General features: G+C 42.2%; 51 protein-coding genes and 1 other RNA gene (2 of these 52 cut by a window edge). 28 read left to right on the forward strand and 24 right to left on the reverse strand.

Features of this window, described 5'->3' with window-relative positions; genetic code table 11:
• A protein-coding gene (locus L0B18_RS02640; protein WP_234567608.1) for a SusD/RagB family nutrient-binding outer membrane lipoprotein crosses the window boundary here: on the reverse strand, positions 1-619 show its beginning. The gene continues 1,097 nt to the left of window position 1, outside the view; only the first 619 of its 1,716 coding nucleotides appear in the window; its start codon is at positions 617-619; its stop codon lies beyond the left edge, outside the window.
• A 43-nt stretch (positions 620-662) separates the two neighbouring features.
• Positions 663-4,019, reverse strand: a complete 3,357-nt coding sequence (locus L0B18_RS02645; RefSeq protein ID WP_234567609.1) for a SusC/RagA family TonB-linked outer membrane protein — start codon at positions 4,017-4,019, stop codon at positions 663-665.
• Positions 4,020-4,410: 391 nt separating this feature from the next.
• Between L0B18_RS02645 and kbl the strand changes: the two genes are divergently transcribed.
• From kbl to L0B18_RS02665, 5 genes are all read left to right on the forward strand, one after another.
• Positions 4,411-5,601 (forward strand): glycine C-acetyltransferase, encoded by a 1,191-nt coding sequence (gene kbl / locus L0B18_RS02650; protein WP_234567610.1) that lies wholly within the window; start codon positions 4,411-4,413, stop codon positions 5,599-5,601.
• A gap of 7 nt (positions 5,602-5,608) precedes the next feature.
• Positions 5,609-5,842 carry a four helix bundle protein gene (locus L0B18_RS19800; protein WP_370647522.1) on the forward strand — a complete coding sequence of 78 codons (234 nt, stop codon included), beginning with the start codon at positions 5,609-5,611 and terminating at the stop codon, positions 5,840-5,842.
• Between the two features lie 93 nt (positions 5,843-5,935).
• Entirely contained in the window at positions 5,936-6,916 is a 981-nt protein-coding gene (locus tag L0B18_RS02655; RefSeq protein WP_234567611.1) for an NAD-dependent epimerase/dehydratase family protein, read from the forward strand.
• Positions 6,917-6,935: 19 nt separating this feature from the next.
• Positions 6,936-8,501: an N-acyl-D-amino-acid deacylase family protein gene (locus L0B18_RS02660; protein WP_234567612.1), complete on the forward strand. Its 1,566-nt coding sequence runs from the start codon at positions 6,936-6,938 to the stop codon at positions 8,499-8,501.
• Between the two features lie 23 nt (positions 8,502-8,524).
• Positions 8,525-9,772: an alkaline phosphatase family protein gene (locus L0B18_RS02665; RefSeq protein ID WP_234567614.1), complete on the forward strand. Its 1,248-nt coding sequence runs from the start codon at positions 8,525-8,527 to the stop codon at positions 9,770-9,772.
• Here L0B18_RS02665 and L0B18_RS02670 read toward each other — a convergent pair.
• The 4 genes from L0B18_RS02670 to L0B18_RS02685 all read right to left on the reverse strand — a co-directional run bounded on the left by L0B18_RS02670 (position 9,769) and on the right by L0B18_RS02685 (position 12,045).
• Positions 9,769-10,221: a hypothetical protein gene (locus L0B18_RS02670; RefSeq protein WP_234567615.1), complete on the reverse strand. Its 453-nt coding sequence runs from the start codon at positions 10,219-10,221 to the stop codon at positions 9,769-9,771. The two genes, L0B18_RS02665 and L0B18_RS02670, sit on opposite strands and share 4 nt — an antisense overlap.
• A 75-nt stretch (positions 10,222-10,296) precedes the next feature.
• The gene (locus L0B18_RS02675) at positions 10,297-11,208 is read right to left on the reverse strand and encodes a hypothetical protein (RefSeq protein ID WP_234567616.1); all 912 of its coding nucleotides are present in this window, start codon (positions 11,206-11,208) and stop codon (positions 10,297-10,299) included.
• Complete coding sequence (locus L0B18_RS02680; RefSeq protein ID WP_234567617.1) at positions 11,205-11,765, reverse strand: DUF6932 family protein; 561 nt, start codon at positions 11,763-11,765, stop codon at positions 11,205-11,207. Before L0B18_RS02680 ends, L0B18_RS02675 begins: the two co-directional genes overlap by 4 nt.
• 100 nt (positions 11,766-11,865) lie before the next feature.
• Positions 11,866-12,045: a hypothetical protein gene (locus L0B18_RS02685; protein WP_234567618.1), complete on the reverse strand. Its 180-nt coding sequence runs from the start codon at positions 12,043-12,045 to the stop codon at positions 11,866-11,868.
• Between the two features lie 135 nt (positions 12,046-12,180).
• Here L0B18_RS02685 and L0B18_RS02690 point away from each other — a divergent pair, with 135 nt between their 5' ends.
• Together L0B18_RS02690 and L0B18_RS02695 are read left to right on the forward strand one after the other, a co-directional pair.
• Positions 12,181-13,053 (forward strand): SDR family oxidoreductase, encoded by an 873-nt coding sequence (locus L0B18_RS02690; RefSeq protein ID WP_234567619.1) that lies wholly within the window; start codon positions 12,181-12,183, stop codon positions 13,051-13,053.
• Positions 13,053-13,565 carry a DinB family protein gene (locus tag L0B18_RS02695; protein ID WP_234567620.1) on the forward strand — a complete coding sequence of 171 codons (513 nt, stop codon included), beginning with the start codon at positions 13,053-13,055 and terminating at the stop codon, positions 13,563-13,565. Before L0B18_RS02690 ends, L0B18_RS02695 begins: the two co-directional genes overlap by 1 nt.
• A gap of 106 nt (positions 13,566-13,671) precedes the next feature.
• On the opposite strand, the gene L0B18_RS02700 is transcribed toward L0B18_RS02695, so the two are convergent.
• The 7 genes from L0B18_RS02700 to L0B18_RS02730 form a co-directional block, all read right to left on the reverse strand.
• Complete coding sequence (locus L0B18_RS02700) at positions 13,672-14,919, reverse strand: hypothetical protein (RefSeq protein WP_234567621.1); 1,248 nt, start codon at positions 14,917-14,919, stop codon at positions 13,672-13,674.
• The gene (locus L0B18_RS02705; RefSeq protein WP_234567622.1) at positions 14,916-15,599 is read right to left on the reverse strand and encodes an ABC transporter ATP-binding protein; all 684 of its coding nucleotides are present in this window, start codon (positions 15,597-15,599) and stop codon (positions 14,916-14,918) included. Before L0B18_RS02705 ends, L0B18_RS02700 begins: the two co-directional genes overlap by 4 nt.
• Before the next feature lie 166 nt (positions 15,600-15,765).
• Positions 15,766-16,989, reverse strand: a complete 1,224-nt coding sequence (locus tag L0B18_RS02710; protein WP_234567623.1) for an ABC transporter permease — start codon at positions 16,987-16,989, stop codon at positions 15,766-15,768.
• 1 nt (position 16,990) lies between these two features.
• On the reverse strand, positions 16,991-18,211 hold the full coding sequence (locus tag L0B18_RS02715; RefSeq protein WP_234567624.1) for an ABC transporter permease: 1,221 nt from the start codon (positions 18,209-18,211) through the stop codon (positions 16,991-16,993).
• Between the two features lie 229 nt (positions 18,212-18,440).
• Positions 18,441-19,196: an outer membrane lipoprotein-sorting protein gene (locus L0B18_RS02720; RefSeq protein ID WP_234567625.1), complete on the reverse strand. Its 756-nt coding sequence runs from the start codon at positions 19,194-19,196 to the stop codon at positions 18,441-18,443.
• Entirely contained in the window at positions 19,183-19,761 is a 579-nt protein-coding gene (locus L0B18_RS02725) for a TetR/AcrR family transcriptional regulator (protein WP_234567626.1), read from the reverse strand. The genes L0B18_RS02720 and L0B18_RS02725 overlap by 14 nt, the downstream gene beginning before the upstream one ends.
• 183 nt (positions 19,762-19,944) lie before the next feature.
• Entirely contained in the window at positions 19,945-21,213 is a 1,269-nt protein-coding gene (locus L0B18_RS02730; protein ID WP_234567627.1) for a hypothetical protein, read from the reverse strand.
• A gap of 117 nt (positions 21,214-21,330) precedes the next feature.
• Here L0B18_RS02730 and L0B18_RS02735 point away from each other — a divergent pair, with 117 nt between their 5' ends.
• The 4 genes from L0B18_RS02735 (at position 21,331) to smpB (ending at position 24,928) form a co-directional block, all read left to right on the forward strand.
• Entirely contained in the window at positions 21,331-22,560 is a 1,230-nt protein-coding gene (locus tag L0B18_RS02735) for an arginine deiminase family protein (RefSeq protein ID WP_234567628.1), read from the forward strand.
• A 36-nt stretch (positions 22,561-22,596) separates the two neighbouring features.
• Complete coding sequence (locus tag L0B18_RS02740; RefSeq protein ID WP_234567629.1) at positions 22,597-23,805, forward strand: site-2 protease family protein; 1,209 nt, start codon at positions 22,597-22,599, stop codon at positions 23,803-23,805.
• A gap of 92 nt (positions 23,806-23,897) precedes the next feature.
• Positions 23,898-24,332, forward strand: a complete 435-nt coding sequence (locus tag L0B18_RS02745) for a hypothetical protein (protein ID WP_234567630.1) — start codon at positions 23,898-23,900, stop codon at positions 24,330-24,332.
• A 110-nt stretch (positions 24,333-24,442) separates the two neighbouring features.
• A complete protein-coding gene (gene smpB, locus L0B18_RS02750) occupies positions 24,443-24,928 on the forward strand; it encodes an SsrA-binding protein SmpB (protein ID WP_234567632.1) in 486 nt (161 codons plus the stop codon).
• Positions 24,929-24,995: 67 nt separating this feature from the next.
• On the opposite strand, the gene L0B18_RS02755 is transcribed toward smpB, so the two are convergent.
• The 4 genes from L0B18_RS02755 to L0B18_RS02770 all read right to left on the reverse strand — a co-directional run bounded on the left by L0B18_RS02755 (position 24,996) and on the right by L0B18_RS02770 (position 28,004).
• Positions 24,996-25,520, reverse strand: a complete 525-nt coding sequence (locus tag L0B18_RS02755) for a DUF4168 domain-containing protein (RefSeq protein ID WP_234567633.1) — start codon at positions 25,518-25,520, stop codon at positions 24,996-24,998.
• 142 nt (positions 25,521-25,662) lie between these two features.
• Positions 25,663-26,043, reverse strand: an RNA gene (gene rnpB / locus L0B18_RS02760) — RNase P RNA component class A.
• Between the two features lie 167 nt (positions 26,044-26,210).
• Positions 26,211-26,945, reverse strand: coding sequence for a zinc ribbon domain-containing protein (locus tag L0B18_RS02765; RefSeq protein ID WP_234567634.1), 735 nt, complete (start codon positions 26,943-26,945; stop codon positions 26,211-26,213).
• An 18-nt stretch (positions 26,946-26,963) separates the two neighbouring features.
• Entirely contained in the window at positions 26,964-28,004 is a 1,041-nt protein-coding gene (locus L0B18_RS02770; RefSeq protein ID WP_234567635.1) for a Nif3-like dinuclear metal center hexameric protein, read from the reverse strand.
• 354 nt (positions 28,005-28,358) lie between these two features.
• Here L0B18_RS02770 and L0B18_RS02775 point away from each other — a divergent pair, with 354 nt between their 5' ends.
• The 9 genes from L0B18_RS02775 to L0B18_RS02815 all read left to right on the forward strand — a co-directional run bounded on the left by L0B18_RS02775 (position 28,359) and on the right by L0B18_RS02815 (position 35,920).
• The gene (locus L0B18_RS02775; RefSeq protein ID WP_234567636.1) at positions 28,359-29,057 is read left to right on the forward strand and encodes a YggS family pyridoxal phosphate-dependent enzyme; all 699 of its coding nucleotides are present in this window, start codon (positions 28,359-28,361) and stop codon (positions 29,055-29,057) included.
• 170 nt (positions 29,058-29,227) lie between these two features.
• Positions 29,228-29,539 carry a phage shock protein B gene (locus tag L0B18_RS02780; protein WP_234567637.1) on the forward strand — a complete coding sequence of 104 codons (312 nt, stop codon included), beginning with the start codon at positions 29,228-29,230 and terminating at the stop codon, positions 29,537-29,539.
• A 6-nt stretch (positions 29,540-29,545) separates the two neighbouring features.
• The gene (locus L0B18_RS02785) at positions 29,546-29,917 is read left to right on the forward strand and encodes a hypothetical protein (protein WP_234567639.1); all 372 of its coding nucleotides are present in this window, start codon (positions 29,546-29,548) and stop codon (positions 29,915-29,917) included.
• A 4-nt stretch (positions 29,918-29,921) separates the two neighbouring features.
• Positions 29,922-30,269, forward strand: a complete 348-nt coding sequence (locus L0B18_RS02790; RefSeq protein WP_234567641.1) for a hypothetical protein — start codon at positions 29,922-29,924, stop codon at positions 30,267-30,269.
• 12 nt (positions 30,270-30,281) lie between these two features.
• Positions 30,282-30,638, forward strand: coding sequence for a hypothetical protein (locus L0B18_RS02795; RefSeq protein WP_234567643.1), 357 nt, complete (start codon positions 30,282-30,284; stop codon positions 30,636-30,638).
• A gap of 96 nt (positions 30,639-30,734) precedes the next feature.
• Complete coding sequence (locus L0B18_RS02800) at positions 30,735-31,340, forward strand: DivIVA domain-containing protein (RefSeq protein WP_234567645.1); 606 nt, start codon at positions 30,735-30,737, stop codon at positions 31,338-31,340.
• A 23-nt stretch (positions 31,341-31,363) separates the two neighbouring features.
• Positions 31,364-32,200: a purine-nucleoside phosphorylase gene (locus L0B18_RS02805; RefSeq protein WP_234567648.1), complete on the forward strand. Its 837-nt coding sequence runs from the start codon at positions 31,364-31,366 to the stop codon at positions 32,198-32,200.
• 211 nt (positions 32,201-32,411) lie between these two features.
• A complete protein-coding gene (locus tag L0B18_RS02810; RefSeq protein ID WP_234567650.1) occupies positions 32,412-33,191 on the forward strand; it encodes a hypothetical protein in 780 nt (259 codons plus the stop codon).
• A 332-nt stretch (positions 33,192-33,523) separates the two neighbouring features.
• Positions 33,524-35,920, forward strand: coding sequence for a Calx-beta domain-containing protein (locus L0B18_RS02815; RefSeq protein ID WP_234567652.1), 2,397 nt, complete (start codon positions 33,524-33,526; stop codon positions 35,918-35,920).
• A gap of 21 nt (positions 35,921-35,941) precedes the next feature.
• Here the strand turns inward: L0B18_RS02815 and L0B18_RS02820 are convergent, their stop codons facing one another.
• From L0B18_RS02820 to L0B18_RS02850, 7 genes are all read right to left on the reverse strand, one after another.
• Positions 35,942-37,348 (reverse strand): glycosyl hydrolase 53 family protein, encoded by a 1,407-nt coding sequence (locus L0B18_RS02820; protein ID WP_234567654.1) that lies wholly within the window; start codon positions 37,346-37,348, stop codon positions 35,942-35,944.
• Between the two features lie 203 nt (positions 37,349-37,551).
• Entirely contained in the window at positions 37,552-38,670 is a 1,119-nt protein-coding gene (locus L0B18_RS02825; protein ID WP_234567656.1) for a hypothetical protein, read from the reverse strand.
• Between the two features lie 172 nt (positions 38,671-38,842).
• Entirely contained in the window at positions 38,843-40,588 is a 1,746-nt protein-coding gene (locus L0B18_RS02830) for a Na/Pi cotransporter family protein (RefSeq protein ID WP_234567659.1), read from the reverse strand.
• 115 nt (positions 40,589-40,703) lie between these two features.
• A complete protein-coding gene (locus L0B18_RS02835; protein ID WP_234567660.1) occupies positions 40,704-44,150 on the reverse strand; it encodes an InlB B-repeat-containing protein in 3,447 nt (1,148 codons plus the stop codon).
• A 178-nt stretch (positions 44,151-44,328) separates the two neighbouring features.
• A complete protein-coding gene (locus tag L0B18_RS02840; RefSeq protein ID WP_234567662.1) occupies positions 44,329-45,315 on the reverse strand; it encodes an isoaspartyl peptidase/L-asparaginase family protein in 987 nt (328 codons plus the stop codon).
• A 128-nt stretch (positions 45,316-45,443) separates the two neighbouring features.
• Entirely contained in the window at positions 45,444-46,211 is a 768-nt protein-coding gene (locus L0B18_RS02845) for a slipin family protein (protein ID WP_234567664.1), read from the reverse strand.
• A 33-nt stretch (positions 46,212-46,244) separates the two neighbouring features.
• Positions 46,245-47,603, reverse strand: coding sequence for an NfeD family protein (locus tag L0B18_RS02850; RefSeq protein ID WP_234567666.1), 1,359 nt, complete (start codon positions 47,601-47,603; stop codon positions 46,245-46,247).
• A 508-nt stretch (positions 47,604-48,111) separates the two neighbouring features.
• Here L0B18_RS02850 and argF point away from each other — a divergent pair.
• The 8 genes from argF to L0B18_RS02890 all read left to right on the forward strand — a co-directional run.
• Complete coding sequence (gene argF / locus L0B18_RS02855; RefSeq protein WP_234567668.1) at positions 48,112-49,095, forward strand: ornithine carbamoyltransferase; 984 nt, start codon at positions 48,112-48,114, stop codon at positions 49,093-49,095.
• 53 nt (positions 49,096-49,148) lie between these two features.
• Complete coding sequence (locus tag L0B18_RS02860; RefSeq protein ID WP_234567670.1) at positions 49,149-50,420, forward strand: argininosuccinate synthase; 1,272 nt, start codon at positions 49,149-49,151, stop codon at positions 50,418-50,420.
• A gap of 152 nt (positions 50,421-50,572) precedes the next feature.
• Positions 50,573-50,986 (forward strand): GNAT family N-acetyltransferase, encoded by a 414-nt coding sequence (locus tag L0B18_RS02865; protein ID WP_234567672.1) that lies wholly within the window; start codon positions 50,573-50,575, stop codon positions 50,984-50,986.
• Positions 50,987-51,241: 255 nt separating this feature from the next.
• Positions 51,242-52,546: an argininosuccinate lyase gene (gene argH / locus L0B18_RS02870; protein ID WP_234567674.1), complete on the forward strand. Its 1,305-nt coding sequence runs from the start codon at positions 51,242-51,244 to the stop codon at positions 52,544-52,546.
• A 132-nt stretch (positions 52,547-52,678) separates the two neighbouring features.
• On the forward strand, positions 52,679-53,536 hold the full coding sequence (locus L0B18_RS02875) for a ThuA domain-containing protein (protein WP_234567676.1): 858 nt from the start codon (positions 52,679-52,681) through the stop codon (positions 53,534-53,536).
• 412 nt (positions 53,537-53,948) lie between these two features.
• On the forward strand, positions 53,949-56,270 hold the full coding sequence (locus L0B18_RS02880) for a helicase HerA domain-containing protein (protein ID WP_234567678.1): 2,322 nt from the start codon (positions 53,949-53,951) through the stop codon (positions 56,268-56,270).
• Positions 56,271-56,372: 102 nt separating this feature from the next.
• Complete coding sequence (locus tag L0B18_RS02885; protein ID WP_234567680.1) at positions 56,373-57,260, forward strand: serine hydrolase; 888 nt, start codon at positions 56,373-56,375, stop codon at positions 57,258-57,260.
• A gap of 189 nt (positions 57,261-57,449) precedes the next feature.
• Positions 57,450-57,671 carry the 5' portion of a TraR/DksA family transcriptional regulator gene (locus L0B18_RS02890; RefSeq protein WP_234567682.1) on the forward strand. The gene runs 174 nt beyond the window's last position, so only the first 222 of its 396 coding nucleotides appear in the window; the start codon lies at positions 57,450-57,452; the stop codon falls past the right edge of the window.

The following is a 57,671-nucleotide window of genomic DNA, read 5'->3' on the forward strand; positions in this document are numbered from 1 at the left end:
TTGAATCTCCCTGGTAGATAAAATCCTGCTGCCCAAAATCAAGCTGGCCGGATTCATCGCCCATGAGAACGTCAATGGCACCATCCAGCTCATTCAGCCACTGCTCGTAAAGTTCTGACTGAGTGTCGTACTTGGGAGTATAATTGTTTTCATATCGCCCCTGCATGGCTTCACTCCATGGCATGGAGCCGTATAGATCCGTTGCCCGAATCCCTTGTAAAACAGCGGGAATGTAGGTTATGGCCCGCATATGAGTTCGTGTGACCTGATCGTCAGTTCCCATATTGTCAATGATTCGTCGTATTTCAAACAAATTCCTTGAAATAAAGTAGGTTTGTGTATAACGATTACCCACAGCACCCACATCATTGAATTGAGCCCCGTTTCCATTGATACTCACCACGGACTGGTTCCATCGAAGGAAATATTGGTAGTTATCATAAAACCACTCGGTATATTTGTAATGATCCATCTGATAAATGGACTCCGTAAACAAATGAGCCGGGTTCGGATTGTTGATTTGTGCCGGATCCTCATTAATGGCGGCAAAATCATCCGTACATGAATTCATCATCGCTGTAAATACGATGACAGCCAATAAAAAAATTAGTTTTTTCATAATATTCTTGATTTGAGAATGCATAGTGTAAACATCCTATAGGTTAAAATTCGATATCCAGGTTTACACCAAGTGTTCTTACATATGGCATCACTCCCCATACGTGTGCAGCACCGGCATCCGTGCTTCGTACTGAAAACGGATGAATATTATCGGGCATGGTTTTGTAGAGGAAACCAAGGTCTCGGCCAAATACAGAAACTCTCAAATTACTTACCTGCAGTTTCTCTGTAATCTGGACTGGCAGATCGTAGCCAAGCGTAATTTCCCGAATTCCGATATAGGAATTTTCATGAACTACATTTTCGTTAATCACACCGGAGCCCCACGAATTATTCCAATAATGCCAGCCACCGGCATGCGTCGGTTCAACCAATCCTTGATCGTAAGCAGCCTGGTAGGTCATTCCACCAACATCTACTCCGTCGATAGTGGTACCATCCACAAAAACTCCATCGGGAATTACACCGTCATGATAGGTGATTCCGTCATACTTGGAGGTCCATGTAACACCACCGTGTTCTTCGTCGCGGTATTCCAGGGATGATTCGAGATTGCCATAGGCTACACCGTATCGGCCTACATAGTTTACAACGTCCCCGCCAATTTTAAGATCCAGCAATACGCTGAGACTAAATCCTTTGTAGTACAGGTCTGATGAAATACTACCAAGAAAGTCAGGGTTCATGTTCCCAACTTCTTCTTGTTCCCCAGATCGTACATAGTAAGCCGAGCGATAGGCACTAGTCCAGTTAAGAAGTTTCTTTTTAGTTCCTTCTTGATTCTCTTCATCCCAGTCTATTGCAGGAGCGGAGTCGGAGTAGAGCACGCCCCACTCTTCGCCTACAAAGGCAACGGTTCCAACCCGGGTATTTCCGTAGGTTGCACTTTCATACAGATTATACCGGCTAATGTCTTCGTGCAGGGATTTGATTTTATTCCTGTTTCGGGTATAGGTAAGATCTATTCCCCATCTCAAATCAGTGGTTTCAATAATTCGTGTATTAAGAGCGATTTCAATACCCTGATTTTGAATGTTTCCGGCATTAATCAGTTGCGATTCTACACCCGTTTCGTACGGTACAGGTATTTCAAGAATTTGATTGATGGTATTCTCTTTGTACCAAGTTACATCCAAGCCGATTCTTTCATCAAGCAATCGAATGTCTGCGCCAAGTTCCCATGCTTTTTTGCGTTCCGGTTGTAAATCCAGGTTTGGTACCTTATGGTCTGTATAACCAACACGAACAAGGTTTTGTCCGGTTAACGATTGTAAGTTACCTTGGTGAGAAAAGCCCGGGTTGATTGAGTAAATATCGTAGTCGTTTCCAACTTCGGCATAAGAAAGACGAAGCTGTGCGTACGATACAAAGTCAGGCAGCTCGAACGTTTGAGTTGCCAGCCATGACAAGCTTGCAGACGGATAGAAATAGCTGTTATTTCCAGATCCATCTGAATAGGTCAATGTTGAGGTCCAGTCATTTCTACCTGTAATATTCAGGAAAAGCTGGTTTTTATACTCAAGGTTGGCGTAACTTAATACAGAGTTGAGCTGCTTGGTTCCAAAAATGTCAGCCCTCGCTGTTGGTGTATTGATACTATTGTCAAGGAAATATTGACCCGGCACGGTTAATCCTCCTTCGGTATTTGAACGGGTAGACGAAGCTTCCGCATTCAAATGCTCGGCACCGAGCGTTAATGATCCAAAAAGGTCTTCAGTCAGCTGTCCTAAAAAGTTAAAGAACACTTTTCCGTCGTACTCTTCCCGTCTTTCGTGGCCAAGAGCATAGAGACCTCCGGAATTTGCAAAGCCTTGCCCAAGTTCTTTGTCTTCACTTTTTATGTAATAATTATTGATGTAGCCATCCAAGTTAATATTAAACCAATCAGCAATATCAAATCGAACTTTTGTAGTAAGCCGAAGTGTTTCTTCAATCCGTTCATAATCGTTTTCATAGAGTGTAAAGAAGCTGCCTAAACCCGGAACAGACCCAAGTGGATCTCCATAATCTGTGGATGGTACTCCACCGTGGTCGGCCATATAAAGATCTTCCCATTTGTCTGTGTCATAATTTCTGAAAAATGAGGAAGTAATGAATGACTGCTGAAAATCAGCGCGAGGCGGATTTTTTGCTTTCGCATGAGAGTAACTCAGGCCTACATCCGCGCTGATAAAATCATTCATCTCATGAGTAACCCTAGAAAAAATAGCTGATCTGTTGAAGTCGTTGTTTGGAGTTGTTCCCGTTTCTGCGGTATTTGTACCGGAAACCAAGAAGGTTGTGGTTTCGTTACCCCCATCAAACTGAAGGTTTGTGTTGCTGTAAAATCCACGCTCGTACAGATCAAGAAAGTTATCCGGAGTTGGATTGTTGGGGATCATTGTTTGACCGTCAAGGTCCAAAACCATGGTATTTCCATCCATTCGTGGACCATAAGACAGGTCCGTTCTTTGATAATAGGGACGGCCTTCAGAATCCATATAAAATTCATTGCCAACATTAAACGGATGCTCTAAACCACTTGCTGCACCGGGTATGGTTCCGGGTCCATATTCATTTTGAAATGCTGGTCCGTCATAAGGATCTTTTATGTGAATCCGCTGACTAAACCGTACCCCGATACCAGGCCGTGCAGAACCTTTCTTAGTTGTAATTTCCACAACACCGTTAATGGCGCGTGAACCGTACAGAGCGGTAGCAGCAGCTCCTTTCAGAACCGTTACAGATTCAAATTCATCTGGATTTAGGTTTTTAAGTTGGTTACCCCAGTCATCACCACCAACAGACCACTGAGACCCCCCCGAAACCTGGTTGTCATAAACAACGCCGTCCACTACAAATATAGGCTGGTTATTAGATCCCAAAACAGAATTGCCACGAAGGGTTATACGGCTACCGCCAAAAGTACCACCGTCTGTCTGTTGAATATCCACCCCGGAAACCCTGCCCTGAAGTGCATCTACTGGGTTAATAGCAGATGAAAGTGTAACATTATCTCCTGTTAATGCAGTCGAGGAGTATCCAATAGTTCTTTTTTGCCGTTCAATACCAAGTGCTGTAACCACCAGTGCATCCATGGCGCTCGACTCGGCTTCCATTACCACATCCAACACATCACTTGTGGGAATGGCCAAAACCTGTGGCTTCATCCCGATAAATGAGAACCGTATCTGTTCTGCCCCTTCGGGTATTTGTAGTGTATAAAATCCGTCAACGTCTGTTACGGTACCTCTTTGGGTTCCAACCACTAAAACGTTTACGCCCGGTAACACTGAGCCATCTTCGGTAAATGTTACCGTTCCTGTTAAAGTTCGTTGTTGTGCATTTGCTGGAATGTTAAGTACAAACAACAAAAGCACGCACAAACTGAACAGTCTAAAGTATCTATTTTGTCGCATGATTTTACCTCTTAATATTAAATTAGAAAAGTCAAAAGAGCTGTTGAGCTATTTTGAGTTTTCATTTTTAAGACTCCGATGCCTTATATAGATAAAGCGTAACTCCTTTGGCATCTAAATGAATTGTCTTTTTATCTTCATTTAATTTACTAAACGAGGCAATGATGCAGAAGCGCCGCACGTCTTGGAACCGGTTCCAATATCATTAGATCAGTTCTTTTTCTGTAAAATCAATGAGATAACCAATTTCTTAATAAGAGAATCTTTTGGTTGCTGAAAATGAAGCCAGATTCAAGTTCTCACATACAATTCCTCCCTGAATTTTCTTACTTTCACATTGGAATGAAAGAAAGGCAAAACCCTTTTGAAATAAGTAAATAAACAAGGCATCATGTACACATTTTTAAAAGACAACCTGCGCGACGAATTGGATCAGATCAAGAAAGACGGACTCTATAAAGACGAACGGGTCATTACCACTCCGCAGGGTGCAGTTATCAAAACCACTCAGGGAAAAGAGGTTATCAATTTTTGTGCAAATAATTATCTCGGTCTTTCTTCTCATCCACGGGTGATTGAAGCCGCGAAAAAGACCGTTGATGAGTATGGATATGGGATGTCTTCTGTACGATTTATTTGCGGAACCCAAACCATTCACAAAGAACTTGAAGAGAAAATCGCTGAATTCCTGGGAATGGAAGATGCCATTCTTTACGCGGCGGCATTTGATGCAAACGGCGGCGTTTTTGAACCGCTTTTGGGACCTGAGGATGCGATTATTTCCGACCAACTTAATCATGCCTCCATTATTGACGGCGTCCGGTTGTGCAAAGCTCAGCGATATGTGTACAAGCACAACGACATGAATGACCTTGAGGAGAAATTGAAAGAAGCCTCGGATGTCCGAACCAAAGTGATTGCTACCGACGGTGTTTTCTCGATGGATGGAACCATTGCCCAACTGGACAAAATTTGTGATCTGGCTGATAAATATGACGCTTTGGTAATGTCTGACGAATGCCACTCCACAGGATTTGTCGGAAAAACCGGCCGCGGCGTTCATGAGTACAGAGATGTAATGGGACGCATTGATATCATCACCGGAACATTGGGCAAGGCTCTTGGCGGGGCTTCAGGTGGATTTACCGCATCACACAAAGAAGTTGTTGAAATTCTTCGCCAGAGATCACGTCCGTATCTGTTTTCAAATACACTTGCGCCGGCGATTACCGGAGCCTCAATTGAAGTGCTCAACCTGCTCAGTGAAACAACCGAACTGCGGGATAAACTTGAATCCAACACCACATATTTCAGAGAAAAAATGACCGATGCAGGATTCGATATCAAGCCGGGATCACATCCCATTGTACCGGTAATGTTATACGAAGCGAAACTGGCCCAAGACTTCGCCGAAAAACTTCTTGAGAAAGGCATTTACGTCATCGGATTTTTCTATCCGGTTGTACCCAAAGGCCAAGCCCGAATTCGCGTTCAGCTTTCCGCAGCCCACGAAAAAGAGCATTTGGATCAGGCGGTTGAAGCGTTTTCGGAAATTGGACAGGAACTTGGAGTGATCAGTTAGCAGGGCAATCGGTGAGGGATACCGGAAAAGGCAGTATCCCAAATACTTTGTCAATAAAATCAGTGATGCAGACATGGAAAATACCGAAACTCAAATATCACTCGATTTCGCTGAATCTTGCGGATATATTGAACCTGAGTTGAATACGAAACTTCGCAAGAAGTCAGAAGAAGTTGGAGGGTTGTTAAATCACATGATACACCATCCTGAAAAGTACCGAAGAAAATCATCTGGGTCTTAATATGTTAAAAATTTGCCGACTGCATATTGTCAACTGCCAACTTTTGATAAATAACGAAAAGACTCAAAACGATTTAAAATTTAGAAACAAAGAATGAGCAAGATCTTAATAACCGGCGCGTGCGGACAACTCGGGAGTGAACTTACGTCCGAGCTTCGGCGGATCCATGGAAATGATCAGGTGATTGCATCGGACATTTCTGAACCGAATGACCGACTTGGTGAAGGACCATTTGAGCAGCTGGATGTACTGGATGAATCCAAAATCAAAGAGATTGTCGACAAGTACGAGATCAAAATCATTTATCATCTTGCCGCACTTCTGTCTGCCAATGCAGAAAAAAATATCTATCTGGGGTGGAAGCTGAATGTGAACGGGCTTTTGAATGTGCTGGAAGTTGCAAAAGACAAATCTTTGGAAAAGATTTTCTGGCCGAGCTCGATTGCCGTTTTTGGTCCGGATGCAAAGAAAAAAGGCACTCCGCAAAACAGTGCATGTAATCCCACAACGGTTTATGGAATCAGCAAGATGGCCGGGGAGCAGTGGTGTGCGTATTATCATCGAAAATTTGGGGTGGATGTGCGAAGTCTTCGGTATCCCGGTCTGATTGGGTATAAAGCAATGCCCGGCGGCGGCACAACCGATTATGCTGTGGATATTTACCACAAAGCGATTAAAGGCGAACCGTTCGAATGTTTTCTCGAGAAAGACACCAAACTCCCCATGATGTACATGCAAGATGCCGTAAAAGCTACCATCATGTTGATGAATGCACCAGCTGAGAAGATTTCAGTTCGAACCAGTTACAATATCGGTGCGATTAGTTTTTCTCCGGAGGAAATTGCCGAATCGATCAAACAGAAACTTCCCGATTTCGAGATTCAGTACAATCCCGATCATAGACAAGATATCGCATCCACGTGGCCCGACAGTATCGACGATTCCGCCGCACGAACCGATTGGAAATGGAAACCCGGTTTTGATCTCGACAACATGACAGCCGACATTCTTAAGCATCTGCCGGAATTTTGGGATTTGGATGTACCGGACACGATAAATGTGGATAAAATATAACGTGAAAACTTTATCGATCATGACATGTGATAAAAGAATTCTCACTCCCTTCGCTCTAATTTTTGTTTTCCTGTTCTCCTGCTCCAAACCGACTCAATCCCAAACCGAGTTCGACCTCCTCATCACGAATGCTAAGATTGTAGACGGAACCGGATCAGAAGCTTTTTCCGGTAATATCTTGATTGATGACGGAATCATCCAAAAAGTGGGAGCGTTTGATACGGATACCATTCAAGCTGTTCAAACTATTGATGCAAACGGCCGCGTGGTTTCATCCGGTTTTATTGATACGCACTCGCATGGCAATCCGATTGAAACGCCCCGATTTGATAATTTTCTTTCGATGGGAGTCACAACCATCAGCCTGGGGCAAGATGGAAACAGTCCGGCTACTGAAAATCTGTCTGAGTGGATGGATCAGGTGGACTCGATTGGAACCGGGCCGAATATCCTTCACTTTATGGGCCATGGAACACTCCGGCGATTGACGAATACTCCCCAACAACCCATACTTGCAGATGCAAATTTAGAAGCGATGGTTGGCCTGATGAATAATGCAATGCAGGCCGGATCCTTTGGTCTGACCACTGGCCTTGAGTACGAATCCGGTCGGTATGCTACAATGCCAGAACTGGTGGCATTGGCTGAATCTGTAGCCAATCACAACGGATTGGTGATGAGCCATGTTCGCAGTGAAGATGACACTGAAATTGAAGATTCTATCCGTGAATTGATTGAGCAGGGGAAAAAATCAGGCGCCAACATTCAGGCCTCACACATTAAAGTTGTATATGCAAATAATCCGACCCGTGCTGAAGCTGTTCTGCAATTGATGAATGAAGCTCGCGAAAAAGGAATTCAAATTACGGCTGATGTTTATCCTTATACGGCCAGCTTTACCGGAATCGGGATTGTGTTTCCCCATTGGGTAACGCCCGCTAATTTCAATGAAGTAAAAGAATCGCGGCGTACCGAACTGGAAGAATATCTTCGCAATCGAATCGCCATGCGAAATGGCCCCGAAGCCACGCTTTTCGGAACGGCTCCCTGGGCAGGAATGACACTTGCGGAAGTGGCCGATTCTCTTAACAAACCATTTGAAGATGTATTAATTGACGATATTGGTCCTACAGGAGCCAGCGCAGCCTATTTTGTGATGAATGAAGAAGTAATGAAACGCTTCTTACAAGATCCTCATGTGATGGTCAGCTCCGATGGCAGTCCAACCATGCGTCATCCCCGGGGATACGGCAGTTTCGCCAAAATCATTGATAATTACGTGAATACAGAATCTGTGTTAACGCTCGAAGAAGCCATTCATAAAATGACTGGACTTCCTGCAGAAATACTTGGTTTGTCCGATTCGAACCAGGTTGAAATTCCACGCGGACTCCTTCACGAAGGCTTCGCCGCAGATCTTCTGATTTTTACCCCACAAAACATCAACGATACAGCCGATTTTGAAAATCCTCATCAATACGCCGAAGGATTTGATTGGGTGTTTGTGAATGGAGAGCCTGTGATTGAAGAGGGAGAACGAAATGAAATTCGTCCAGCGGGTATCATCAGAAAAATATCCAAATAACGGTTACCGCTATTCTTCTAATAATGAACCGATTTAAAAGTATTCTCCTTTTTTATTCATTTCTATTTCTTTGCGCAGGCTGCTCCGGCACAGATTCCCATCCTGAAAAGAAAACCATTTTTATTTTGGTGGATGGAATTTCCGCTGAAGTCATCGAATCCGTTGAAACGCCAAATCTTGATTCGATCATTGCCGCCGGATCGTACAGCCGGGCGTACGTCGGAGGTGAAGTGGGTGGATATTCCGAATCGCCTACAGTTTCAGCGGTTGGCTACAATCATCTTTTAGCCGGGGTGTGGTCGAACAAACACAATGTGTATGACAATGACATCGAAAACCCCAATTACAATTATTGGAATATATTTCGGCTTTTTAAAAATCAATATCCGGAAAAGAAGGTTGCCATCTTCTCCTCCTGGACGGATAACCGTACAAAACTGATCGGGGAGAAACTTCCTGAAACCGGTAATTTCGAAATGGACATCGCCGTTGACGGGCTGGAGCTTGATTCTCTTAACTATCCTCACGAAGACGGATATATCCAAAAAATTGATGATGAGATTTCAAAGCAAGCTGCGGAGAGTTTAGCGAATGAGTCTCCCGATCTTTCCTGGGTGTATCTCTGGTATCCAGATGATACCGGCCACAATTTTGGTGAAACGGAGGAGTATTTTGAATCAATCCGGGTGGCTGATCAACAAATCGAGAGAATCCGGAAAGCTGTTCAGGAGCGTGAGAAGAATTACAACGAGGATTGGTTGATGGTTGTGACCACCGATCACGGCCGCAGTTTGCCGGACGGAAAGGGTCACGGCGGCCAAAGTGAGAGAGAACGAACCACGTGGATCGCAATCCATGCGGATAATCTGAATTCCTATTTCCATGAATCCAAACCGGCCATGGTGGATATTTACCCGACCATTGCGAGACATATGGAAATCGATATTCCGCCACATATCCAAAGGGAACTGGATGGGGTTCCTCTTACGAATGAAATTTCCATTTCGGACGCCTCCGCAGATTTTAACCCGGAAAATCAATCCATCTCACTGAAATGGAAGTCATGGGAAAATAGCGGAAACGTAAATATTTACCTGACAACGACGAATCATTTCAACGCCGGAGAAAAGGACTCTTATACACAGGTTGCCGATGTACCTGTCTCCTCAGAAGAAGCAATTATTGATGTAAGAGATCACTCATCAGAGTTTTACAAAGTAGTTTTGGAAGCTCCGAACAATACCTTAAACCGCTGGGTCATCGTGAATTAAATCCCTTTGAAAAGCTGACTCAGATCAAGGGATTTCAACTGCTTTTTACTGGATACAAGTGACAAGTACGTTACAGCGAGTGATTCTTTCCCAAAACCCAGAACCGTACTCACCAAACCGAAGGATCGCGGATATTCTGCCGGATCGGTTTTTTCGGTGATTTTCTCCCAGATCACTTCCTCCAAAACGTTGAAAGCCGTGTGAACTTCATGCAGGTCAAAATGCTGGCGATATCTCTCGTTCGCAATTTTTTCGGCAAACTCTACCATGGGAATCAGGTTTTTGGTACGGATACATTCCACGGAAATATCAAAAAGGCGGGTTAATCGCTCCCTGTTCGTCTCTTCATCGCTTTCCCTGTAATGCTTCAGCGGACTTCGGGCAAGTCCCTCGGTGGCCAATGCTAAAATACTCTCTCGTTCTTGTTGCAAAAAATGATGTAAATGCATCTTTCATCTCCTGTTGTTAATGATTGCACTCATTAAAACGTTAGGAGAGTTTGATGAAGATGATGTGAAAGTCAGTTATTCAAATATCTCAAGTAATTCGTAGTTTATTTTTTCTTTTCCTGTCACAAATTTAGTTCGATGCTTTTGCAAATGTAATTCACATGTTTCATTGAGAAACTTTCGATCATACTCAATTAATGTTTCTTCATCAAGATCAGGATTTATAAATCCTGATCTTTTTTTTCCAGAAATTGTCTGTATTTCAAATTTGCCAGAGTCCAACAAAATACCTCGCAGTATACCTGTTAAAAAAACATCCTCAGATTCATCACTAGTCTTAGTTACTCTTTGGTAAGCCTCTGCTACCTTTGGTTCCTTAATTTCAAGACCTAGATCATGACACTCTATTTTTAACATTGAATTTTCGTCATATAATTCTTCTAAGAAGTTTTTTAAATGAGATAAGTTACGTTTTGGGGTGTTTTCAATCGCTTTTTCAAATGTATTGTCATCTATAGAAGTATCTTGTATTAATTTTGCAACATTTTTCATTGCTTCAGTCATATCTTGAGCATCAAATAAGTCTTCAGACTCAATCTGACTTAGTTCTACTCCAAAAGACCCAATGGGAAGCGCTGTTAAATATAAATCACTTGCTATGCCTTTCTTTGGAGCACCTCTTTTACCAACTTTTCCAAAGCGAATTAAAGCTGCTTGGGTTCTTACCATTTCTTGAAATGGCTTCAGTGTTTTACCAAGAAAAGTAGATTTTATGCCCATTGAACCCACGACAGCATCACCACTGAATAACAACCTTACTTTTGCCTCGTAACTTTCGGAGGAAAGCGATTTTAATTCGCTTTCTAACTCATTAAGCTTCTCCTTCAAGCTTTCAGCCATTATGGGATGATCAACAACCATTTCTAATAATCTTTCAGTATCGATTATTTGGGCTTTAATATTCTCTATTTTTTGGTAGAGGCTCATATCTGCAACTGATTTAAATAATCCATCGCATGCTTATCATCTATAGGTGTATTAAGTGAAATTCTTAAAATACCTTTCCATACCTTATTTCTGTTATGCGAGAATAGTTGAAGCCAATATCGCGTTGCTTCTACTGTTACATCTGGTTTAAAACTATAATCAATTGGATAATGATCAACATTAAATGATTGTTTAGACAATGCAGGATTAACAAATTCTGGAAATGATTGACGAATACTTGCTTGTTGTGACATATCTAGTTTTCCAAAAAATGTTACCACATCAATGTCATTTGGTGATCGATTCTCTGATACTTCAACGTTTTCAAGAAAACTTCCGTCTATCCATTGGAAACCATAAATGATTCCTAATTGATTCATTCTTTCACGAAAACTTATAAATCCTTTGAGGATCTCAATCCTTTTATAATTGATAGCAAACTTATGACAAAGTTCCAATATGCTGCATGAATAGGGGGATAAGTCACTACGATCTACTGGATTGCCTAAATGTGGTGGCAAAACATGATTATGATCAAAGTCAGGAATTGGACTCATGATAGTGATGGAATGATTTAATTATTGCTGTACCAATATGGTGATGAATTGCTTTGATTTTCATCAATTATAATCTAACACAATTGTTTTAACAAATTTACTACATAAACCGGAACACCCCGAAATTCTGTATTTCATAAAAATTCTCATCAAACGGACTCCATGACCAAAGGGTTTCGCCTTCATCATGATCAATTCTATAGAGGTGGGCGTGCCATATGCTATCGGATTTGGGGTAGATGTTCTTCAACAGATACATCAGGTTAAACGGAAAAAACATTTCAGACTATCCATAAATTGGGTTTAGTAGTTAACTTTCCTTTCAAAATAAATGGATTTCAAAAGAGGGAATTTGATCGAAAATTGATTTCTCTTTGTTATCCTTTAAAATTCATAAAAACAAAAACCATTTATTATGATTTTAATTACAGGAGCAAACGGACACCTGGGCTCAGCAGCAATCGATCAACTTCTTAAGAAAAATCCGGATGCGGATATTGCCGGATTGGTGAGAAGCGAAGAAAAAGGAAAAGAATTGAAAGCCAAAGGAGTGGAATTGAGGTTCGGGGATTATTTAGATCCGGCCTCTCTTGAAAAAGCATTTGACGGAATAGACGTTCTGGCATTTATTTCATCAGGTACGCTGAAGGACCGGCAGGCGCAACATAAGAATGTGGTTGATGCGGCGAAGAAAAAAGGAATCAGACACATATTTTATACCGGAATCAGCAAGGCAGACGAGCGGTTGAGTCCGCTTGCGTTTGATCACGATGCCACGGAAAAAATGATTAAAGACGCCGGCATTCCATTTACCATTTGCCGAAATACCATTTACCTCGAGTTTTTCCCTATGTTTTGGGGCAATGCGATTGAAACCGGAATGTGGACGTTTCCCGGCGGCGGTTACAAACAAAACCTTGCTCTCCGCTCCGAAATGGCTGAAGCCCTTGGAAATGCTCTGGCCGATCATGAAAAGCATCAAAACAAAATTTACGATTTTGCCGCCAGCCAGGCGTACACGTTTGATGAATATGCCGATGCCATGAGCGAGGCCGCCGGAAAGAAAATCACTTATACGGATGTATCGGTTGATGCATTCGTGGAACAACTGAAAAAAGCCGGACTGCCGGATGAACAGATTGGAATGACCCAGATTGTTTCCACACTTTTTGCCAATGGCGGCGCCCATCTTGAAAGCAACGACATGGCAAATCTTTTGGGACGCCATCCCAAAAACATCCTGAAATTCGTGAAGGAAGCTGTAACATCAAAAAATGAAAATAAGTAATGTCCAATTCAGCGCTAACCGATGAAATTATTGATCATGCTGTTTACCGTTTGAATGAAAATACTCCACGAATCAAAAAGTGTCTGGATCAATTGACGGAAGAAGAAATCTGGAAAAGGCCGAATGAATCCTCCAATAGTGTGGGGAACCTGATTCTTCATCTCTGTGGGAATATTACCCAGTATACAATCTCATCTCTCGGCGGCAAAAAAGACAGTCGCAAACGGGATATGGAGTTTGATACGAGAGGCGGTTATTCCAAAGCCGAATTGTTTGAGAAGTTGAGTTCAACGGTAGATGAAGCTGTTGAAGTCATCAAAAACCTGAATGAAGATGCCTTGATGAAAATTCGAAGCGTACAGGGATTCGAATATTCTGGCGTTGGAAATATTATTCACGTGGTGGAGCATTACTCGTATCACACCGGACAAATTGCATTCTGGACCAAACTGTTGAAGGACCAGGATTTGGGATTTTATGACGGCGTGGATTTGAATGCAAAGAATAAGTGATAAATGACGTAAGCCATTGCGAGCGAGTGTAGCGACCGCAGCAATCCTCAAACTTTTTGCCGGATGGAGATTACACCAAAAGCATCCCTTTGGGGTGATCACAAACTCAATAACTCCATTTCAACCGAAAATAGATGACATTTGGCGTTCTCACAAAATCAGAAAAAGCAGAGCCTTTCAACAACTGGGCAAGTACCATAAAATCAATATTATTCGACAGAGAATGGCTTACCTGAGGAATGAGAATCACCATTTTTTTTGTAAAACTGCCGAGTATTCCACCGCTGATAGTTGTTAAAGGAGTAAACGGATAGGAGGCATTGAAAAAATAACCTGTTTTGGAAATAAACAGATTATTCGCTGTGGGTGGCTGAGTGAGCTCAAACAGGCTGTTTCCCTGGTCATCATGCCCTCCATTGTATAAGAATTCCGTCTGAGCGTAAACGGAATTGGAAAACATGTAATCAAAACCTATGGTTGAAGTTATATTTCCCCTTTGATTTAGCAGATCTTCCTCGGGGCGGAAATAGGTTATTTCTCCTTTAAATCCGGCATCTTCAATATATCCGGCCCAACCAAACCCCAGCGCAACCTTGTCGAGATAGTGCCCGCCAATAAACTGCAGATCGTATTGATTCCAATTGGTCCGGTACATGCCGGCAATCACCATTTGCTCAAAATCATCAGCCATGCTAAACCCAACTTCAATACTTGATGCGAAATCGAGATTGTATATCAGGTTGGCCCCGTCTATTCCGGGACGTTCTTCGTAATCAAAATCAAGAAAAGCGTAGTTGTTGAACAGGTCATTCGGGTTCCATACATAAGTTTTCCCCCAGTTAATTCGCATGCGTCCTGCGTAGGCTTCAACAGGACCATTAAAATAACTGAGGTGCAGGCGGTCGATCTGGGAATGTAGCAATGATTTTCCATCATCAATCCACACCCAGGATAGATCCGCATAGTTGACATCCCTCTCATATAAAAATTCCAAACCCAGGGTATTTTCAACATTAAAGCCGTTTAGCAGACGGGTTCTGAGGTCTGCATTCAGCTCAAGATTTGGGGTGAATCTCCACTCAGTCTCAAACCTGTGATGCAAAATATTATCGTATCGTACGGTGGATAAGCTGTTACTTAATGATACCTGCCCCAGCTCTTTTAAATATCCGCTGATGTCCAGAAATTTTTCCTGGGCATGCGCTGTGAAAGGTGAGTGAATACAAAACAGAAAGAAAAGCAGGACAAGAATTTTCCTGTGAGACCTGGTCAACACTTTTAAAAAAATGGACTGAATTTCCGTCTCACCATCATCCTCGCTAAATTCTTCTTTGCATTGAAAAAAAGTACTCATCTTCGTTCATCCGAATCGATTTTGCCATCCACCAGTGTAACAACTCTCCTTGCACGATCAATAACCCGCTGATCGTGCGTAGAAAACACAAAGGTCATCTGTTCCCTTTCATTCAACTCCAGCATCATATCAAGCAATTCGGCTGTAGAAACAGAATCGAGATTAGCCGTTGGCTCGTCTGCTAATACAAATGCCGGCCTGGAAGCCAAAGCCCTGGCCACCGCTACACGCTGCTGCTGTCCGCCGGAAAGTTCGGACGGGCGTTTGTTGATTTTATCCTCCAGACCAACTTCTTTCAACAACTCAATGCTTTTTTCCCTGCATTCTTTGGAGGGACGGCCCTGCATCTGCATAATAAAAGAGACGTTTTCGAGAGCGGTTAGTACGGGGATCAGGTTGTACGCCTGGAACACAAATCCAATATGATTCAGCCTGAAATTGATCAGTTTTCGGTCTGATAATGTGCTTAAGTCTGTGTCCTGAATTAAAGCTGTACCCTCAGTTGGCTCATCCAATCCGCCAATAATGTTGAGAAGTGTGGTTTTACCTGAACCGGACGGACCCACAATTGAGGTAAATTCACCTTTCTCTATCGTCAGATCTACTCCGCGAAGCGCATGTACAGGAACCTGATCGGAGTTATAAACTTTCGTTAATCCAGTTGTTGATATGACTGACATGGCGGTTGAGTTACGGGTGGCGGGTTTTATGTTGCGGGATGAAACTTTGCCAATTCGCGGTTTTGTGTTTGATTGCTATTAATTGGCTCGCAACTGTTTTCATGATGACTTATCTGTTTGATTTCTGGTTACGCGAAACACACGACCCGTAACCTGAAACACGTTTTCAATTAAATTTCCTGATGGCCTGCACTGGTTTCAGTTTCAACGTTCGCCAGGCCGGATACAGCGCAGAAAAAAGCGCAGCTACAGCTATCATCAGCATAATGTTTACATAGTACGGCCACGATAACGAAGGATAAACCACCGTTCCGATTCCATACTGGTTTAACCCCTGTGCAAACGCGCTGAGATCAATTCCCACATTCCCGAAATAGGTGATACAAAGCCAGCTTATGAATAATCCAACCGGAGCCCCGACCATCGTCAGAAATACGGTTTCAATCATCACCATGCTGAATGTTCTTGCTTTGTTCATGCCAATGGCCCTCAGCATTCCAAGTTCGCGTGTACGTTCTAAAACGGCCATTAACATTGTGTTAATTATGCTGAATACTAAACCGATGATGATGATGATCATGACGATGTACAGTGTGAGATCCATCATATCAAAAGTATATCTCAAATCGGGGGCGATGTCTCTCCATGTTTTTACTTCAACATCGGGAAACTCCTCGCGGATCTGAGCGGCATATGTTTCAGCCATTGCAAGATCTTCGATATCAATTCTGATGTTGTGAATGGCATCCATATTTCCAAGCAGGCGATTGAGATCCTCCTGCAGTACAAAAACACTTCCTTCATCAATCTGGTCGACAAAACTATCATAAATGCCGGTTACACGGAATGCTCCTCCCGTGATGTCTCCGGTAACATCCTGGAAACTGAGTACCATTCTTGATCTCAAATCCAGATCGAGCCTTTCGGCCAATTTTATGCCGATGAGAATCGGGTTCCGAGCCGTGCTGTCCGGCATGGCGCCGGCTGTAATGTACTGTTCAATTGCTACTGATGTATCTGCGCCGACATCGATTCCATAAATGGTTACCCCAAAGCTGCTGTGCGGACTTTGGGCCAAACCGGTTGCCACACTTTTTGCGGAAATCCGTTCAACGAATGGTTCGTCCTGCAAACTTTGAATCAGTTCGTCTTTATCGGGAATGGAATATTTCGGATTATAAAGATCTCCAAACTGCGGATGCTCAATTTGAATATGCCCGATGTACAATTCGATCTGGTTCTGCAGGTAATCCTCCAGCAGGCCATTGAAAAAACCCGCACAAAAAATGCCCGCCCAGGTACCAAGCAGTACGGCAACGATCACGACCCCGCTGCGCGCCGGATTTCTCCAGACATTTTTCCACCCGAGTTTTATGATATTCACGACCATATCAGGACCTCATCGCTTCTACGGGATTTAACCTGCTGGCTTTAATCAATGGTATTACGCTAAAAATCAATGTGATGATAAACACGGTAACAGCCTGTGTATAGAACACAACCGGATCGGTGGAAAACTGCATGACCGCTTCCATTCCATAGGATTGATAAACTTCGGCGATATCTCCCGAAAACTGAATTGGATTGACATTGAAGTACCATGCGATTGGAATGGAAATCAGAATTCCAATCCCCGAACCGACCAAAGCCATTAACAAAATTTCAAAGGCCAGCATCACTGCAATAGCCAGGCGGGGAGTTCCTACGGAGATCATAACGCCAAACTCGTATGTGCGCTCGGTAATCATCATCAAAACCGTTCCCAGAATTCCAAAGCCAACCACGATGTACAAGATGGCAATCATGATTAACCCGCTTCCGCGATCGGCCTGAATTGTTTGAACCAATTCAGGCATCATTTCCTGCCATGCCATCACTTCAAATTCGTCCGAAAACTTAGTTTGCAAACGATTCACAGTCGTTTCTACCTGATCGGTATCTTCCAGGATGATGGAAAGAGCCGTTACACGATCATCCGCTGCAAGAAAATATTGTGCAGTGTTGAGGGGCAATACCACCAAGCTTCTGTTGAGTTCGGGATTTGGAAAAGCGATGGTTCCTCTGATTCTATACAAACCGGTAGCACTTTGTCCCCTGAATCCCTGGCCGATTAACACCAGGCTGTCACCGAGCTGAATGTCGAGCCGTTCCATTAATTCCCTGCCGAGAATGACCGATTGTTCGTCATTGCTTTCAAAATAGGTTCCGGATTGTATGCGCCGTTCGGGATTGCTTAAATATTTCTCTGCCTCCACATCAATTCCCATAATCATTGCCGGACGGCTCTGATTTTGACCCGCAGCCAATGCAAATGATTCAAGCCGGGGAACTACATTTTGAACGGATTCTTCTTCTTTGATTTTGGAATAGATGGAATCCGCAGCAATGAACGAATTATCCAGTGTTTTGTCATCCCAGTAGCCATCGGCATGAACCTGAATATACCCGGTGAAGGTGCCCACTGTATTTTCGATCATATCTGAATATTGCCCTTCCTGCATCGAGCGCATCACGGATGCAAGAAACACAGCCACGATAATAGAGAGCATCGTAATGATCGTGCGCCGTTTATTCCTCCAGATATTTCGCCAGGCCAGATTTAGGTATAGCATTTCAGAGTTCAGTTAGCATTTATCATTAAACAGGTAATTATACCTTCAATATCATTTAGATTTCTTTGTAAGGAATTTTCATTTCACTGTTCTTACTAATAGAGTGTGTTTAAAATTCAAATCTTATATAGTCATTGCGAATGAAATGAAGCAATCCCCAAACACTGTCCTAAACTATGAGATTGCCACGTCGTCACTCCGTTCCTCCTCGCAATGACTTTTGTAAATTCTATTGAACCCGCTTCATATTTTGGATGCTGAAAAACTGCTCGGACACATCGATTTCAAATTCAATATCATCATAAATAATGACTGTACTATGACCTTCATCATCCATCGGGTTCATTTCCATTCTTGTGGGGATTAAACGACCGCCCATCTCTTGTACTTCCGAGCCTGTCATAACCCGCAACATGTAATCGTCTTCATCAAAATATTCTGCCCGCAGATGAAGATAATCGTCTTTAGAAATGTAACTGACCACCCTTGCCCACACAATTGGAGCGTCGGGTTTCGGTATCATTTCAATTTTGTAACAATCGTACCCGTTAACCGTGCTGTCACCCAACATTTCATAGGTATAATCGGTTACAATGGAGGACTCCCGCACAAGGTCATTGTTTGAAAAATCTGATCCCATCCACGATTGACTCATCATAGACGGCGGCATTTTAATGGTACGGTTAACATCAGGCAGCCAGTTCCAGATTTCGTTGTTTCGCATCAGGAAAGCCGTACCCTCATCTCGGGCAGGAGCGGTAATCAGAATCATGCTGTAATCCTCACCCAGGCTCCAGCTTTTCATCGACACGCTTCGCTCCCAGCTCGGGCGAATAATTTGCATGGTGATTTCCGCGCGGGAGCTTTCGCCTTCCATTCTCTCATAAGCTTCCTGCACAATTTCCTGCGCTGTTTGCGCATAGGCTGAGAGTGTCATCAACCCAAATAAACTAACAGCGACAGCTACTTTTTTAATCAGGTACATATTCCTCCAGTATTTTTTGTTTCATCTCCTTTAACGGATAATGCTCTCCCATCGTCACACACCCCAACAGAATTCCGTCCATGATGGCCCCAAGTTGATAAGCTTCCAGTTTTGGCTGCTCATAACCCAAATCCCACATGATCTCTTTGTATAAATCCAACTGTTGTTCCTGAACTTTATCGAGCTTTGCTTTTAAACTGCTAAATGCTTCCGGTTGAAGTGCCAGGGATACCATCAGCCTTCCTGTGTTGCTTTCCGTCTCGATAAATTCGAATGTTCGTTCCAGGGTTTGGCGGATTTTATCGACGGGCGTAAACTCTTTTGGAAAATTTGTTACCGCCTCACCCAATTCTATCAACTGATCGAAGATCGCCTCAAGAATGTCTTGTTTACTATCAAAATAGTGATAGATCAGGCCTTTGGATATGCCGGCTTTTTTGGCGACGGCAGCGATACTTGTTTTTGCATATCCCTCATTGGCGAACAGTTTGAAGGCCGCGTCTATAATTTGATTACGGGTTTGCTGGCGGATCTCTTCGTTTTGCTCTGGTGTTCGTGGACTCATTTTTAATTGACTAAACGTTCAGTCAAAAATTTACGCATTAAAATCCATAAACCAAAGCATTCTGACTTTTTTGACAGCAGGATGATTTTACATGTGAGAAATGCTTCTCACCATCATCACTTAAGTCCTCAAAAACCATCGAAGAGTTTGGGACTAATTTTTTTCTATCCAAACGATCAGGTTTTAATTCCCAAAGAATTGAAGACCTGCTGTAAAACCGAGCCAAAGTTTAAAATTATGATCACCCCTGTCGGTATCTATAATGGAATACCAGGTGTAATCCTTCTCATCTTCTTCATCAGAAACGAGCAGGTTAAGAGTCGGACCGGCATAGATTCCAAATCCCCGGGTAATTTCCTTTCCAAGCATATACCTGAAGCTGTACATGCTGCTCTCCCAGATATCGTCATCTTCTTCCTGAATACTTTGAATGGTGAAATCCTTCATTCGGAAATATCCTCTGTAACGATCATTATTCCAGGCTTCCTCAAGCGGAGTATGGGCGCCGATTGACCAACCGAAACTCCAGAGATCCTCGCCATTGAGCGCTGAATTGTAACCAAGTGAAATCATGTTATAAATATCCATGGTTCCAAGTTTCAGCCCAAAATTTGTATAACCGCCATCATTCACCCAGATGTCAACATTCTTCCGTCCGTTTCCATATAAACTGACCAACCCAACGGGAACACCATCAAAATAATCGCCAATATTTACCAAGCCGATCTGAACACCCTCGGCCCTCTTCGCAACATTCGCAACCCCGGCTATCTGGATGCCCTGCATTTCACTCGCCACGTTTAAAATCCCTGCCATTGAGATGCCCTGCATATCGTTTGCAACATTCAGTACGCCGGACATCATAATGCCCTGGGCGTAGGCCGTGCTGAAATTCCCGATTCCCGACATCATAATTCCTTGCATATCTCCGGTGCCGGCATTCAATATTCCTGCTCCTTGAATTCCCTGGATATCGCCACCACCGATGTTCGCGATTCCTGCAAACTGAAGACCCTGGATGCCTTGCAAACCCGTATTAATCAAACCGGCAAACTGGAACCCCTGAACATATCCTTCTGAAATATTTCCAAGTCCGGCAAATTGAAGTCCCTGCATGTCTTCGCGTGCATAATTAACAAGACTGGCAAGATTCAATCCAGCCATATTTCCACCGGTGGCATTCAGCACTCCCAGTTGCAAACCCTCTGCATATTTTTTGTTGATATTTACAATCCCGATTTCATATCCATCCAAAGCGCCATGATAACCTACCAGGATGTTGAGAGAATATTTCGCCGAATACTCGTGGGCATCCAAACCATTTGTACTGAGACCGGGAACCAGAGTTACCCGGAATTTCCGGTATTTAAGATCCGGATCGTGCTGTGCTTCGGCAGTTTGTATTCCAACAAAACAGATGAGCAAAACGAGAATAGTAAGAACTTTTTTCATAGATAAATTTTTAATTCGATTTTATTCTTTTCCCTACGAAATTTCTGTGGCAGAGTTTTAAAAAAGGTGCTTTAAAAAACGTATCTTTGCATTGCGAATCGCAGAACTATCAGAAAGATGAAAATTAATATTCCATCCGAAACAGCTACCCTCCACGGAGTCATTGTCCACTCGCCCGGTCATGAGGTGTCTTTGGTGAATCCAAGTTTGAAGGAGGAGCTTCTTTTTGACGACATCATTTTTGAAAGCGATGCCCGTTACGAGCATCTTGATATGCTCAAAATTTTCAATGCAGCCATGCCGTCTGACGGAGAAGTATTCGAAATTCTTGATTTGGCTGAAGAGTGTTTTCAATCGGAGGATGTAAAAGCCGAGTTCATTGAATTAATGATCAAAGAACTGCCATTCGAAAACATTCACACCATCGAAAAAGATTTACTCAGCCTGGAACCCAAATCTTTCGTCCGCTTCATTGCTGAAGGATCTCTTGGAGAACGGAATTTTAATTTACATCCCGCACCTAATCTTTTATTTACGCGCGATCTCGCCGCCGTTGTTGGGAATATGATCATTCTTTCAAGAGCAGCAAAAGAAGCCCGGGCACGTGAATTTTTGTTGATGAGGACAATTGTTCGCCACCACCCATTATTTGAAGCCGTAAAGAACAATACCATCACGGTTGGTGGGCATCAAACCATAGAAGGCGGTGATGTATTGGTAGCCGCTGAAAACATTGTATTGATCGGCATGAGCGAGCGAACTTCTTTTAGCGGATTGATGGGCGTTGCCGAGCAGCTTTTACATCACGGAGTGGAACATGTATTGGCTGTAGATATTCCCAAACAACGATCGTCCATGCATCTCGATACCATTTTTACTTTTGCGGATGAAACAGAATGCGTGGTTTTTCCCCCATCTATCGAAGAGAAAGAAAACAATGTTGTTGATCTCTTTTCAGACGGAAACTTTGTGCAGTGCCGCCAGTGTAAATCGCTTGAAGGAACCCTCGAAGAGTTGACCGGAAAAGAATTTAACTTTATTAAATGTGGCGGCGAAAAACGGATTGATCAGTTCCGTGAGCAATGGACCGACGGGGCCAATTTATTTGCGCTTGCTCCAGGGGTTGTCGTTGGATACGGCCGCAACACCAAAACCTTTCAGGCGTTGATAGATCACGGCTATCAGCATATGAATCAATATGAATTTGTTGAAGAATTTGAAAACAGGGATCTTAACCCTGAAAATGACGGAAAGATCGCAATCAGCTTTGAGGGACATGAACTTTGCAGAGGTCGTGGGGGTGCTCGTTGTATGACCCTTCCAATATCAAGAAGCCATCTGTCATGACAGACATTTAATCGAAACGATTTAACCTGAAGTAATTTGCCATTCCCAGAAGTAGAAACCCAGACGCAGGAATTCCCGACATTTAAAAAGAAGCCCAAGAATAAGCCTGATGCGTGGACCATCCTCAAACACGTAGCACTGTTTATTGCTACGTTTGCAAGTGTAACATTCGTAGGAATGTTTTTTTGGGTAGGACAAACCGCCGGGGTTGAATCTTATTGGGAAATGTGGCCAGAGGGAGCGCTCTTTGCAAGCCTGTTACTTGCTTTCCTTGCTACGCATGAATTCGGGCACTATTTTGCAGCCGTTTATCACAATGTAAAGGTCACACTTCCCTATTTTATCCCTATCCCTATTGGAATTGGCACAATGGGGGCTGTTATTAAAATTGAAGAGCAAATCCAGGAGACCAAGAAGTTATTTGATATTGGTATCGCAGGGCCTATTGCGGGTTTTGTTGTTTCATTGATTGTTCTGCTATATGGGTTTGCAACACTTCCCGAACCAAGTTTTATTGAAAATTTTGCCGGGCATGAAGCAGTAATCAGCCATGTTCAGGAAACCGGAACCTATCCCGAAACAGCTCCTGAGATTGAAAATGCACCGGAAGGTTCAACCATCATGCTGGGAAATACACTGCTATATTCTCTGCTTGCCAGTTTTTTTAATGACGTTCCGCCCATGTATGAAATGTATCATTACCCATTTCTATTTGCGGGATGGCTGGGCTTGTTCTTTACGGCGCTAAACTTAACGCCAATAGGTCAGCTTGATGGTGGTCACATTTTGTATTCATTAATCGGATTCAAAAAACACCGGACGGTAGCACGAATCTGTTTTGGCTTCATCGCAACACTTGGCGGTTTAGAGGCCATTCCGTTTTTGTTTATAAACATTAATGGATGGTATCCCGGTTATGGATTTTTATCGGTGCTCTTGTGGGCATTCATCCTTTTATTCCTGTTTCGAAAAGCACTGTTCAAAGATCACGTATGGATTGCGCCGATGTGGGCCGTTTCTCTGATTACCAGTGTTGGGTACCTTTATTTTACCAACGGCTTCGCTCAGGCCGGATCACTGATATGGGTTTTTTGGAGCTTTTTCCTGGTTTATTTTGTTAAGATGGAACATCCACCCGTTCTGTTTGAACGCCCGTTGACTCCCTGGCGGAAACGCTTGGGCTGGATCAGCATGGTGGTATTTGTACTTTGTATCAGCCCAACCCCCATTTATTTTGTGAATTAATAAACCTTGTACTGAAACGTCAGAACCAATCTCCTCAAAGATTTTTTTTTGATTCAACATCAATTTTATAACCAAACCCAAATACTTTCTAAATGAGACTTCTTACAATTTCCACTTTCTTATTTCTTTTTCTCTTGATCTCCTGCGGTGAGTCTGAACCTGAAGTAACGGATGAAAATCTTCCATTGCCGGAAAAAATTGACCAGCTCATCCAACAAAATGAGTATGAGACGGCCCTTTCTTTACTGGAAAATGAAAATCAGGACGACCCAAATATTCAACGGCTTCAGGAAAAAACGCATCTCAACTATGGTCTTCACAGTATGAATACATTCGATCAAACCGAGATGAGAACACGTATGAACCAGGCACTTTTGCAATTTACCGAGGTATTAAAAATCAACCCACAAAATGATGTGGCCCTAACCAATATCAACCAGATTCTTTCGATTTATCAAACCATTCCTGATCGCCAACCGGAGACGGAAGTTCTGGAAGGTTTGCGGGAAGTGGGTATTGAATACTAATTCATTTTCAGATTTAGGGCAAAGACTGACATTCTGAACTTGAATCAGAATCTCCTTACCTTGTTTTACCTGATGAACTTATTCTAACTCTTTTAAACAGCAGATTTACTTTGGCAAAAAAAGGCCAACATACGAACGCGCCGCCAACCATTCAAAACCGAAAGGCTCGCCATGATTATCACATTGATGATACATACGAAGCCGGAATTGTTTTAAAGGGAACGGAGGTAAAGTCAATCCGGGAAGGTAAAGCAAGCCTCAATGAAGCATTTGCCTATCTGAATAATGAAGAGGTATGGTTGAAGAATATGTATATCAAGCCGTACAAATTCGGATCGTACGCCAACCATGATGAGCGCCGTGATCGTAAACTGCTTTTGAAAAAAAAAGAAATCCGTGAAATTGACAAACACATTAATCAAAAGGGGTTTACACTCATTCCGCTGAAACTATACTTTAAGGGAGGCTATGCAAAAGTTTTGGTTGGCCTTGCCCGCGGTAAGAAGCAGTATGATAAGCGGGAAGATATCAAGGAAAAAGATGTACGCCGCGAACTAGACCGAAAAATTAAAGGGAATTACAGCGTAAATCTGTAAACAATAAAAAAGGCCTGATTCTAGCTGAATCAGGCCTTTTTTTATAAAGTTTAATAAGTAAGGTTAATTATCCTTCGCCATCTCCTTCAGGTCCGCCTTCCTGTTCCAAACCAAGTTCAGTTTCCACGCGGGCCATCAACTCAGGGTCTTGTTGCGCACCCATGATAATTTGTTGGTATCGCTGCATGGTAAGACCATTTTCCTCAATTTTAGCACTCATTTGCTGACGCGCTTCCGTCTGGATCTGCATCAACGTTGGCTGAAGAGTCTGAATCTTGGATTTTTCTTCAGCAGTAATATTAACCTGCTGGGCCATCTGTGGATTCTGCATTGCCATCATCATCTGCTGAAAGCGTTCAAAAGTAATGTCCTCTTCTTCGACCGCTGATTTAATTTTCTCTTGAGTTTCAACCTGAATAGGTTCGAGAGCTTCTACTGCATCTCCCAATTGCGTAATTTCTTCATCACTTACATCCTCCGAAGTAGGCAACTCAGGTTGTTGAGGCGGTTGCTGTTGAACCTGAGCAAACAAAGATCCGGCTGCAAAAAGTGTAAATACAAGCGTAACTGCTACGGGTTTAAATAATTTCATTATATAATTTTTGGTCATGTTTATTTGTGTAGTTGGCTAACTACATCGAAGTATTTTTATTATGGTTTAATTCATACAAAGAACCCGTTTTTTTGTTCCAATAACAAAAAAAGGCTGGTCCACCAAAGTGAAACAGCCAATTTTTTAAAGGTTTTCGATAAGCCGAATTCTGTGTCCTTATCCCGTAATTATCGGGGAGGGCGGCAATCATTTATCTGGCCTCAACGTTGCCGTTGAGATCTGTTGCATTCTACCCGGTTGTATAGCGACGAGTGGCGCACAACCTGCGCGAACTTGCACCCTGTAAGGTTTACCATGCCCCCGAATGTCGCCACCGGGGCGGTGAGCTCTTACCTCACCTTTTCACCTTTACCCATCCCGAATAAATCGGAAGGGAAGTTTGTTTTCTGTGGCACTTTCTATCCCATTGCTGAGATCTTCCCGTTAGGAAGTACAGTACTCGTAGGTGTTCGGACTTTCCTTCCTCCCGAAAAATCGGGAAGACGATTGCCTGAAAACCTTCTTTATTAAAGATACACAATCTTTAGACTTGTAGGTAACGGACGGCAGAAATTGAAATATTACCTGTTATTGCGAACGAAATGAATAGAGTGATTGAAGGCGACAATCTTCCCAGCCTTATTGATAAGAAGGAGATTACGTCACCTTAACCGCAATACTGCTTCAGCTTTAAATTTTGAGCTGTTTTTTGGCTTCATCAAAGAACGACGGATCAATTACAATACGGCCGCTGTTTTCATCGATGATAACTTTGTTCTTACGGCGAACTTCCACCTGTGTTTGCGGCGGCAATGCCATTCCCAAAGCTGCACCTTTTTCCATCGCTACGACTGCAATTCCATTCGCAAGTCCGTTGCGAAGCCTGTTATAACTGCGAACATATCTGCTGTCGAGTTCCTCTTCGAGTTCATCGCGTTTATCGAGAAGTTTATCTTCTTCAGCTTTTGTACTCTCGATTACTTCATCGAGATTTTCTTTTTTCTCTCTGTGAAGCTCTTCCGTTTTTTCCAGCTCTTCTTTGTTCTCGGCTAATTCTTCTTCAAGCTCTTCCTGGCGTTTTTCAATTTCCTCTATTCTTGAAGTAGAATTTTCCACGAACTGTTTTTGAGCTTCAATCTCTTTCGTAAGGGCATCGTACTCACGATTGTTACGAACGGTTAATTGCTGCTCTTCATACTTCTTGGTTTTTTCAAGAGAAGATTCAATTTCAAGCTCAAGCTTTTTCTTTTCGGCTGTCAATTCAGCAGCTTCTTCTTCGAGCTGATTGATCTTAGCTTCGTGCCGGTTAATGTTGGTTTCAATATCAAGAACCTCTTCGGGTAAATCTCCCCTTAGCTGCCGGATTTCGTCGATTCGGCTGTCGATATATTGAAGATTTGCGAGTTGTTGGAGTACCTCTTGCATGGGATTGTCTAAGAAGTTTTAGATGTTTTTATTTTCAAATTCAGTGACGTAAATCTCCATTGGGTTGGTTACGTTTTCGGTAGACTCTACTTCTACGTTTTCAAATGCTTCCGCCAGCTCTTTTCGGATGGCTTCAACTACTGGAAATTCACTTTCGTAATGCCCCGCGTCTACGAGTAAAAAATTTGGTTTTTCAATAAAGTAGTCGTGGTATTTAATATCTGCGGTAACGAACGCATCCGCTCCGGCTTTAAGGGCTCTTCTCTTCAGGCTCACACCGGCACCGCCGCAAACCGCTACTTTCTTAATTCGCTCTGCTCTGCCCGAATACCGCAGTGAGGGTACATCTAACGCACGGCAAACAAGATGAAGAAACTCTTTCATTGCAATACCATCATCCGGATAAAACCCGAGAACCCCCATTCCAAAATTGTTAGTGGGCGTGGACATCTCCATCACCTGGAAACTTCCTTTTTTCAACAGGCCTTCTTTTTCCAGAGCGTTTCTTAACTGGGAAACGTAGTGTTCGTCAATAATGGCCTCGAAATTCTTTTGCCCGTCTTTTCTGCCATCCACTTCATAAAAATGAGCTTCTTCAGCTGAGTAATAGTTCAAAAGTTTCAGAACCGCTTCGGTATCATCATAATCAGTCGTTAAAGATATTTTGCGGCTGATATTATAGCTTTTGTCCAGAAACTGGAGATTGTCGAGACCGAGATTATTTGCCAGCACAAAAGAAACTCCGTCCAGGGCAGCATCTAAGTTGGTATGGGCGGTCAGGAGGGCAATATTATTGCGAATCATTTTGTAAATGATTCGTCCTTCCTCATTGGTAGGATTGATACTGGAAATCTTGTTGAAAATGAGTGGATGATGAGAAACAATGAGCTCACAGTTTTTGTCGATGGCTTCATCAACAACAGGCTCAGTTACATCGAGGCAGACTAAGATTTTGGAAACCGGTGCGTTGGGGTCGCCGAGCAGAAGCCCAACATTATCATAACTCATCTTTATACCCGGGGGAGCCCATTGGTGTATAAAGTTTGTTATATGACTCACCTGAGTGTTCAAGTCTGTTCTCCCCCCTTAATTTGTTGATAAGAAGAATCAGCCTTTCGGGATTTGAACCCTGCGGTTGTCCTATGTTTGGATTTTCGCTGGTGTATCATTGTTTTTTCCACAGACTTTAAAAATACGAATCATTTTATTCCATTAAAAACAATTTTTCGTCAATTTAAACTCTCATAATATAAATCTGCAAGAATGAACTTTGCATGCTCTCCTCATTGATTTCAACCATTTTATATTATCGATTTTAAAAGCAAAGCGATAATTTTGAATTCTTTAGAAATACTTTTTGATTTGTTTGTACAACAAGAGCCAACAATAAAACGTGCCAGTTAATTTTACTCCATGAGCGAATCCATACACGAACGATACCAAAACATTAAAACCCGAATAGCCGATGCTTGCAAGAAAGCGGACAGAGATCCCAGCGAAATTATATTGATTGCCGTCAGCAAGTTGAAGCCGGATGAAGATGTCATTGAATTATTGAAAGACGGTCAACTTCATTTTGGAGAAAACCGGGCAAAAGCCCTGGAAGACCGAATGACGGCCATCCCCGATGAATCTATCCAGTGGCACTTTATCGGAAATCTTCAGACCAATAAAATCAAATATATAGCGCACCGGGTAAACTGGATTCAATCGGTTCACAAGAAGAAAGCCCTCAAAGAGATTGAAAAACGTGCCGCACAGGAGAATCGGACGATAAACACCTTAATACAGGTAAATATCAGTGAGGAAGATCAAAAAAGTGGCTGCGCTCCCGAAGATCTTGAAAAAATTCTTCAATACGGCCAGTCTCTAAAACACACCAATGTTTGCGGATTGATGGGAATGGCGACATATACCGACGATCATGAAGTTGTCCGGCCCGAATTTAAACTTCTGAAACAGTTATCGGAAGAACATCAACATTTAAATGACGGAGCGGTAAACCTGCAGCATATTTCCATGGGAATGACCAATGATTTTGATGTAGCCATCGAAGAGGGAGCAACGATTGTTAGAATTGGTACAGCCATATTTGGCGAACGCAACTATTAAACGCGTCAAACGTAATAAATACATCTCTCTGACTTGCTATTTACAGATTTGATCGGTTACATATAATCGTGGGATTTTTATTAATTTATTTTACTGAAAGTAGCAGAGCGGGAATGGTTTTAGGTAACCTTATAACGTTTACTTCCAATTTCATTTAAATAGACCAAATTATGTCTGGCACTTTCATTGCGTTGATTATCCTTACAGCTATTATTGGCGGATACCTGATTGACTACCAAAAAAACAAGCTTAAATGGCAATCAACGAATACCAAACAGAACGAGGAAGTGGATGATCTTCGCAAACTGGTTCAACAGATGAAAAAAAGGATTGAAAACCTGGAAGCTATTGCCGCACAAAATCCGGATGATTTCAGAAATAACAATTCAAATCCGCGGGACTTTATCGAAATTGATGATGAAGAATCCGCCAAAAAAGAAAACCAGCAGAAAGTAGCTGATCACGTAAAAACTAAAGGGTAAGTACGAATGGAATTTATACAATTATTGGAACCTTGGATGATCCCAATTATAATAATGATTTGTGTAACCATTATTGTAGCCGTTTCTGTTATCGGGAATATTATCACCACGTCCATGAAAAGGAAGGATGGGAAGGACCTTTCGGAAAACAAAGAGTTTATAAATGCACTTCGTGAGTTCAAGGAAAATATAGATCAACGGGTTGCCAACCTCGAAGATGTTGTGCATGCCGAAAGAAAACGAAATGCTTCCCTGAAGGCTAATGAGGGAAAGAAAACGAACATGCAAAGTGCAATTGAGCTGGAACTTGATGAGGAAAAAACTCAAGAACAGGATGCCAATGAATCTTCAAAACTCAGAAACATGTTAAACCAATAGCGTTATGAGTCCTGATGAGTTAATTGGTATGTCCATCTTTTTTGGCAGCATTGTAGCCATAATTTTTATTTTTGTGGTGGGTAGCATTATCAAGACATGGCTCAATAAAGGTTCAACCAAAAATCTTTCTGAAAACAAGGAATTTCTGGATGCTCTTCGCGAATTCAAGGAAAATATGGAGAGAAGAATGTCGAACCTGGAAGAGATCGTTTCTGATGAACGATCCGTAACAGCATCTGGCAATCAGGAAAGAAAATCGCAGCGTACAATTGAGTTGGAATTTGAGGACGAACCTCAACCCGAAAAGAAAATTGAAGAGACTGCGAAACTTCGAAATATTTTAAATCAATAATGTAGGCCTATTATGAATGAAGAGGTATTTATTGTTGCCATCGTTTTTGGAAGCATCGTTTCAATCGTATTCCTTGGAATTATTGGAAGCATTATTAAAGCTTGGGTTAAAAAGGGATCGTCTAAAAATCTTTCGGAAAACCAGGAGTTTTTAGCTGCTTTAAGGGAGTTTAAAGAAAAGACCGACCGCAGACTTTCCAACCTGGAAGCTATTATTACAGATGAGAAACCACCTGCCAGGGAAAAATCGAACAAGAAAGAACTTCCTGAAAAAGAGAAAAAAAGCGCCATTGAAATAGAAATTGAAACCGAAAAAAAGAAAGAGAGTTCTAAAGAAAGCGGAAAATTGCGCAATATGTTAAACCAATAACTGTTAATTTTGGGGACCGTTTGTTTTTAAACCCGCACACTATTTTATTACTCCAAAGCGAGTTCATTTTTTTGAATCCTTATAGAAAAATCCCCTATGAAATTAACAGCACTCGAGATCAAGCAGCAGCAGTTTGAGAAATCTCTTCGTGGTTATGACCCCGCCGAAGTTCAATCCTACCTGAACCTTATAGCCAGCGAATGGGAACATATGGTTGGCAAGATCCGTGAACTGGAAACCCAGGTTGATAAGATGAACAACAAGTTGAAACACTATGAACGTGTTGAAGAAGCGCTCCACGAAACTCTTCAAACAGCCAAGAGTTCAGCCGAAGAGAAATTAAGCGGTGCAAAAAAAGAAGCCAGTATTATTCGCGAAAAAGCTGAAATGGAAGCCGAAGCTATTATAAAGGATGCAAACCAGGAGCGTCGTGAAATTCGGCAAAGCATTATTCAACTTATTGATAAACGCGAAGAAATCATCAGAAGCATAAAGTCTTATCTTGAGAATACACGTGAATCGTTAGATCAATTCTCCGATGATGAACGATCTCTTTTTACGGTTCCGGACCAGCCTGAATTCATTTCAAAAAAAGAGTCAAGAAAAAGCCCGGCACAAAAACCGGAAAAGTCTAATCTTCTTAAAGACAGTGACATTCCCGGCGCTGAGAGAATTGACAGCATTATTGATGAACTTGACTGACAAACTAATTTTTTTAAAGAATCATGGCATTTGACTCTGTAGAACAGTTTAGAGAAAAACGAGCTGAAGCTTTGAAATTTATTCAGGCCGAAACTGACCTTCGGCCTAACTATTTATTGATACTGGGCACCGGTTTGGGCCAGCTTGCTGATGAAATGATCGTAGAAAGCGAAATTCCTTATGATCAGATACCGCACTTCCCTGTATCAACAGTTGAAAGCCATGCCGGCAAACTACTTTTCGGCACGCTTGGAGACAAGGAAGTAGTTGCTATGCAGGGGCGCTTTCATTTTTACGAAGGCTACACCATGCAGCAAATCGTTTTTCCCATTCGTGTTTTAAAAGAAAACGGAGCCGATACACTTTTTGTCAGCAACGCCTGTGGCGGCATGAATCCCCAGTACCGAAGAGGGGATATCATGTTAATTTCTGACCACATCAACTTATTGGGTGACAATCCGTTAATTGGCCCAAATGATGATGAACTCGGCCCTCGATTTCCCGATATGAGTGACCCTTATACCGAAAGATTGCGGGAAATCGCCCAAAATGTAGCTCTCGAAGAAAGCATTCCTATGCACCAAGGTGTGTATGTGGCGGTCAGTGGTCCCATGCTGGAAACCAAAGCAGAGTACAGGTTTTTGAGGCTACTTGGAGCAGACGTGGTTGGAATGAGTACCATTCCAGAAGTTATATCTGCCGTGCACATGGGAATGGATGTTTTAGGCATTTCGGCAATTACCGACGAATGTTTCCCGGATGCACTCGAACCTGTAAACATTGAAGATATTTTAGAAGCAGCCGCAATGGCGGAACCCAAAATGACAAAAATCATGATCCGGGTTCTGGAAAAATTGTAATAAATTAGCATTACGCTTAGAGATTCAATGAAGCAGGGCGTGGTAAACCAGAGCCCTAAAACATTGAAAACAGACTGATACTTTGATACGAATAATTACGTAAATTATATTAGGTACTGATATTTTTTTAGAAAAGATTGTATTTTCCTATTGGAATTCAACAATTCTTTTCTTTTAATGCTTTAACCACTTAATCATATAGCGTCACTGCATGAGCTCAGACGGTTTTGATGATGGTTCCGTATGGAACGAATTCCAATGGGAGTCTCACCTGAACGAAATTGAACGACGCAGCGAACAACTGCGCCGCTTTATCACATCCGACCCTAAAGGAAAAACCCCAAGATGGATCACTCTTCTCCAGGAAAGCATGGATGAACTGGATGCTGTTGAAGCATTCATTGAAGAGGAGCTTCTTCTTGATGAGGCCTATTTCCCCGAAGATGAAGATGATTGGGAAGATGATGAAGACGAATTTGAAGATGACGATTTTTTCTTCAAAGATTCTTCATTTCCTTTTTATGACGAAGAAGAAGACGAGGAAGATGATTTTGACTATGGTGAGGAATGGAAGGAATTAAGTGATGATTTTACCCTTTCCGACTACGGATCAATCGAAAATCTGGATATCTACCAGGAAGCCCGCGCCTACGCTGTGGATGTTCTGAAATGGGCTGAGATTGTCCCCCCGCAAATGCAAACCAAACATATTCATGAGTTTATTACGAATGTTTTAAAAATCACGGCCAAGCTTGCCGGCGGTTACTCTTTTGGTTTCGAACAGGATGTACTGGGTGGAAATATCGCTTATACTAAAAAAGCACTTTATAGTGCCAATGCAGCCCTTAGCCATCTACAGCAGATGAGGAGAGAGCCGTTTATTACTTCACTTGTCTATTCAAAATTTCATGGCCGCCTGTTCGAGATGCGCAACGATATCGGAATTTATATCCAGGAGTTGAGAGACCGTTTTCAGCTTGGGCTTGAGTAATTATAAATCTCTTTCATTTCTGAAACCTTTTTCCTGAGAACAGACAGTAACTTTTTTGCCTTTTCAAGGTGTATTCTGTCAGGCAAGACTGCTACTCTGGACCATTTTTTCTAATTTCGTGATTGCCGTTATCATTCAAATAAATATCGGGGAAAATTTTCCATTTATGATCAAGGGTTCGCTACTTAAAGGTACTGGCAAACACCGATAGCTTATCGTCTTTACCTTTATTACCCGTGAACTCATTTTTAAATTATCCTTATAGCTTCATGAATAGGATGTTTATTTATGCATAAATTTTTTAGTATACCTACAACAATCATCAGGTTATTATGTGCAAAAAAACTATTCTAGCATTAATTATTCTTTTATCTCTCCTGTTTATTTTTCCGTCAATAATTCTTAGCCAGCAAGTTATCTTGTCCTTTGATGATGGTTTTTTGGGAGACCAGGACGGTAATGGTTGTGTGGCCTGTACAAATACATCCACATTAGGTGTTACCAATCTTCGGTTTGGACAAGCATCTAATACCGGTAACTTCGCCGCTCAAGGAAATGATATTATTGGATTTGTAAAGTTTAAAGATGTAAACGGTATCGAATATCAAATAAATGGGAATATTCAATATCGTATCACAAGCGGAAGCACACTACGAGCCTTTGGATTTGTACCAACGAATACCAACCCTGTAACTATTGCTACTAATACAACTACCACCACACCATCAGGCACTTTCGAAATTATCGGGATCAATCAAACCAATTCCAGTACATTTGGTTTTATTGCTGAAGGACAAATGATAACATTAAATAATGGTAGCATCAGGGGAAACGCAGCCACATCCGGCCTGGTTGATCAACTCAACACCTATTTAGCCAGTCAAATAAATATCTCTGTTACTGGTATTACTGTGAACGAAGGCGATGGTACAGCTACGGTAACCGTTTCCATAAACTCTGCACCTTCAGAGATAATAACAGTGGATTATATTACGCAAGACTCAACCGCAATTGAAGGTAGTGACTATACCTCAGCAAATGGTACGCTAACATTCCCAGCTTCATCTTCATCAAGCCAAACCTTTACGATTCCCATTACAGACGACTCCATTGTTGAGGAAAGTGAGTTTATTAAGATTTTGCTGTCAAATCCCACCGGAGGTGCGGGAATAACCAATAATACAGCAGTCGTCACTGTTCTGGATAACGACTCAGTACAGGATGAAAATTTAGTTCTAAATATTACCCAACGAAATTGCTGGCGTTTTTTATCATCCCCTCTACAAAATCTTACTTACAATACTATCATTGAACCTTTTTGGACCCAAGGAGTTACAGGATCCGATTCAGCCCCGCCAGGAACTGATGCAAACCTTTCCAATATATTTATTTGGGATAAAACTACCACTGAAAACTCCCCATCTGGCTGGATAACCACCGGTTTGGATCTAAATAATGTTGTACCGGAAGGAGAGGGATTTTTAATGAGTTTTTTTGAAGATGATAACTTCGACGGAATCATACAACCAGGTGAACAGTTCGATAAGCAGACTACTGTATCCGGTACAGCGCACCCTTTTGATGCAACCATCAGTCCTTCAATGAATCCCAATCCAGATGGGTGGACATTGGTTGGCAATCCATTTAATGATGCCATTGATTTTGGATATCTAACAGCAAATGGCCTGACTACTGATCTGACAGATGTAGCATATGTATACAATATTAATGCTGCCGGATCCAATCCAAATACGAATGGCAATCCTGGAGGCTGGGTTTCCACAAATGGATCTATTGGAGATTTGCACGATGGAAAAATTGCTGTTTTTCAAGGATTTCTTGTGCAAAACACCTCCTCTGCCACCAATCCCGAAATTACATTTAATAATGCATCCCGAACAACGGGCGCCACTTTTTATGGAAAAGAAAATCGGCAACATCAAAATTATGTTCGTTTTGAACTGAACGGTGACCGGGTTCAAAATTCAGCATGGCTCTCCTTTTCTGAAAATGCCAGCGCTGAAAAAATGAAAGGCGATGCCTATGAACTTGTCCCATTTAAGGATGATTATGCATTATTGGCTTCCAAAAAAGGAGAAGAACTTTTTGATATCGGGCAATTTCCGGTTCAACCCACAACCGAAATCCCACTGCATATAGAAACCACCGTTTCGGGTGCATACTCAATTTCTGCTACCGATTTGAACACCTCACCCGGATTGAAACTCATTTTCAAAGATAACCAAGAAGGGATTTCAATTCCTGTGGATGAAAATTTTCACTATCAATTTTTTATCGATCAAGCTTCGAAAGCTCTTAACGGTAATACCCATCTCACATGCCGGTCAACCGGCGATGAACTTGTGAAAGCATTTACACCCAATCCGGCTAAAATTGCCACGGGAGTCAACAACAGGTTTTCTATTTATATTACTGATAAAAACGAACCCGGGTTTGAGATACCTGCAAAAGTAGGGCTTAGTCAAAATTATCCGAATCCATTCAATCCCACCACAATTATTAGCTACCAGTTGCCGGCAAGCAGCGATGTGCTTCTGGAAGTTTATGATTTGGTTGGCCGTAAAGTAGCAACCTTGGTAAATGGCCCAATGCAGGCAGGAATTCATTCTGTCGACTTTAATGCGGGGACTCTCTCCAGTGGCGTTTACATTTACAGGCTACAAACAGGCAATAAAACTCTCTCGCGTAAGCTAACCGTTATCAAGTAGTCGTTCGTTTATGGACTTTTCTTAATTGATACTTAAGACGGTCGTTGTTACTGATAATCCTTTTAAGGTCAATACGGTATGATTGTTTTGATTGATTTGGAGATAAGGCTGGGTTTCTAAACTTTGATAGGCATTTCCCGGCGTAAGTGTGTTTCCGCCAATCTGAAATTTCACGTGCACATCCGATTCTGTTGGGTTAACACTGATAACCGTTAACTCATTACCGCCAGGACTCAGAAAGGCAACCTGATCCAGCGAGCTGTTTGCTGAGGATAAACCGACTCGTACATATCCCTCATCTACAAATTTTGCATAATGCTTCATCAAAAAATAGAATTCTGTCAATGTATAATTACCGTTGTTTCTATTTATTCGAATCATTGCATCGTTAACGCTTTCATCCCAAATGAGTTTCCAATATAAATAGGCTGACGAGTTGCCTTCGCGCAGCGTACTGTTGATGAATTGCGCTGTTTTCATCCATCCAAACCCATCGAACTCCGACATGATGTTGGGTTTATTATTGTATTTTTGGCTCATTTCAGTCAGCACTTGCTGCATATCTGCTATAGATGTGTTATCGCTTCCGAAACTATAGGGGTGATAAGCATACATTCCTAACTTCGGATTATCTTTCAGTTCCTCCGCAAACAGCTCAAAATCCCAATAGTTTAAATTCGGTGATTCTGGACCAATCATTACCGGAGGATTTGAAAGATTTTCAATTACTTCAGCCACCATATTAAAAGCTTTTTCGTAGCTTGGAAAATCGGCGGTCTCCGTTTGTAGAAATTTGCAACTTTCCCATGTGGCTTCGAACGTTGGCTCGTTTTGGATGCTTACATAATCAGGTATAAATGTGATATGATCCATCACATCTTGCCAATAGGTTACATATTCATCATAAATAAACTGTCCGTTCTTTTTTTTCAATGTGCCGCTATTCAGATGATCGTTACTTTTTAAAGCGGAAGGCGGACCCCATGAACTAAACAACACCTTAATATCCGGATTCCGGCTTTTTAAAATATCGAATATCTCATTCGTAGCGTCAAAATTACCTTTGAACCAATCTACCTCCATCTCATCAGGAACTTTGTTTTCAGGGTATCCGGCGGGGTAATACCAGTTTTTTAGTCGAACCATATCTACTCCTAAATCATCTACGATTTTTTCCATGATTTCATTTTTTTTACTGCTATTGGTAAGCACTGAAGAATCCCATGTCATCGCTCCGCCAAAACCGATCATGGTTTGGTGTGTTTGAGCGGTATTTATTGAAATGGCCGCAGCATCAGCTTCATCTATTTGTTCTTCATCAGGTTCTTCGACCTCTTCCGGCGATGTTGGGTTTTCATCGCTGCAAGCTGAAAAAATGAAAACAAAAATCAGGATTCTGCATAATCCGGTAAAATTGAATGATCTCATTTTGATAGTGCTTAATGTTCAGGTTTTTTTGATACATCTCTCCATAATTTTCCATGCACTATTCAGAAATGAAAAAGCTCATCTTAAAAAATGATTGCAATTCGTAATGAGCGAAAAGAAAGGCAGGGGATGTTCAAAATGGATAACAGAATAAATAACTGCTTTCGGACTTGGTATCCATCAGCAGAGTGGCAACCAATGCACTATTCCAGCCCAATCAACTGCATAATCTCGGTATTGATATCCGGGTTGATGGAAATTGCCAGAATCACTGAAATCAACAGGCCGATGGCTGCATAGAGAATATCCCTTCGGATGAGTTTGAAAGATTTTTTGAATGGTTTTCCGAAACCGTCCTGATCCATAAGGCTCATTGCCAATTCGCGTCCGGCCAGCAAACCAATGAACACCCAGGTTGTACTCATGGGAATATGGCTCAACTCTTTGAAGAAAAAGAGGAGAATCGCGTAAATAAAATCGATAATTGTTGCCGACCGCACATCCGTTGTATGAGATTTTTCCGTAACAATTTCCTGGATTTTATCACCCCTCAGATAAAAAATGACTCCCAGACCTGCGAAAATGAAGGATGCAAATCCCAGGAATTGATAGGTATTTAAACTACGGGGCAGATAAACGGCAACATTGGCAATATCCTGCATCACCCAAACCGACCATAAACATCCGGACGTAATCCATTGCAAAACCCGCCAATACGGTTTTGCCTCCCCAACAAAATGAGAACTGATCCAGCGTGAAACAAGACTCCAGACAATAATACCTATCACAAAAGCCGTAACATATCCAATCATGCTTTTACCAAGCATATCAACAATGCCTGCGAGGTCGGCCGAAAAACAACTCAAAATCAAAAAGGTGGTCGAAACCGGCATTCTCATCCGGGTAATAATCAGCAGAAAAATGGGAGCCGCAATCTGCAAAAAAGTGAAACTGGTTGGCGCCTGGGAAAGAGCATCCGTAGAAAGCCGTTGATAGCTGACGTCGCCGCTGTGAGTGATCCAACTATAGGTGACCGTAACAAGAAATATCCCGCCGATATACAACCATAAGGTGTACCATTTTTTATCCGAATTCGATGAAAGAAAAGTGCCAATGGTTTGAATGCTGTCGTTAGCTACGGCTGAATATGCAGCAAACATAAATCCAAACCACATAGCAATATTTGCATATTGATATCCATAGCCGGCTGCAAAAAAGCAAATTCCTATTACCGTCAGGAATACCTTCTCTTCCTTAATAATCTCAATAAACTGGTAGTAAGTGGTGAGAAGTGATTTCTTGACTTTTAATTTTGACGGCATGTGAGAACCCCGATATTAAGTAGACAGCAATAATTTCCTACTCCTTAATGATATGAAAATGCCGTTTCCTCAAGATTAAGGGAATGTTAAAACTGATCTTTTGACCAGAATTCTCACTCGATTTTTTTTGATGTGTAATAGCCGCGAAAGGCTATTTAAAGAAGAGTATCGTTTATCGGCCGACCAGCATGTCGGAGTGGGTTTTTAGCTTTTTACCAGCCAATGCTTCCTGAACGTTAAAGATGTGATCGCCAATTTTTTCGAGCCGTGTAATGTAATCCAGGAAAATAACGCCGGCCTGAGATGTGTAAACTCCCTGCTCCAATCGGGTATAATGCGCTTCTTTCATTCGATCGCGGGTTTCGTTGATTTCGTTTTCGAGCTCAATGGCTGCTTCCAAATCAACTTCTTCACTCACTTCATTCACATTTTCCATGTTGGTTCGCATCAGCTTGATGGCTTTTAAAACCACATCAAGATAATCACTGACTTCCATCACGGCATCTTTTGGCAGGGCAACTTCCAGCTCCATCATATCCTCAAAAGTTTTGGACATCTGGTAATACAGGTCACCGATTCGTTCCAAATCGTTAATCATGCTGTGCATAGACCGGATCCGAATGGTGGCCTCATCAGAAAGGGTATCACTCGAAATTTTCGTCAAGTAGTCTGAAACTTCAAGCTCGATGTTGTCTGTAATCTGTTCGCGTTTGGCAATTTTCTTCAGAAATTTCTCCTGTTTTTTCTGTTTCCTGAAGAAAAGGCCCGAAAAACTATAGTGCATTTTCTCAATCAGTTTTCCGAACAGCTCAATTTCTTTATGAGCCTGGGCAATGGAGAGTTCAGGAGAAGACATCAATCCGGATGAAATATACTGCAGCCGGAAAGCCTTGTCGGTTTGATCTTTGTCTTTCTGAATCCGTTCCACAAATTTCACGATAGCAGGTACAAAACCAATCAACAAGATTACGTTCACAATATTAAACGCGGAATGGAAGAGTGAAAGCCCCAAAGTGGCTGCCTCGCGTGCTTCCTGTGAATTTCCAAATATAGAACCTACTGACGGATTGAAATACTGCATCACCGAATCCACACCCATCAAAAACGGATGGATGACCAATAACATCCATATGACCCCGAAAACATTGAAAATAAGATGGAACCTCGCTGCCCGTTTTGCATGAACATTTCCAACGATAGCGGCAAGATTGGCGGTTACCGTTGTTCCAATATTTTCACCTAAAATCATGGAAGCGGCAATCGGAAAATCGATCCAGCCTTCAAAAAGCATGACAAGCGTAATGGCCATTGCGGCAGAGGACGATTGCGTGAGAAGTGTTAACGCCGTTCCTACAATCACAAAAAGCACGATCGATCCAAACCCGAATCCGGTAAAGGAATCGAGCATGGCGAACATTTCCGGATTTTGTTGGATGTTCGGAACCCCGTCTTTAATAAATTCCAGCCCGATAAAAAGAATACCGAAACCAATCATGGCTTCAGCCAGATTCTGCATTTTTTGCTTTCCAATAAACATAAATGGAAAGAACAGCCCGATCATGCTGATGGCAACCGGCGTAATCTTCATTTTAAACCCAAAGATAGATACCAGCCATGCCGTAACCGTTGTTCCGATATTGGCTCCCATAATCACGCCGGTGGATTCCAGAAGTGTCATTAGCCCGGCATTTACAAAACTAACCACCATTACGGTTGTGGTGGATGAGGATTGGGTGATAGAGGTAACACCAAAGCCGGTAAGCAATCCCCTGAATCGGCTGGTTGTCATTCCCTTCAGGATGGCTCGCAGGCGGGTGCCAGCTACTTTCTGTAATCCATCACTGAAAATTTTCATCCCAAAAATGAAAATCCCGAGAGCTCCAATAAGTTGTAAAAAATCAAATAGAGAATACTCCATCTATCGCAGGTATCGACTATCACTCATGTAATTTGAAACAGAATTTAAAGATAGGATTATTTGAAGAGCCTTAAGTTAACTTAATGTTAAGATATTTCTGAAGAGATGCTTCATTTTAGTCCATGAGGTCTTTGGAGTAAAGTTCATTTCCGTCAAAATTGTACTCCGTTACGACATGCTTTCCGTTCTGCAGCGTAACGGTAAAGAAAACATTATACCTGGAAACGGAAGCATCATCTATATACCAGGTTTTGTCATCGCTTGTATACGGCTGCCGTTTGGATCTGTATCCCTGGCCAAATTCAACCAGCCGGTTTCGGCTTTCATCCACCACAAGATATTTATTATTCCCAAGGCTCAAGCTTCTGGAAGGCGGTGATGTTGTTTCGATGACATTCCAGGGTTTGCTTCTGAATTTGAGATGAATATGCCCGGTAAAATAACTATAGATATTGTTCTGATTCGCAAAAGATGGCGCCAGTTGTTTCCGGATTCGGTCGGAATATTCTACATCTTCATCGCTTCTTTTACCCCCTTCGAGCAGCGGACTGTGGAAAAACGGTATCACGCTGGATACGCTGCTTTTTACCTCATCATCAAAAAAATCTTTCTGAACTTCCGGCGTAGACGAAAACATATCCAAACCCATTAACTGCAGATAATTCCCGGCCCGTGCCGTCCCGAAATTATAACCGGTTGTTTCATAAAGATTATTGAAAAACAGCTGAAAGTATCCGGCTTCGGGTGTGGGTTTTGTAAAATCGCCCTCGCCCCGTAAGGGAAATCCAACCTCATGATTGCCGGGTACAACAAACAGGGGAATAAGTTTTTCATCATTTAAATACGTATGGATATGGTTTTTGAAAAAACCTATGTATTGTTTTGTCCTGGTTTCGTCCATTCTGTAACCATACGACACAACATCACCGGCAATGCATAAAACATCAATATTCTTTTTCTCAACATATCCCATTTTTGAGGGATCATTCATAGAATTGACGGGGTTGCCTGACGGGGCATTGGGATCTGACTGATCTTCGTCAATGTGTATATCAGACATAAACGCAATCCTGACTTTTGAGGAACCCGACAGGTTTTCGCGCAATGTCTCAAAGTGGATCAGGTCGGTGTACTTTGTCTCGGTCGTGTAGACCCTTCCCGAATATTCTGTATCGGAATTCAAATTTGTTACTTCTGCCGAATATAGCCACGCATCGGAGTGAGGAATTCTTTTGCCGGTTACCGAAATACTTTTATTGAACTGAGATCCCGTTCCATACCGAAGCGTTTGTGTGGCGCCGTTTGCATCATTTGAATCATCAATCCAATTGATAAAAATCTCACTTGTGAGGTCTGGCGCGGCTAATGCATAAACATAAATATCTGTTTCTAGCTCTTCATTTGGAGTCTCGAATGTAGCTTCCTGACTATAAGACCTGCCGGTTTTATTCATGGCATAAGCCCGAACAAAATACGTGGTATTCGGGGCCAACGCCGTGATATTTACTAAATAATTCGAACTACCGTCACCGGCTGAAACACACGAATCGTTCTTATCGGGTTCTGTCTGGGTTGAATAACACACGCCCTTATCCTGAACAGATGATGTTCCGCTGTTAAGGATTCTTGCATAAATACGAGCTCCGCCACCGGTCTCTTCATCAATATCTGTGATTTCTACATTCGGCACATGCTTTGGCGATTTCTCTGAATAAACACAACGCACACTTCTTCCTCCGGCCTTGGTTGAAGATTCCAAACCCAAAAATGATGCGTTTGCTTCAACTGTTTGCCCTCTTTCCAATCCTTCCTGTGTACTGCTCCAGAAAATGGCGGATGACCCTCGGCCGGAAATTTCACCTGCCTCGGCTCCTAATATCCCAGCCATGTGTAACTTTAAGGGAGAATTAAATCCACCATAAATATCGGACGACAGTCCATCGAGTGCCTCTTCCCATTCTGTAATGGTGGGTAATCTCCAGTTTTTTCCAAGAAGCTCGGTACATGGATCTTTTTCTTCCTCCCAATTCTGGTTTTCCTCGATGTCATGAATCTGCCATTGGGGTTCAGGGCCGGAACCTGAGTTGCTATATCCCTGCTTTCTGTTGAATTGCCAATACCATCCTGCTCTATCTTTGGAGTAATCATCCGCAGACTTCGCTACAGAATTGGCACCGAGATTTTGGACAATCCAGCACATTCCCTCATAAGAAACCGTCGGATAAGTAATGGTCAGGTTCTGAGGCGATATTCCGTCTTTGGTTTGATGATTTATTGTAACCGACTCTCCGCAGGCATCCATATCAAAAATGGTGGAAAAACTAACCTGGTTGCCATAGTAAACCTTGTTTTCATCGCTTACATACGCCCGTGCAAAATAGGTAGTTAATGGCTGCAAGTGGGGTAGTGTTACCGTAAAATGATCCTGGTTGCCGTCATAAATAATACAATCATCTTCAACTGACGGACCTTCAGAAGTTGAGTAGCAAATACCTATTTCTGATATATCTGTTGATCCATGGGATATAATATTGCCACTGACTTTTGCGGATATTGAGGTAATGCTGGTGGCTTCTTCCGTTGTTACTTCCGGTTTTTCCCCGGCAACAAATATTGCTGTTACCTGTTTCTCTCCATCAATAGTAATGGTGATGGGGTTTTCGGATCCGGAAAGATCGCCACTCCATGAATCAAATTTCCATTCTGTACCGGGAATAGCTGTCAGTTGAACTTCTGTTTGATAGGAATATGATTTTGAGGGTATGATTTCTTCCTGAACCGTTCCCTGGCCGTCAATCTCAATGCCAAGCTCATATTCTCTTCGGACAAATGTAGCTGTAAGTTCTGTATGATCTGTAATCGTAACTTCTATAACAGCCTCTGAACCTTCATAATCGCCCGACCAGCCTTCAAACCTCCAACCTTCTACGGGCTCAGCCGTGAGCTTTACAATCGTCTCATAAGGGTGTGCCCGGGCAGGAATAATCTCTTCTTTAACTTGTCCTTCTCCTTCAATCGTAACATTTAATTCATACTCTCTTTTTTCAAAGAGAGCCGTAATCGACTTTTCTTTATCTATTACAATTTCCACCGGATTCTCCTCTCCTTCCAGATCACCACTCCAGCCAACGAACTGCCAGCCATCGGCAGCTACGGCAGTCAACTGAACCGTAGTCTGAAATGGGTAGTCTTTCGCCGTAACAACTATTTCCTGCACGGTCCCTTCTCCTTCAATCATCAGATTCAAAGGATAATCTCTTTTTTCAAACACCCCGGTTACAGATTGGTTTTTCGACATGTTCAGGGTAACCGGATTGCTGGTTCCAGATGCGTTTCCTTCCCAACGTACAAACCGCCAGCCATCACTCGGTTCAGCCTGTATTGAAACCTCTTCTCCTTCAGGAAATGTGCCGGATTCCGGGGTGATCGTGCCGCCCTCTGCAGGTTGTGCGGTTGTTTCAAGCGAAAACGTTTTATTGCCGTCCGAAGGACTGTTACAACTGTAAACTATAACAGCAATGCCCAAGAAACCCCATAAAAGGAGGGTGGATTTGATACGCATTGGACCAGTTTTATGGATCGATTAACAAAAGCTTTCTTTGTGAGTATAACCCTGTAAAGCAACTTCACTCTCTTCATGTAAGATAGCAATTTCCCGTTATATACTCTTCTAAATAGTCTTTTGATGACGGAATCAAAAAGCCAACGACTACAATTCTTCGCTGTACCGGTTCTTCAATTTACTCGTTTTGCCAAATCATAACGGTTCTGTTTCCCTTTGAATCGACTGAGCCGCGAAACATGCCCGTGGTATTCATTTGCATAGAAATATTTCCTTCGCTGTCTACCCCGATAAAACCGGCATCGCCGGGATTGAGCCGTTCTGTAAGCACAAAATTCATTGCTTCCTCAAGACTCACACCCGTAAATTCCTTGTAATTGGCAATTGTATTCGCAGAAACATTTCGCATAATCTGTTCACCCCAGCCGGTTGCTGAAATTGCCGCAACATGATTGGCAAACGTCCCCGAACCAATAATAGGCACATCCCCGACGCGCCCGAATTGCTTGTTGGTCATCCCCCCGGTTGATGTTGCAGCCGCCAGCTTGCCGTCCTGATCGAGGGCAACAGCTCCAACCGTTCCATATTTGAATTCACTTGGTAATTTCAGATGAGACTGCTCTTGTGCCCGCTGCCATTGCTCATATCTTCGCTGTGTATCAAAATAACTGTTTTCAACCCGGTCCACGCCTGTCTGATCGGCAAACTCCTCGGCGCCTTCACCCGAAAAGAAAATGTGGCGGGAATCGGTCATCACTTTCCTGGCAAGCGTGATGGGATTTTTCACAGTGGTCACTCCCGTAATCGCTCCGGCGGCCAGTGTACTTCCATCCATAATGGCAGCGTCCAGTTCGTGTTTGCCCTCACTTGTGTAAACGGCGCCCCGGCCGGCGTTAAAAAGCGGATTGTCTTCCAAAGCCCGAACGGTCATCTCAACGGCGTCCAAAGCTGATCCGCCGTCTTTGAGAACCTTTTCTCCTACAGATAATGCGGCTTCCAAACCGTCATAATACTGTTGCTTGATGGAATCCGGAAGATCCTGAGAGATCGTACCCGCACCGCCGTGTAATGCAAGTGCCCAATTTGAATGTTGGGCATGCCCGGTTTGATTCAATCCAAATAGTAAAATGGTAAAGGAGACGAATAATGCCGTTAAATATTTCATTTTTTGAAAAGTGATTTGATGGATTCTTTACCTGAAAATAGATGAAGCCTGTAAAAAAAGAAAAGCCCGATTCACAGGTTGAACCGGGCTTTATAATGATAGTTATCCTGAACTTGATTTAGATCAATTTATTCAGTTTTCTTTGGTTTGAATGATTCAAGAAAGTCCATTGGCAGCGGCAAAAATGCGAATGTGGAATTTTCTTCACTGATTTCATTCATGGTTTGCAGGAACCGAAGCTGAAGAGCTGTGGGCGTTTTTTCGATCATTTTTCCGGCTTCTACCAGTTTGGTGGCGGCTTCAAATTCCCCTTGAGCATTAATGACTTTTGCACGCCGATCCCGTTCGGATTCAGCCTGCCGTGCCATCGCACGTTTCATGGATTCGGGCAGATTTACATCTCTCACTTCAACAGAAACCACTTTAATTCCCCACGGATCCGTCTGCCGGTCGATGATATCCTGGATGCGTTTGTTGACTTTTTCACGTTCGGCAAGCAGTTCGTCGAGCTCAACCTGTCCGACCACACTTCGCAGCGTGGTTTGTGCAAGCATGGATGTTGCCGCAATGTATCTTTCCACCTGGATCACTGCTTTTTCCGCATCCACAACTCTGAAAAAAGTAATGGCGTCGACATTTACGGTTACGTTGTCTTTCGTGATCGCTTCCTGCTTGTCGACATTTATCGTCAGAACCCGCAAATCCACGCGTTCAATCTTATCGATAAACGGGACCAGAACAATAAGTCCGGGACCTTTTGTCGACTGGTATTTACCGAGACGAAATACAACCCCGCGCTCATACTCCCTCAAAATTTTGAACATTTGAGGAAGAAAAACGGAGATAAAAATTACAATCGTAATAATCCAGATTAATGAATTGCTTAGAGATTCCATGACATGATCCTTTTTTATTTGGTTGTTTTGATACTAAACTTTTTCAGCTTTGTCGCTCTTTTCTTCTATGGATGTATGACTCGGTTTCACATAGACCTTGAGTCCTTCGAATTCAATAATCTCACAGAAATTACCTTCCTTAATTTCTTTATCACTTCTTGCGGTCCAGTATTCGCCATCAAAAAATACCCGTCCTTCTTGCCCGGGACGAATCGCATCCACAACTTCCACGGTTTTCCCAATGGTAGATTCAAGTCCCGATCGCGGTGGATTGAAAAGTGATTTCACGCCATATGTCACAATCCATGCAAAAAATGCAACCGTTAGAAGTGTGGCCGGTACCAGCCAGTAAATGGAAATCTGCATCTCATCCGGAAGATCCTGAAACAACATCAATGCCCCAAGGAAAAAAGCCACGGCTCCTCCGGATAGTAAAATGCCAAATGTTGGGGTGAAGGCTTCTGCAACAAACAGAATGATTGCCAGCCCAATCAAAAGAAAACCCGCGAGATTAATGGGCATCGCAGCAACCCCATACAATAACAAGATGAGAGCAATGACACCTGAAACCCCTGGAACAATCGCGCCGGGATTGGTCACCTCGCCGATGATTCCATAAATCGCAACCATCGTTAAAATTAACATGACTTCGGGACGCAGGATAAAGCTGAAAAATTGTTCGGCAAGGTTTTCGTCAATAGAACGAATCGTTGCCGTTTCAGTATTTAAAACTTTTCCATCTACCTCCATTCCATGCAGTTGAGAAACAAGATCGTCGATATCTTCAGCCATTATATCAATAACATTCATTTCGAGAGCTTCGTCTGAAGTGATGGAAGCGCCATCTCTTACGGCTGATCTTGCCCACTCTGCATTTCTATCCCGTTCTTCGGCAATGGATTGAATAAAACTTTCGGAGTAGTTGAAAATTTTATTTTGGGCCACTGTATCCATCTCACCACCGCCCATCGAAACCGGGGAAGCAGCTCCAATATTGGTTGCCGGAGCCATGGCTGCAATATGTGCAGCCAGCGTAATAAACGTGCCGGCACTTCCCGCATTGGCACCCCGCGGAGAAACATAGACAACCGTTGGATGATCCGTCCCTAAAAGTTCCTGCACAATTTCCTGGGTGGAGGTCAACAGTCCGCCGGGTGTATCCAGTTCAATGATAAGTGCTTCGTCTCTGTTTTCTGAAGATTCCCGAATACTTCGGGTGATGTATTGCGTGACCGTGGGGCCAATGGTTCCTTCAACCCGAATTACACTAACCGTTGATCGATTCGTTTGCTGAACTGCCAGTGAATCCTGCTGAGCGGGAGTTTCCTGCAACGCCAATACCGAGCCCGCAAGAAACAGAATGGATGCCAATATGAACTTTTTTGAACTCATATCAGAATAAGTGAATTCTCATGTTGTTGGTTCCCTGCTATAGAAAATGTGCCAATTCCCTATTCTTAATATACAATCTTTTCGATGAGTTGCGTGATTGGATTGGTTGGTTGATTTATTGAATATGATCTCCGTCATCGCGAAAAAAGTGAAGCGATCCCCAAACGGGTTAGGAGATTGTGCCAAAGGCATCCCTTCGGGGCCGCGCTCTGCTTGCAATTGACACTTTAAAACAAACTCAAAAAAACATTTGCATTTTATTTTTCATAGGGCGAATTTTAGTTTATGAACTTATTTACACACGACATAACTGCAATTCTTCGCCGTCGCCGCCCATTGGGCGTGTGATAATTGTGTGTAGTCTAGCTACTAAAGAACTTATCGCAAGCCCGCTCAAATCGATCTGAGCGGGTTTTTTTATGTACATCCGAAATTTTCATTTCAATCACGGATGTCCGGCCTCTGAGTTCCTCATCCCCAAACCTGTTCAAAACGTTCAAACATACTCATGAAACATTTACTTACAATCGGCGAATTAGACCCCGGCCAGGTTCAAGCAATCCTGGATTTGAGTCTCGATTTGCAGGAACAATCACCACAACTGCTCAAAGGAAAAAACATCGCATTTGTTTTTGAAAAACCTTCCCTCAGAACCAAAGTAGGAGCCGAAGTTGCCATCAATCATCTTGGCGGAAACGTTGTAGATATCGACGGAAACCTGATGTTCTCCAGCGGAAAAGCCGTCCCTTTCAGTTTTCGGGAATCATTATATGATGCCATGAAAAACGTTTCCCAATGGTGCGATGCTATTTTCGCCCGGGTTTTTTCACACAGCACCCTGGAAAAAATGAAAGAGTACGGAGAAATGCCTGTGGTCAATGCACTCTGCGATCAACACCATCCGATGCAGGCCCTGGCGGATCTGCTCACTATTCGGCAAAACTTTGGGCCTGATGAAAAAATATCACTCACTTTTGTGGGAGATGCGAATAACGTGGCTTTTTCCCTCACGGAAGTTCTGCTCTATTTCGGCCATAGCGTTACTTTTTCCGGCCCGAAAGCCCACGGCTGGGATGACGACAAACTCCAGTATTTCAAGCTCCTCTCGATTGATCATGGTGGTACTTTCACCATTACTGAAGATCCGAAAGAGGCTGTCTATAATGCCGATGTGATCTATACCGACACTTTCATTTCCATGGGACAGGAACACCTTTACGAAGAAAAGATGAAGCATTTTGACGGATACCAGGTCAATATGAAGCTTTTTTCACAGGCGAAACCGGATGCCGGATTTATGCATTGCCTGCCGGCTCACCGGGGGGTGGAAGTAAGCGATGATGTGATTGATCACAAGAACTCCTGGGTTTATCAACAGGCAAAAAACAGGATGATTGTTTCGAAAGGAGTGTTCACTTCTCTTCTCTACCCGGAATTGCTCACCGGCGAGGAGACCATCGAATCAATTGAAGCCAAACACCAACTGATATAATTCCAAAAACCTAACTGACTAATTTTTTAATCACCGAATACTGAATCAAAAAAATGGAACAAGAAACAACATATAAAAAGGTAGCCTCGCACGAAGCAGAAAAAGGAACATTTAACACATGCCTGCTTCTCTATTCCGGCGGACTCGATACCAGTGTTATGCTCAAATGGATCAAGCAGGAATATGATTGCGATGTGATTGCACTGACAATTAATATCGGCCAGACAGCTGATAATCTTGACGCTATTAAAGAGAAAGCGTTGAAGCTTGGAGCAAAAGATGTGATTGTTTACGATGCCCGTGAAAAATTTGCTGAACTTTGTGCTGAAGCCGTAAAAGCCAATGCCGACTACCAGGGCGGATACGCACTCGGCTGCCCGCTGGGACGGGTAATGATCTCCAAACTCGCCGTTCAATTCGCATCAGAATTTGGCTGCGAAGTCATCGCTCACGGTTGTACCGGAAAAGGAAATGACCAGGTTCGGTTTGAAAGTTACATTACTACGCTTAATCCTGAACTGAAAACCATTGCGCCGGTTCGGGAATGGGGCATGGGCCGGGAAGAAGAGATTGCATACGCTCATGAAAATGGCATTCCGGTCGATCAGACGAAGAAATCACCCTATTCTTACGATGAAAATATGTGGGCCAATACCGGCGAGGGTGGCGAGATTGAAAATCCCGAATTGATTCCGCCTCTCGAAAACATCCTGAAATGGGCCAACACTCCCAAAGAAGCTCCGGATGAAGAAGAACTCGTTGAGATTGAATTTGAGAACGGCGAGCCAGTTGCACTAAATGGCGTTGCCCAACCGAAAAAAGACCTGATTCAAAAACTGAATAAAATTGGCGGAAATCATGCCGTTGGAGTATTCCACCTGATTGAAGACCGTGTGGTAGGGCTGAAGGTGCGGGGCATCTATGAAAATCCGGCTGCGCATATTTTAATCCAAGCGCACAAAAACCTTGAGCAGTTGGTTTCTACGCGGGAAGAAAATGAACTGAAAACGCTGATGGACCAGAAATGGGCGTATCTTGTGTACGGCGCTAAATATTTTGAACCGGTTCTGGATAACATCCGGGCATACATCAACGAACAGAACAAGAAAGTAACGGGAACCGTGAAAGTTCGGCTCTACAAAGGAAATTGTGATGTAGTTGCTCTTACATCACCTTATTCTCTGTTTGATGAAAACCTGGCGACATTCAATAAATCGACAGCTTTCAATCAAAATTCATCGGCCGGTTTTATCGAACTGTGGAATCTGCCACAAAAAACAGCTTACCAATTAAAGAAAACGATAAAAAAAGAAGTGGTTGAATAAGGGAAAGTGTCATTGCGAGCGGAGCGCGGTCCCGAAGGGATGCCTTTGGCACAATCCCCAAACGTGACTGGAGATTGCCGCGTTGTCACTCCGTTCTTCCTCGCAATGACGGATTCACACTTTTGCCTTTTCACTTTTCATTAAAAACCAAAATGGAAACCTCAATTCAAATATCTACCGATAAGTCACTGCTCGATGTGGGCATTGTGTACGATTTTCTTTCGAATCAATCGTATTGGGCAAAGGGTCGTAGTCTGGATACCATTCAGCGATCCATAGAAAACTCGCTTTGTTTTGGAGTCTATTTAGATGGAAAGCAAGTTGGATTTGCCCGGGTCGTAACGGACTATGCTGTATTTGCATGGATTATGGACGTATTTATCGACCCCAATTTCAGGGGTTTGGGATTGGGCAAAAAGCTGATTCATGCCATCAAAAGTCATGAAGATCTGCAAACACTCTACCGCTGGGGGCTCGCAACAACGGATGCGCATGGTTTATACCAGCAATTTGGTTTTAAGCCGTTGAGTACGCCACATAAAATGATGGAAATTCTGAGTGAGTGAATGAAAAGTGAATAGGTAAAAGTGAGAAGTGTCATCATGAGCAACATGTCATTGCGAGCGAGTTTACGAGCGTGGCCCCGAAGGGATGCCTTTGGCACAATCTCACACAGAAAGCGTTCGGGGATTGCCGCAGTCGCAAATGCTCCTTCGCAATGACTTCAACTTTTGCGTTTTCCCCCGAAGGGATCCCTATGGGACCTGTTTACTTTTCAGTATTTTATCAAAAATCTAAAATTGACTTCTAAACCTATTTTCATGTCCAAACTCTGGCAAAAGAGCAATACCGATACCAAAACCAGTGCAGCCAAAAAAGCGGAAGCATTTACTGTTGGAAACGATTACCTGCTTGACAAGGAACTCGTTCCGTATGACATCCAGGGTTCGATTGCTCATGCAAAAGCACTGAACAAAATCGGTATTCTTTCGGATGATGAACTCGGAAAACTGACCAACGCTCTTCATGAAATCCTCAAAGAATGGAAAGAGGACGCGTTTGAAATTCGAATTGATGATGAGGACATGCATACGGCTATTGAACTCTCTCTGGTTGAAAAGCTTGGCGATCTCGGGAAAAAAATTCATACTGCGCGATCCCGAAATGATCAGGTTTTGACGGCCGTTCGGCTTTACGAAAAAGAACAGCTTCAAGAGATAAAAGAACTCATCAAAACAGTTGCCGGAGCAATTCTTGAGTTTGCCGAAAAACATCAGAACGTCCCCATGCCCGGTTTTACCCATACCCGAAAAGCGATGCTGAGCAGCGTAGGATTGTGGGGCGGTGCCTTTGCTGAACTTTTGATTCTTCAGGCTGAATCTTCACAGGGAATTGAATCGTTGGTGGATAAATCACCGCTGGGTTCTGCTGCCGGGTTTGGAACTTCGTTTGATATCGATCGGGAGCAAGAAGCGGATGATCTTGGATTTTCCGGTCCGCTGATCTGTTCCACAACCGCACAACTCTCCCGCGGATGGATAGAATTACAGTTCGTTCAATATTTATCCGGAGTCACTGCCGTACTGAATCGCTTTGCTTCTGATGTAATCCAGTTCAGCAGTTCGGCATATCCTTATTTTGATTTGGATGCCGCCGTCTGTACGGGATCGTCCATCATGCCGCAAAAGAAAAACCCGGATGTGGCAGAACTCCTTCGTGGCGGATATTCGGAGCTTGCAGGTTATGCAGCTTCACTACAAATGTTAACGACCAATCTTGGCAGCGGCTATCACCGGGATTTGCAGTTGAGCAAAGAACCGGTTCTGAAATCCGTACGCAAAACAAAACAATTACTTGAAGCGGCCGAGTTACTCATTACCAATATGAAGCCGATCAAAGAGAATCTCGCTGAAGCATGCAGTTCAGAAATCTTTGCCGCCGAAGCCGCTTACGATCTCGTCAAAGAGAAAGGCATGACCTTCCGAGAGGCCTATCGACATATTGGCGATCATCCCGAAGAAGTGGAAGACATCTCCGCCGAAGAAATTTTGAAGAAGTACACGCATTTGGGTTCGCCGGGAAATGCGGGGTTGGAAAAATTGAGGAAGAGATTGGATTTATTTTAGGTCATTGCGAAGGAGCGGAGCGACTGCGGCAATATCCAAGCGCATTGCCCTGAGATTGCTTCGTTTCACTCGCAAAGACAGCCAATTCTCTTATCTTCTTTAAAATAAGTTCTACAATTTTTCTTTTTTTCCATGCCCACATTTTTCTTCCTGATCCTTTTACTTCTACCAAACCTTCCTCAACCAGAGCCGGATATCAACCAATCTCCTAAATTCAACGTCATCGCATTTTATACGGCGGAGAATGATCTGGCTCATATCAGCTTTGTGAATGAGGCCAATGAATGGTTTCCAAAAATGGCTGAGAAGCACAATTTTTCCTACGAGTCAACGAACGATTGGAGCAACCTGAATGCTGATTTTCTTTCTCAATATGATGTAGTTCTTTTCCTGGATACTCGGCCGGAAGATTCTGCTCAACGGGAAGCCTTTCAAACATTTATGGAAAATGGCGGAAGCTGGATGGGATTTCACTTTTCGGCATTTGCTTTAACGCCATCGGCATATCCCCAGGATTGGGACTGGTATCACAATACTTTTTTGGGATCGGGTGAGTATAAAAGCAATACATGGAGACCAACGTCGGCTGTTTTGAAGATTGAAGACAACAATCATCCCGCTACAAAAGAATTGTCAGAGACGTTTGAATCAGCGCCAAATGAATGGTACCGTTGGGAAAATGATCTGAGAGAAAATCAGGACATCAACATTTTACTGTTTATTGACCCGTCCAGCTTTCCGCTCGGCACGGGACCCAAGCCATCCGAAATATGGCACAACGGTTACTACCCTGTGGTTTGGACGAATGTGAATTATAACATGATCTACGTCAACATGGGCCACAACGATATGGATTATGAGCATAAATACGACAGCAACCAGACCAAAACGTTATCCTACACCTTTGATAACGAAACGCAGAATGAACTGATTTTGAATTCATTGTTATGGTTGGGGAGTGTTTCATCACAAGAGACTTCAGTTAAATGAACCAGAAACATCTTGTTCGGAAATTTTAGCCATTGAAGTGGAAAATATTTTTGCCGACGAGATTTTGAAGAAGTACACACATCTCGGCTCACCGAGAAATGCGGGGTTGGAGACGTTGAGGAAAAGGTTAGAAAGTCTTTAACACGAATCTGTCATTGCGAACGCAGTGAAGCAATCTCTACATATGCTTTAAAAAAATTTTCTGAATTTAAGTTGGTTTTTCTATAATTCTACAAATATAGTGATGACTTTATTTTTGGTATAATATTTTTTGGGGAGTTAGGTATATGTATTCAATCAAGAATCTAAGTTAGTATTGGCTATTTCCCTTTCCTAAAAAAGTCATTCTTACTAAGATGAATTGAGGAATTACTTGTCTGAAATTATAAAATTTCATCAAAATCTTACCAGTATGAAATATGAACCAAGCCAGTTAACAAGGGGATTTGTAGTACTTTTTTATTTTATCCTAATACTTGTTGTTAATTATTTTTTGTTCGGAAATATTTTACCCCCAACTGGAGAAAAAGGTTTATGGTTCTATGCCGGGTTGGCAAGTTTAATTTTAAATAACCAATTAGTCACCCCTTTCTTTAATAAACCTGTCGATTCGATTTCTTACTCAGTTGCTGCTTTAATTGGGATCTTTCTTGTTAATGATTGGGCGAATTGGTCAAATGCACAAAAGACCATATGCTTTCTTTTTTCAATCATACCTTTATTTGTTCTAACTGCATCAATTTTATCGCTTGTTCTTAAAGACAGTTCTTCAAAAAAAGGCGTTCAAATTGGGCGATCGATGACACTCTTATCTCGCACTTTTGGAGATGCCAAAATTGTATTCAGCTGTGTTTTTTTATATGCAATTATTCTATTTCATAGAGATAGTCAAATTGAACTGCTTGTTCTTCTTTTGACGTGGTCTTTGATTGTTTTAATAAGACCAGAGATGTTTATTTACAAAATTCTTGGTGGGATAAGAGACATTTGGTCAAAAAATATTTCAGACCAAGTAATTGGGAGTATTTTAGCATACCAAACACCGAATGTAGTTTTAATTGAACAGTTTGGAGCGCATAGAAATGATTTTGGTAATGGTCTATTCATAAATGATAAAAGGTCTCCATTTAAACTGGCTTTATCTGTTGGATATATTGGTTATCAAGATAGACTTCTACTGAGAGCTGTTTCCATTGATAAATACTGCGATAAATCTAAAATCAACAGGTTTAAACCAAAACTAACTCCAAACCAAACTGTACTGAAGTTGGGTAATGCAATTTTCAAATCTTTCTCTAATGAAGAACACATTGAGAAGATGAAGGATACATTTGTTGGACTAATTTCTGAAAATAGTTCAACCACATTGATTCACTTCCATGTGTTAGTGGAAAGAGATATTGAGGAAGGAAGATTAGTTGAGGCACGAATTAGAGATAAAAATGTACTCTTTCAAGTAATGGAAGGGCTTACTAAGGAAGATATCATAAGGGATAAAAATAGATTTGGATATTGTGTCGCAAAAGCAAAAAAATTAGGTGCTTGGAATTCAGATAATAGAAAATTTGAAAAAATTTCCTGGATTCCTGAGATGAACTCTCCTGTGTTTCTTACTGAAGAAAAAGAACCTCGAATAAATGCAGATACTATTGGTTATTTTCCTAAATCTGAATATACAGTTCAAATTAAGGATATAGATACACTGATTACTCACAATACAGCCATTTTAGGAATTTTAGGTATTGGTAAGTCTATGCTTTCTATTGAACTAGTAGAAAGAATGATAGCTGCAAATAAAAAAGTGATTTGTATTGATTTGACCGAACAGTATGCGAAAGAATTGGAAGATTTTTATATAAAGGACTATGAAGAGCAAAAAATCCAAGAACTTAGAACGACAGTTAAAGGTGGAGGTAAAGATAATGTCAAAAGAAATGTTGAGGAAGGAGGAGGTGTAAATGATTTTACATCTAAATTGGAAGAACAAATAAGAGAATTTCTTTCCCCTGAAAATCCTTATATGTTAAAAATTTTCAACCCATCAGATTTTGAAGTCTGGAAACAATCAGGTGGAATGTTTAATGATAAAGCTGCAATGGCTTCCTTGACCCCTACTGAGGTAACAAAAATTATTACAGAATCAACATTAAAAGTTTGCCAAAAATTAGGAATGACAAAAAGTGCTCGAGCTTGTTTGGTTTATGAGGAAGCACACGCTTTAATTCCAGAGTGGAATTCAGTTGCTGTTGAAGGAGACAAAGAGGCTACTAATGCCACATCAAGAGCAATTCTGCAAGGAAGAAAATTTGGATTAGGTTGTTTATTAGTAACCCAAAGGACAGCTAATGTCACAAAAACTATTTTAAATCAATGTAATAGCATTTTTGCCATGAGAACCTTTGATGATACTGGGAAAGGTTTTTTAGCAAATTACATCGGATCAGAATATTCAGACATGCTTTCAAATTTAAAAGAAAGACAAGCTATCTTCTATGGGCGATCTTCTTCATCTGAAGATCCAGTTTTGATCAGATTAAACGACAGAGAAAATTTTGTAGATGTCTTTCGAGCAAAATATCCCATCCCAGAGCTACCGAAAGATTCAAGTGAACTAATCATAGAAAATTTAGAGGAAGAATCTCCAAAGGATCAAGACTCAGCTGAAGATAAATATAATAACTCTCTAGATATTGATGATAACTTTGATGACATGGACGACGACTTACCTTTTTAGCAAACAAGCCACAGCAACCATGAGATTGCTTCACTCCGTTCGCAATGACAGTGGTTTCTGTTATCTTGCCATCAGAACAAACCACTGACAACGAACAACACAATGCCGTCCTATTTACTCCTGATATTTCTATTGCTCAATAGTTTTCTTCAACAAGACCCAGACATCAGCGAATTAAAATCCAAAATCGAAGAATATCTATCTGAACAAGAAGGCATATTCGCCATTTGGTTCCAGGATTTGGAAGATGAGAATCAGCATTTTGCCATCAACGAGGATACACTTTTTCATGCAGCCAGTACGATGAAAACCCCGGTAATGATTGAACTCTTCAGGCGGGTGGAAGCAGGTGAAATCAGCCTGGAGGATTCGATCTTGGTGGAAAACAAGTTCAATAGCATTGTGGACGGCTCGGAATTTCAAATGGAACTTTTACCGGAAAGCACCGATCCCATTGAAAAGAAAGTGGGAGAGATGGCAACCATTCGGCAACTGAATCATGCTATGATTACCTACAGCAGTAACCTGGCAACGAATATTTTAATCCAACAAGTCGGGGCTGAACAAACCACACAAACCATGAGAGAGCTTGGTGCGATGAACATCCAGGTGCTTCGCGGCGTGGAAGATCTGAAGGCTTTCGATCAGGGACTCAGCAACCGAACTACCGCTAAAGATCTTGCAATGATCTTTGAACACATCGCCAACGGAACGGCCGTAAATCCCGAAATGGATCACCTGATGATTGATATTCTGACCGATCAGCATTACGGAGATATTATCCCTGCGAAATTACCGGACGATGTGACGGTTGCCCATAAAACAGGATCTATCACAGGAGTAGAACACGATTCAGGAATTGTGTACTTGCCGGACGGATCATCGTATGTTTTCATTTTTCTCTCCAAAAATCTGCCTGATAACATAAAAGGAAGAGAAATAGGGGCTGCGGTTTCGGAGATGGTTTATGAGTTTGGGATCTCTCAGTGATGGTTCTACTCTTACCTTAAATTGCTTGTCAAAAACATCGGGAAAGCCGAAATATATTTTCAAATCCGTTTCTATCATCAAGGCTATCAAAACTAACCTCAAACTGACGATAATTTTGATGATTTTTCGAAACGCCATTTTCCAAAAAATCATTGTAATAGAAGAATTTGAATCAAGATTTTTGAAATTATGGCTGACATCGAGAAAAAATCCCCGGCTGATAACACTCATTTGAATGAAGAAGAACTGGATCATTTTAAAGAGAAGCTTCTGAAGGAACAGGAAGAGACACAAAATCAGATCGAAGAGATCAAAGACAACCTGGATGATTTGAATGCAAACTTTGATGATACCAAATCCTCGCAGGATCACCATCACGGAAACCTTGCCACTGAGGAAGACGCGAAGCTG

This window comes from Rhodohalobacter sp. 614A (assembly GCF_021462415.1).
In the GTDB taxonomy this organism is placed as follows: domain Bacteria; phylum Bacteroidota; class Rhodothermia; order Balneolales; family Balneolaceae; genus Rhodohalobacter.

What these genes read in the sequence shown, in the direction of transcription:
- L0B18_RS02645 (WP_234567609.1), bottom strand. Translation starts at nt 4,019, where the DNA reads ATGCGACAAAATAGATACTTTAGACTGTTCAGTTTGTGCGTGCTTTTG.
- kbl (WP_234567610.1), top strand. Translation starts at nt 4,411, where the DNA reads ATGTACACATTTTTAAAAGACAACCTGCGCGACGAATTGGATCAGATC.
- L0B18_RS02655 (WP_234567611.1), top strand. Translation starts at nt 5,936, where the DNA reads ATGAGCAAGATCTTAATAACCGGCGCGTGCGGACAACTCGGGAGTGAA.
- L0B18_RS02660 (WP_234567612.1), top strand. Translation starts at nt 6,936, where the DNA reads ATGACATGTGATAAAAGAATTCTCACTCCCTTCGCTCTAATTTTTGTT.
- L0B18_RS02665 (WP_234567614.1), top strand. Translation starts at nt 8,525, where the DNA reads ATGAACCGATTTAAAAGTATTCTCCTTTTTTATTCATTTCTATTTCTT.
- L0B18_RS02670 (WP_234567615.1), bottom strand. Translation starts at nt 10,221, where the DNA reads ATGCATTTACATCATTTTTTGCAACAAGAACGAGAGAGTATTTTAGCA.
- L0B18_RS02675 (WP_234567616.1), bottom strand. Translation starts at nt 11,208, where the DNA reads ATGAGCCTCTACCAAAAAATAGAGAATATTAAAGCCCAAATAATCGAT.
- L0B18_RS02680 (WP_234567617.1), bottom strand. Translation starts at nt 11,765, where the DNA reads ATGAGTCCAATTCCTGACTTTGATCATAATCATGTTTTGCCACCACAT.
- L0B18_RS02685 (WP_234567618.1), bottom strand. Translation starts at nt 12,045, where the DNA reads ATGTTTTTTCCGTTTAACCTGATGTATCTGTTGAAGAACATCTACCCC.
- L0B18_RS02690 (WP_234567619.1), top strand. Translation starts at nt 12,181, where the DNA reads ATGATTTTAATTACAGGAGCAAACGGACACCTGGGCTCAGCAGCAATC.
- L0B18_RS02695 (WP_234567620.1), top strand. Translation starts at nt 13,053, where the DNA reads ATGTCCAATTCAGCGCTAACCGATGAAATTATTGATCATGCTGTTTAC.
- L0B18_RS02700 (WP_234567621.1), bottom strand. Translation starts at nt 14,919, where the DNA reads ATGAGTACTTTTTTTCAATGCAAAGAAGAATTTAGCGAGGATGATGGT.
- L0B18_RS02705 (WP_234567622.1), bottom strand. Translation starts at nt 15,599, where the DNA reads ATGTCAGTCATATCAACAACTGGATTAACGAAAGTTTATAACTCCGAT.
- L0B18_RS02710 (WP_234567623.1), bottom strand. Translation starts at nt 16,989, where the DNA reads ATGGTCGTGAATATCATAAAACTCGGGTGGAAAAATGTCTGGAGAAAT.
- L0B18_RS02715 (WP_234567624.1), bottom strand. Translation starts at nt 18,211, where the DNA reads ATGCTATACCTAAATCTGGCCTGGCGAAATATCTGGAGGAATAAACGG.
- L0B18_RS02720 (WP_234567625.1), bottom strand. Translation starts at nt 19,196, where the DNA reads ATGTACCTGATTAAAAAAGTAGCTGTCGCTGTTAGTTTATTTGGGTTG.
- L0B18_RS02725 (WP_234567626.1), bottom strand. Translation starts at nt 19,761, where the DNA reads ATGAGTCCACGAACACCAGAGCAAAACGAAGAGATCCGCCAGCAAACC.
- L0B18_RS02730 (WP_234567627.1), bottom strand. Translation starts at nt 21,213, where the DNA reads ATGAAAAAAGTTCTTACTATTCTCGTTTTGCTCATCTGTTTTGTTGGA.
- L0B18_RS02735 (WP_234567628.1), top strand. Translation starts at nt 21,331, where the DNA reads ATGAAAATTAATATTCCATCCGAAACAGCTACCCTCCACGGAGTCATT.
- L0B18_RS02745 (WP_234567630.1), top strand. Translation starts at nt 23,898, where the DNA reads ATGAGACTTCTTACAATTTCCACTTTCTTATTTCTTTTTCTCTTGATC.
- L0B18_RS02755 (WP_234567633.1), bottom strand. Translation starts at nt 25,520, where the DNA reads ATGAAATTATTTAAACCCGTAGCAGTTACGCTTGTATTTACACTTTTT.
- L0B18_RS02765 (WP_234567634.1), bottom strand. Translation starts at nt 26,945, where the DNA reads ATGCAAGAGGTACTCCAACAACTCGCAAATCTTCAATATATCGACAGC.
- L0B18_RS02775 (WP_234567636.1), top strand. Translation starts at nt 28,359, where the DNA reads ATGAGCGAATCCATACACGAACGATACCAAAACATTAAAACCCGAATA.
- L0B18_RS02780 (WP_234567637.1), top strand. Translation starts at nt 29,228, where the DNA reads ATGTCTGGCACTTTCATTGCGTTGATTATCCTTACAGCTATTATTGGC.
- L0B18_RS02785 (WP_234567639.1), top strand. Translation starts at nt 29,546, where the DNA reads ATGGAATTTATACAATTATTGGAACCTTGGATGATCCCAATTATAATA.
- L0B18_RS02790 (WP_234567641.1), top strand. Translation starts at nt 29,922, where the DNA reads ATGAGTCCTGATGAGTTAATTGGTATGTCCATCTTTTTTGGCAGCATT.
- L0B18_RS02795 (WP_234567643.1), top strand. Translation starts at nt 30,282, where the DNA reads ATGAATGAAGAGGTATTTATTGTTGCCATCGTTTTTGGAAGCATCGTT.
- L0B18_RS02800 (WP_234567645.1), top strand. Translation starts at nt 30,735, where the DNA reads ATGAAATTAACAGCACTCGAGATCAAGCAGCAGCAGTTTGAGAAATCT.
- L0B18_RS02805 (WP_234567648.1), top strand. Translation starts at nt 31,364, where the DNA reads ATGGCATTTGACTCTGTAGAACAGTTTAGAGAAAAACGAGCTGAAGCT.
- L0B18_RS02810 (WP_234567650.1), top strand. Translation starts at nt 32,412, where the DNA reads ATGAGCTCAGACGGTTTTGATGATGGTTCCGTATGGAACGAATTCCAA.
- L0B18_RS02815 (WP_234567652.1), top strand. Translation starts at nt 33,524, where the DNA reads ATGTGCAAAAAAACTATTCTAGCATTAATTATTCTTTTATCTCTCCTG.
- L0B18_RS02820 (WP_234567654.1), bottom strand. Translation starts at nt 37,348, where the DNA reads ATGAGATCATTCAATTTTACCGGATTATGCAGAATCCTGATTTTTGTT.
- L0B18_RS02825 (WP_234567656.1), bottom strand. Translation starts at nt 38,670, where the DNA reads ATGCCGTCAAAATTAAAAGTCAAGAAATCACTTCTCACCACTTACTAC.
- L0B18_RS02830 (WP_234567659.1), bottom strand. Translation starts at nt 40,588, where the DNA reads ATGGAGTATTCTCTATTTGATTTTTTACAACTTATTGGAGCTCTCGGG.
- L0B18_RS02835 (WP_234567660.1), bottom strand. Translation starts at nt 44,150, where the DNA reads ATGCGTATCAAATCCACCCTCCTTTTATGGGGTTTCTTGGGCATTGCT.
- L0B18_RS02840 (WP_234567662.1), bottom strand. Translation starts at nt 45,315, where the DNA reads ATGAAATATTTAACGGCATTATTCGTCTCCTTTACCATTTTACTATTT.
- L0B18_RS02845 (WP_234567664.1), bottom strand. Translation starts at nt 46,211, where the DNA reads ATGGAATCTCTAAGCAATTCATTAATCTGGATTATTACGATTGTAATT.
- L0B18_RS02850 (WP_234567666.1), bottom strand. Translation starts at nt 47,603, where the DNA reads ATGAGTTCAAAAAAGTTCATATTGGCATCCATTCTGTTTCTTGCGGGC.
- argF (WP_234567668.1), top strand. Translation starts at nt 48,112, where the DNA reads ATGAAACATTTACTTACAATCGGCGAATTAGACCCCGGCCAGGTTCAA.
- L0B18_RS02860 (WP_234567670.1), top strand. Translation starts at nt 49,149, where the DNA reads ATGGAACAAGAAACAACATATAAAAAGGTAGCCTCGCACGAAGCAGAA.
- L0B18_RS02865 (WP_234567672.1), top strand. Translation starts at nt 50,573, where the DNA reads ATGGAAACCTCAATTCAAATATCTACCGATAAGTCACTGCTCGATGTG.
- argH (WP_234567674.1), top strand. Translation starts at nt 51,242, where the DNA reads ATGTCCAAACTCTGGCAAAAGAGCAATACCGATACCAAAACCAGTGCA.
- L0B18_RS02875 (WP_234567676.1), top strand. Translation starts at nt 52,679, where the DNA reads ATGCCCACATTTTTCTTCCTGATCCTTTTACTTCTACCAAACCTTCCT.
- L0B18_RS02880 (WP_234567678.1), top strand. Translation starts at nt 53,949, where the DNA reads ATGAAATATGAACCAAGCCAGTTAACAAGGGGATTTGTAGTACTTTTT.
- L0B18_RS02885 (WP_234567680.1), top strand. Translation starts at nt 56,373, where the DNA reads ATGCCGTCCTATTTACTCCTGATATTTCTATTGCTCAATAGTTTTCTT.